Source organism: Streptomyces sp. NPDC003034 (assembly GCF_053591375.1).
This window is the reverse complement of record NZ_JBSFTS010000027.1, coordinates 1-57,311: the sequence shown is the minus strand read 5'-3', so window position 1 is coordinate 57,311 and position 57,311 is coordinate 1. Positions and strand designations below refer to the sequence as shown.

At 72.3% G+C, this 57,311-nt stretch carries 47 protein-coding genes, 1 tRNA gene, 1 pseudogene and 1 riboswitch (1 of these 50 running past the window's edge); of the genes and pseudogenes, 31 read left to right on the top strand and 18 right to left on the bottom strand.

Annotation, left to right across the window (positions count from 1 at the left end):
* From ACWDX7_RS23805 to ACWDX7_RS23780, 6 genes are all read left to right on the top strand, one after another.
* Nucleotides 1-493 carry the final stretch of an ABC-F family ATP-binding cassette domain-containing protein gene (locus ACWDX7_RS23805; protein WP_451490922.1) on the top strand. 1,319 nt of this gene lie to the left of the window's left edge, so only the last 493 of its 1,812 coding nucleotides appear in the window; its start codon lies off the left edge, out of view; it ends in the stop codon at nt 491-493.
* Nucleotides 494-871: 378 nt separating this feature from the next.
* Nucleotides 872-2,506 (top strand): outer membrane protein assembly factor BamB family protein, encoded by a 1,635-nt coding sequence (locus ACWDX7_RS23800; RefSeq protein WP_451490921.1) that lies wholly within the window; start codon nt 872-874, stop codon nt 2,504-2,506.
* 40 nt (nt 2,507-2,546) lie between these two features.
* Nucleotides 2,547-4,298, top strand: a complete 1,752-nt coding sequence (locus ACWDX7_RS23795; protein WP_451490920.1) for an outer membrane protein assembly factor BamB family protein — start codon at nt 2,547-2,549, stop codon at nt 4,296-4,298.
* 129 nt (nt 4,299-4,427) lie between these two features.
* Complete coding sequence (locus tag ACWDX7_RS23790; RefSeq protein WP_451491052.1) at nt 4,428-5,117, top strand: response regulator transcription factor; 690 nt, start codon at nt 4,428-4,430, stop codon at nt 5,115-5,117.
* Nucleotides 5,118-5,243: 126 nt separating this feature from the next.
* Nucleotides 5,244-6,191 carry a UDP-glucose 4-epimerase GalE gene (galE, locus tag ACWDX7_RS23785; RefSeq protein ID WP_451490919.1) on the top strand — a complete coding sequence of 316 codons (948 nt, stop codon included), beginning with the start codon at nt 5,244-5,246 and terminating at the stop codon, nt 6,189-6,191.
* Nucleotides 6,192-6,676: 485 nt separating this feature from the next.
* Complete coding sequence (locus ACWDX7_RS23780) at nt 6,677-7,441, top strand: LuxR C-terminal-related transcriptional regulator (RefSeq protein WP_451490918.1); 765 nt, start codon at nt 6,677-6,679, stop codon at nt 7,439-7,441.
* Here the strand turns inward: ACWDX7_RS23780 and ACWDX7_RS23775 are convergent.
* The gene (locus tag ACWDX7_RS23775; protein WP_451490917.1) at nt 7,400-7,897 is read right to left on the bottom strand and encodes a MarR family winged helix-turn-helix transcriptional regulator; all 498 of its coding nucleotides are present in this window, start codon (nt 7,895-7,897) and stop codon (nt 7,400-7,402) included. The genes ACWDX7_RS23780 and ACWDX7_RS23775 overlap by 42 nt on opposite strands.
* Nucleotides 7,898-8,059: 162 nt before the next feature.
* Between ACWDX7_RS23775 and ACWDX7_RS23770 the strand changes: the two genes are divergently transcribed.
* Complete coding sequence (locus ACWDX7_RS23770; protein ID WP_451490916.1) at nt 8,060-8,917, top strand: trans-aconitate 2-methyltransferase; 858 nt, start codon at nt 8,060-8,062, stop codon at nt 8,915-8,917.
* A gap of 2 nt (nt 8,918-8,919) precedes the next feature.
* Complete coding sequence (locus ACWDX7_RS23765; RefSeq protein ID WP_451490915.1) at nt 8,920-9,042, top strand: hypothetical protein; 123 nt, start codon at nt 8,920-8,922, stop codon at nt 9,040-9,042.
* Nucleotides 9,043-9,129: 87 nt separating this feature from the next.
* Here the strand turns inward: ACWDX7_RS23765 and ACWDX7_RS23760 are convergent, their stop codons facing one another.
* Together ACWDX7_RS23760 and ACWDX7_RS23755 are read right to left on the bottom strand one after the other, a co-directional pair.
* Nucleotides 9,130-9,804: a TetR family transcriptional regulator gene (locus ACWDX7_RS23760; protein WP_451493387.1), complete on the bottom strand. Its 675-nt coding sequence runs from the start codon at nt 9,802-9,804 to the stop codon at nt 9,130-9,132.
* Entirely contained in the window at nt 9,801-10,796 is a 996-nt protein-coding gene (locus ACWDX7_RS23755; protein ID WP_451493388.1) for an acyl-CoA desaturase, read from the bottom strand. The genes ACWDX7_RS23760 and ACWDX7_RS23755 overlap by 4 nt, the downstream gene beginning before the upstream one ends.
* A gap of 415 nt (nt 10,797-11,211) precedes the next feature.
* Here ACWDX7_RS23755 and ppc point away from each other — a divergent pair, with 415 nt between their 5' ends.
* Nucleotides 11,212-13,983, top strand: coding sequence for a phosphoenolpyruvate carboxylase (gene ppc / locus ACWDX7_RS23750; protein WP_451493389.1), 2,772 nt, complete (start codon nt 11,212-11,214; stop codon nt 13,981-13,983).
* A gap of 74 nt (nt 13,984-14,057) precedes the next feature.
* Here ppc and ACWDX7_RS23745 read toward each other — a convergent pair whose 3' ends face one another.
* From ACWDX7_RS23745 to ACWDX7_RS23715, 7 genes are all read right to left on the bottom strand, one after another.
* A complete protein-coding gene (locus tag ACWDX7_RS23745) occupies nt 14,058-14,804 on the bottom strand; it encodes an LPXTG cell wall anchor domain-containing protein (RefSeq protein ID WP_451493321.1) in 747 nt (248 codons plus the stop codon).
* 198 nt (nt 14,805-15,002) lie between these two features.
* Complete coding sequence (gene pth, locus ACWDX7_RS23740) at nt 15,003-15,593, bottom strand: aminoacyl-tRNA hydrolase (RefSeq protein WP_451493320.1); 591 nt, start codon at nt 15,591-15,593, stop codon at nt 15,003-15,005.
* A 90-nt stretch (nt 15,594-15,683) separates the two neighbouring features.
* Complete coding sequence (locus ACWDX7_RS23735; RefSeq protein ID WP_451493319.1) at nt 15,684-16,265, bottom strand: 50S ribosomal protein L25/general stress protein Ctc; 582 nt, start codon at nt 16,263-16,265, stop codon at nt 15,684-15,686.
* Between the two features lie 201 nt (nt 16,266-16,466).
* Nucleotides 16,467-17,444: a ribose-phosphate diphosphokinase gene (locus tag ACWDX7_RS23730; RefSeq protein ID WP_451493318.1), complete on the bottom strand. Its 978-nt coding sequence runs from the start codon at nt 17,442-17,444 to the stop codon at nt 16,467-16,469.
* A 133-nt stretch (nt 17,445-17,577) separates the two neighbouring features.
* Nucleotides 17,578-19,023: a bifunctional UDP-N-acetylglucosamine diphosphorylase/glucosamine-1-phosphate N-acetyltransferase GlmU gene (gene glmU / locus ACWDX7_RS23725; protein ID WP_451493317.1), complete on the bottom strand. Its 1,446-nt coding sequence runs from the start codon at nt 19,021-19,023 to the stop codon at nt 17,578-17,580.
* Nucleotides 19,024-19,130: 107 nt separating this feature from the next.
* Nucleotides 19,131-19,203 (bottom strand) — tRNA-Gln (locus ACWDX7_RS23720).
* Nucleotides 19,204-19,225: 22 nt separating this feature from the next.
* Nucleotides 19,226-20,122 (bottom strand): hypothetical protein, encoded by an 897-nt coding sequence (locus tag ACWDX7_RS23715; RefSeq protein ID WP_451493316.1) that lies wholly within the window; start codon nt 20,120-20,122, stop codon nt 19,226-19,228.
* 131 nt (nt 20,123-20,253) lie between these two features.
* Here ACWDX7_RS23715 and ACWDX7_RS23710 point away from each other — a divergent pair, with 131 nt between their 5' ends.
* Nucleotides 20,254-21,588: a sensor histidine kinase gene (locus tag ACWDX7_RS23710; RefSeq protein WP_451493315.1), complete on the top strand. Its 1,335-nt coding sequence runs from the start codon at nt 20,254-20,256 to the stop codon at nt 21,586-21,588.
* Nucleotides 21,589-21,667: 79 nt separating this feature from the next.
* Here the strand turns inward: ACWDX7_RS23710 and ACWDX7_RS23705 are convergent, their stop codons facing one another.
* The gene (locus ACWDX7_RS23705) at nt 21,668-22,177 is read right to left on the bottom strand and encodes an SUKH-3 domain-containing protein (RefSeq protein WP_451493314.1); all 510 of its coding nucleotides are present in this window, start codon (nt 22,175-22,177) and stop codon (nt 21,668-21,670) included.
* A 2-nt stretch (nt 22,178-22,179) separates the two neighbouring features.
* The gene (locus ACWDX7_RS23700; RefSeq protein WP_451493313.1) at nt 22,180-22,695 is read right to left on the bottom strand and encodes a YwqJ-related putative deaminase; all 516 of its coding nucleotides are present in this window, start codon (nt 22,693-22,695) and stop codon (nt 22,180-22,182) included.
* A 449-nt stretch (nt 22,696-23,144) separates the two neighbouring features.
* Between ACWDX7_RS23700 and ACWDX7_RS23695 the strand changes: the two genes are divergently transcribed.
* The 3 genes from ACWDX7_RS23695 (at nt 23,145) to ACWDX7_RS23685 (ending at nt 27,762) form a co-directional block, all read left to right on the top strand.
* Nucleotides 23,145-24,140: an SMI1/KNR4 family protein gene (locus tag ACWDX7_RS23695; RefSeq protein ID WP_451493312.1), complete on the top strand. Its 996-nt coding sequence runs from the start codon at nt 23,145-23,147 to the stop codon at nt 24,138-24,140.
* A 7-nt stretch (nt 24,141-24,147) separates the two neighbouring features.
* Nucleotides 24,148-26,754, top strand: a complete 2,607-nt coding sequence (locus ACWDX7_RS23690) for an SUKH-4 family immunity protein (RefSeq protein ID WP_451493311.1) — start codon at nt 24,148-24,150, stop codon at nt 26,752-26,754.
* Nucleotides 26,755-26,898: 144 nt separating this feature from the next.
* Nucleotides 26,899-27,762, top strand: coding sequence for a DivIVA domain-containing protein (locus ACWDX7_RS23685; protein ID WP_451493310.1), 864 nt, complete (start codon nt 26,899-26,901; stop codon nt 27,760-27,762).
* 83 nt (nt 27,763-27,845) lie between these two features.
* Here the strand turns inward: ACWDX7_RS23685 and ACWDX7_RS23680 are convergent, their stop codons facing one another.
* Nucleotides 27,846-28,910, bottom strand: a complete 1,065-nt coding sequence (locus ACWDX7_RS23680; RefSeq protein WP_451493309.1) for a hypothetical protein — start codon at nt 28,908-28,910, stop codon at nt 27,846-27,848.
* Nucleotides 28,911-28,999: 89 nt separating this feature from the next.
* Complete coding sequence (locus ACWDX7_RS23675; RefSeq protein ID WP_451493323.1) at nt 29,000-30,502, bottom strand: MFS transporter; 1,503 nt, start codon at nt 30,500-30,502, stop codon at nt 29,000-29,002.
* A gap of 572 nt (nt 30,503-31,074) precedes the next feature.
* Here ACWDX7_RS23675 and ACWDX7_RS23670 point away from each other — a divergent pair.
* Entirely contained in the window at nt 31,075-31,911 is an 837-nt protein-coding gene (locus tag ACWDX7_RS23670; RefSeq protein ID WP_451493322.1) for an ABC transporter ATP-binding protein, read from the top strand.
* Nucleotides 31,908-34,499 (top strand): ABC transporter permease, encoded by a 2,592-nt coding sequence (locus tag ACWDX7_RS23665; protein ID WP_451493308.1) that lies wholly within the window; start codon nt 31,908-31,910, stop codon nt 34,497-34,499. Before ACWDX7_RS23670 ends, ACWDX7_RS23665 begins: the two co-directional genes overlap by 4 nt.
* A gap of 198 nt (nt 34,500-34,697) precedes the next feature.
* Here ACWDX7_RS23665 and ACWDX7_RS23660 read toward each other — a convergent pair whose 3' ends face one another.
* Nucleotides 34,698-36,089 carry a DUF2079 domain-containing protein gene (locus ACWDX7_RS23660; RefSeq protein ID WP_451493305.1) on the bottom strand — a complete coding sequence of 464 codons (1,392 nt, stop codon included), beginning with the start codon at nt 36,087-36,089 and terminating at the stop codon, nt 34,698-34,700.
* Between the two features lie 71 nt (nt 36,090-36,160).
* The gene (locus ACWDX7_RS23655; RefSeq protein WP_451493289.1) at nt 36,161-36,325 is read right to left on the bottom strand and encodes a type II toxin-antitoxin system VapC family toxin; all 165 of its coding nucleotides are present in this window, start codon (nt 36,323-36,325) and stop codon (nt 36,161-36,163) included.
* A gap of 157 nt (nt 36,326-36,482) precedes the next feature.
* Between ACWDX7_RS23655 and mfd the strand changes: the two genes are divergently transcribed.
* The 3 genes from mfd to ACWDX7_RS23640 all read left to right on the top strand — a co-directional run bounded on the left by mfd (nt 36,483) and on the right by ACWDX7_RS23640 (nt 42,402).
* Entirely contained in the window at nt 36,483-40,019 is a 3,537-nt protein-coding gene (gene mfd / locus ACWDX7_RS23650) for a transcription-repair coupling factor (RefSeq protein WP_451493290.1), read from the top strand.
* A gap of 206 nt (nt 40,020-40,225) precedes the next feature.
* Nucleotides 40,226-40,819, top strand: a complete 594-nt coding sequence (locus ACWDX7_RS23645) for a hypothetical protein (protein ID WP_451493291.1) — start codon at nt 40,226-40,228, stop codon at nt 40,817-40,819.
* Nucleotides 40,820-40,875: 56 nt separating this feature from the next.
* Nucleotides 40,876-42,402, top strand: coding sequence for a protein kinase domain-containing protein (locus ACWDX7_RS23640; RefSeq protein WP_451493306.1), 1,527 nt, complete (start codon nt 40,876-40,878; stop codon nt 42,400-42,402).
* On the opposite strand, the gene ACWDX7_RS23635 is transcribed toward ACWDX7_RS23640, so the two are convergent.
* Nucleotides 42,390-42,785, bottom strand: a complete 396-nt coding sequence (locus ACWDX7_RS23635) for a hypothetical protein (RefSeq protein ID WP_451493292.1) — start codon at nt 42,783-42,785, stop codon at nt 42,390-42,392. The genes ACWDX7_RS23640 and ACWDX7_RS23635 overlap by 13 nt on opposite strands.
* Before the next feature lie 133 nt (nt 42,786-42,918).
* Here ACWDX7_RS23635 and ACWDX7_RS23630 point away from each other — a divergent pair, with 133 nt between their 5' ends.
* Nucleotides 42,919-43,542 carry a SurA N-terminal domain-containing protein gene (locus tag ACWDX7_RS23630; RefSeq protein WP_451493293.1) on the top strand — a complete coding sequence of 208 codons (624 nt, stop codon included), beginning with the start codon at nt 42,919-42,921 and terminating at the stop codon, nt 43,540-43,542.
* 28 nt (nt 43,543-43,570) lie between these two features.
* Entirely contained in the window at nt 43,571-44,665 is a 1,095-nt protein-coding gene (locus tag ACWDX7_RS23625) for a nucleoside triphosphate pyrophosphohydrolase (RefSeq protein WP_451493294.1), read from the top strand.
* A gap of 91 nt (nt 44,666-44,756) precedes the next feature.
* Here ACWDX7_RS23625 and ACWDX7_RS23620 read toward each other — a convergent pair whose 3' ends face one another.
* Nucleotides 44,757-45,173 (bottom strand): DUF4190 domain-containing protein, encoded by a 417-nt coding sequence (locus tag ACWDX7_RS23620; RefSeq protein ID WP_451493295.1) that lies wholly within the window; start codon nt 45,171-45,173, stop codon nt 44,757-44,759.
* A gap of 216 nt (nt 45,174-45,389) precedes the next feature.
* Here ACWDX7_RS23620 and ACWDX7_RS23615 point away from each other — a divergent pair, with 216 nt between their 5' ends.
* The 11 genes and pseudogenes from ACWDX7_RS23615 (at nt 45,390) to ACWDX7_RS23565 (ending at nt 57,162) form a co-directional block, all read left to right on the top strand.
* Nucleotides 45,390-45,617 carry a hypothetical protein gene (locus ACWDX7_RS23615; RefSeq protein WP_451493296.1) on the top strand — a complete coding sequence of 76 codons (228 nt, stop codon included), beginning with the start codon at nt 45,390-45,392 and terminating at the stop codon, nt 45,615-45,617.
* Nucleotides 45,515-46,042: pseudogene (locus ACWDX7_RS23610) on the top strand (response regulator); the annotation flags it as partial. The gene ACWDX7_RS23615 and the pseudogene ACWDX7_RS23610, both read left to right, overlap by 103 nt.
* A 318-nt stretch (nt 46,043-46,360) precedes the next feature.
* Nucleotides 46,361-47,590 carry a cytochrome P450 family protein gene (locus ACWDX7_RS23605; protein WP_451493307.1) on the top strand — a complete coding sequence of 410 codons (1,230 nt, stop codon included), beginning with the start codon at nt 46,361-46,363 and terminating at the stop codon, nt 47,588-47,590.
* A 92-nt stretch (nt 47,591-47,682) separates the two neighbouring features.
* Nucleotides 47,683-48,771: a transglycosylase family protein gene (locus ACWDX7_RS23600; RefSeq protein WP_451493297.1), complete on the top strand. Its 1,089-nt coding sequence runs from the start codon at nt 47,683-47,685 to the stop codon at nt 48,769-48,771.
* Nucleotides 48,772-49,047: 276 nt separating this feature from the next.
* A riboswitch (cyclic di-AMP (ydaO/yuaA leader) is annotated at nt 49,048-49,221 on the top strand.
* Between the two features lie 3 nt (nt 49,222-49,224).
* Entirely contained in the window at nt 49,225-49,944 is a 720-nt protein-coding gene (locus ACWDX7_RS23595; RefSeq protein WP_451493298.1) for a transglycosylase family protein, read from the top strand.
* A 288-nt stretch (nt 49,945-50,232) separates the two neighbouring features.
* Nucleotides 50,233-51,525, top strand: a complete 1,293-nt coding sequence (gene eno, locus ACWDX7_RS23590; RefSeq protein WP_451493299.1) for a phosphopyruvate hydratase — start codon at nt 50,233-50,235, stop codon at nt 51,523-51,525.
* Between the two features lie 126 nt (nt 51,526-51,651).
* Complete coding sequence (locus ACWDX7_RS23585) at nt 51,652-52,140, top strand: FtsB family cell division protein (protein ID WP_451493300.1); 489 nt, start codon at nt 51,652-51,654, stop codon at nt 52,138-52,140.
* A gap of 151 nt (nt 52,141-52,291) precedes the next feature.
* The gene (locus tag ACWDX7_RS23580; protein ID WP_451493301.1) at nt 52,292-52,828 is read left to right on the top strand and encodes a DUF501 domain-containing protein; all 537 of its coding nucleotides are present in this window, start codon (nt 52,292-52,294) and stop codon (nt 52,826-52,828) included.
* Nucleotides 52,825-53,766 (top strand): Ppx/GppA phosphatase family protein, encoded by a 942-nt coding sequence (locus ACWDX7_RS23575; protein WP_451493302.1) that lies wholly within the window; start codon nt 52,825-52,827, stop codon nt 53,764-53,766. Before ACWDX7_RS23580 ends, ACWDX7_RS23575 begins: the two co-directional genes overlap by 4 nt.
* A gap of 474 nt (nt 53,767-54,240) precedes the next feature.
* Nucleotides 54,241-55,626: an NAD(P)/FAD-dependent oxidoreductase gene (locus ACWDX7_RS23570; RefSeq protein WP_451493303.1), complete on the top strand. Its 1,386-nt coding sequence runs from the start codon at nt 54,241-54,243 to the stop codon at nt 55,624-55,626.
* A gap of 201 nt (nt 55,627-55,827) precedes the next feature.
* Nucleotides 55,828-57,162, top strand: a complete 1,335-nt coding sequence (locus ACWDX7_RS23565) for a class I SAM-dependent methyltransferase (protein ID WP_451493304.1) — start codon at nt 55,828-55,830, stop codon at nt 57,160-57,162.
* Nucleotides 57,163-57,311 lie beyond the last annotated feature (149 nt).

The following is a 57,311-nucleotide window of genomic DNA, read 5'->3' as shown; positions in this document are numbered from 1 at the left end:
CTTCCTCGACGAGCCCACCAACGACCTCGACATCGAGACCCTGACGCAGCTGGAGGACCTCCTCGACGGCTGGCCCGGCTCGATGATCGTGATCTCGCACGACCGGTTCTTCATCGAGCGCACCACCGACACCGTGATGGCGCTGCTCGGCGACGCGAGCCTGCGGATGCTGCCGCGCGGCCTGGACGAGTACCTGGAGCGCCGCCAGCGGATGATCGATGCGGCCGTCCCGGCCGCCGCTCCGGCCGCCGCCGTGAAGGGCGCGCCCGGAGCCGCCTCGTCCAAGGACGACCGGGCCGCGAAGAAGGAGCTCCAGAAGATCGAGCGGCAGCTGAACAAGCTCTCCGACCGCGAGACCAACCTGCACGCGCAGATCGCCGCGAACTCCACCAACTACGACAAGGTGGCCAAGCTCGACGCCGAGCTGCGGGAACTGCTCACGGACCGGGACGACTTGGAAATGCGCTGGCTGGAGCTGGCCGAGGACGCCTAGGTTCTGTCCGGGCGGTCTTCGTGGATCAGGTCGCGTTGTCCGGTGCGGTGCATCGCAAGGCGGAGGGGCGCAGCTCGTACTCGGCCGTACTCGCGCGCTCCGACAACGCAGGGAGGTGCCGTGCCAGGCAGCGCGGGCCCGCGGAGATCGCCCGGACAGGGCCTAGGGGAGTGCCCCCCGCCGCTTCGCGGCGTCGCGGGACGCGGATCCGGCGAACACCTCCGGGAACTGGCGGCCCCGCGGGCCAACTGGCCGGATAACGGCGGCGTCACGGGCCGGTCCTCCTCTGGGTACAGGGGGCGGACCGGCCCGGTGCTTGTCGGCCGGCAGTGATAGAAAGGTCATCCTCCACGCCCGCCGAAGCCGAAAGTGTCGCTGATGACCGAGCCGCCCCAGCCGCCGAACCAGCCGCCGACACCATCCGGTTACGGTCACCTGCCCGGCCCGCCGCAACCCGGTTACGGTTACCCGCCGCAGGGCGCGAACCCGTACGCCCAGCAGGCCCCGTACGGTCAGCAGCCCGCGCAGCAGCCCGGTTACGGCTATCCGCCGCCGCCTCCCGGCCCGCCCGGGATGCCGCCGGCCGGCCCCGGCGCGAACCCGAAGAAGAAGCTGACCGTGGTGATCGCGGCTTCGGTCGCCGCCGTCCTCGTCCTCGGCACCGTCGCGTACGCAGGTTTCTTCCGGGGCGGCGACGAGGACCCGAAGCAGCCCGTCGCGCAGGGCTCCACGCCCGCCGACGACAAGCAGCCCTCCGGCTCCCCTTCGGTCGACGCGGGCGACGGCAGCGGCGACGGCGGCGAGGAAGCCGACCTCAACTCCGGCCGCAAGCAGGGCGAGGACAAGGTCCTCTGGCTCAAGACCAGCAAGATCGACGGTCCGGGCGCCGGTGTCGAGGCCAAGGGCCAGTGGGTGATCGGCGACACGGTCGTCAAGACGGTCTGGAAGTCCGTCATCGGCTACGCGGTGACCGACGGCAAGGAGAAGTGGAAGATCGACTTCCCTGCCGAGATCTGCGGGGTGACCGACCAGACCACCGCGGACGGCAAGACCGTGATCACCTTCAAGGAGGGTGAGGCGGAGAACGCCACCTGCAACCAGATGAAGATGATCGACCTCAAGGCGGGCAAGGAGGGCTGGACGAAGGAGATCCCCAAGGAGGGGGCGTTCGACCTCATGAGCGAGGCCAACCCCTCCCTCACCGGGGACACCGTCGCCATCAACCGCTTCATCTCCAGCAGCGCCTTCAAGGTCAGCACCGGCGACAAGCTCTTCACCGGCGCCGTTCCGGAGGGCTGCAAGCCCTCCTCGTACCTCGCCGGCCAGGGCAAGATGATCGCGCTCGCTACGTGCCACGACGGCGACTCCACCCAGGAGATCCAGGACGCCGACCCGGTCACCGGCAAGAAGACCTGGTCCTACCCGCTCCCCAAGGGCTGGAAGGTCACCCAGGTCTACTCGGTGGACCCGATCGTCCTCGACATCGGAGACCAGTCGAAGAAGGAGCGCTCCATCGTGGTCCTGGGACCCGACGGGAAGCTGCGCACCACCGTCTCCGGCGAAGGCAGCTTCGCGAGCGGCTGCGGTCTGGGCAGCCGCGCCATCCAGGGCTGCGCCGACGCCGTCGTCGACGCCGGCCTCCTCTACCTGCCCACCTCCCCGGGGGCGGGCAGCGGCAACGAGATCGTCGCCTTCGACCTGTCGACCGGCAAGGTCAAGTGGCGCACCCCGGCCGGGGACAAGCGCACCCTCACCCCGCTCAAGGCCGCGAACGGCCAGCTGATCGCCTACCGCGAGGCGGAGTACGACAAGGGCGGCGAGATCCTCACCATCCCGGCCGCCGGAGGCACTCCGACCGCGGTCCTGCGGCATCCGTCGGGCCCCGCCGCTCCGGTCGAGAGCTCCTTCCACTCCCCGAAGGCCGACTACGTGGACGGCCGGTTCTTCATCTCCGCTTCCCGCCTGCTCGCCCGGGGCAAGGACGAGAAGCTCCTGATGGTCTTCGGCAAGTGAACGAGTCCACCGAGCCGCCCACCGAGAGGCACAGCAACCGATGAGTACCCCGCCGCCCCCCAGCCAGCCGCCCTCCGGCGGCTTCGGAGCCCCGCCGCCGCCCCCGGGGCAGCAGCCCTCCGGCGGCTTCGGCGCGCCCCCGCCGCCCCCGGGCCAGCAGCCCTCGGGTGGTTTCGGCGCGCCCCCGCCGCCCGCGCAGCCGCCGCAGCCGCCCTCCGTACCCCCGGCGCCGCAGCAGCCCCCGGGCGGTTACGGCTACCCGCAGCAGGCCGCCACCCCGCCGCCGTTCGGCCCGCCCACCACGCCCATGTACGCGCCCCAGGGCCCCGGGGCCGCGGGCGGCGGCAGCAACGACAAGCGCAACCAGCTGATGATCGTCGGCGCGGCCCTCCTGGCCATCGTCCTCATCATCGGCGGCGGCTTTTGGTACGTCTCGGGCGACAGCGGCGGCGGTACGCAGAACACCGCCGACGGCGGCCAGAGCACCAGCCCGGACGGTGACAAGCCCAAGCCCGGCGGGGGCGGCTCCGAGAAGGTGCCGGTCAAGACCAAGTCGAAGCCGCTGGTCAACGTACCCCTGCCGCAGCCCGAGGAGCAGGTGACCGTCGAGGGCTCCTGGATCACCGACTCCACCTACGTGAAGTCCGACGTGGCCAAGGTCGTCGGCTACAACCTCACCGACGGCGGCAAGAAGTGGGAGATCCCCCTCCCCGCCCAGATCTGCGGCGCCACCCAGCACGTCAGCGAGAAGAAGACGGCGATCCTCTTCCAGGAGGCCCTGCCGAGCCCGGAGAAGAAGTACCAGCCCTGCACCCACGTCGGCGTCATCGACCTGGAGGCCGGCAAGCTCCTGTGGTCCGCCGCCGCCAAGTCCGCCACCGGCGGCGACAAGAACGTGACCTTCTCCGAGGTCACCCTCAGCGGCCAGACCGTCGCCGCGGGCGGCCTCTCCGGCGGCGCCGCCTGGAACCTGGCCGACGGCAAGTCCCTGTGGCAGCCCAAGGTCGACGGTGAAGGCTGCTACGACCTCGGCTACGCCGGCGGCGAGGCCCTCGCCGTCATCCGCAGGTGCGGCCGCAGCCCCAACTACACCCTGTACGCGCAGTCCCTCGACCCGGCCACCGGCGCGCCCAAGGGCTCGTACAAGCTCTCGCCGGGCATCGAGTGGGCCGCCATCATCTCCACCAAGCCGCTCGTCGTCTCGGCCAACGTCGGCAACACCGCGAAGAACGCCACCGGCGTCAGCGACCTGTTCGTCATCGACGACGCCGGCCAGCTCAAGTCGCGCATCCCGCTCTCCTCGGGCAACTTCAACCCCAAGTGCCCCGCCACCGAGGTCGAGAAGTGCGACAACATGGTGGTCGGCAACGGCAAGGTCTACCTGCCCTCCTACGAGCACCAGGGCAAGGACCCCAGCGGCGCGCGCACCAACGAGCTGCTCTCCTTCGACCTGGAGACCGGCAAGCAGACCAACGAGAGCGCCCCCGCGGGTGAGCGGTACACGATCTTCCCGCTGCGCATGGACGGGTCGAACGTCATCGCCTACAAGATGCCCCCGTACGACAAGGGCGGTCAGATCGTCAGCATCGACGGCGCCACCATGAAGGAGACCCTCCTCATGGAGAATCCGGGGGACAAGGCCAGCCAGCGCCTGGAGACGGCCGTCTCGCCCACCGGAGCCGAATACCGCTACCACGACGGCAAGCTGTTCATCTCCCGCGTCTACGCCCGCAAGCCCTACTCGGCGTCGAGCGAGGCGGAGTACCTCTTCGTCTCGTTCACCGCGAGCTGAGCCCGCACCACGCCCGTCACAAGCCCCCGGAAGGTCCTTCCTTCCGGGGGCTTCTGCGCGGTATCCGCCGCGCACCGTCGAACAAGCGTGTAGCTTGCCGGGTCAGAAGGAACGGGGGTGGGTGCCTTCATGGGCGTACGGGTCGTCGTGGTCGACGAGCACCGGCTGCTGGCCGAGGCGCTCGCCTCGGCCCTCAAACTGCGCGGTCACCGGGTGCTGGCCGCGGCCGCCCCGGCCGCGGGCGCCGCCGAACTCGTCATCAGCCGCGCCCCCGAGGTCTGCCTGCTGGGCACCTCGGCCCCCGCCGAGCCCGGCGTCTTCGAACCCGTGGCCCGGATCAAGCGGGAGCGTCCGCAGATCGCCGTCGTCGTCCTCGGCCCGGTGCCCAGCCCGCGCGGGATCGCCGCCGCCTTCGCCGCCGGTGCCTCGGGGTACGTACGCCAGGACGAGCGCGTCGAAGGCGTCGAGCGGGCCCTGGCCAAGGCACGGGCCGGCGAAGTGGCCATCTCCCCGCAACTGTTGCAGGGGGCCTTCGCCGAGCTGCTCAACCCCGCGGTCCAGCCCGACGACGAAGGCACCCGGCTGCTGCGCCTGCTCACCCCGCGCGAGGTGGAGGTGCTGGTCCGGGTCGCCGAGGGTGAGGACACCCGGCTCATCGCCGCGGGCATGGCCATCGCGCCCAGCACCGCCCGTACGCATGTGCAGCGGGTCCTGATGAAGCTGGGCGTCGGCTCCCGGCTGGAGGCGGCCGCGCTCGCCGCCCGCACCGGCCTGCTGGACCGCGCGGCGCCGAGGCCCGCGCCCGCCGCCGGGGGCTGAATCCGGCCCGGATTTCCCCGCGGGCCCGCGATCGGGTATGCCAGTGGGCAGCATGTGGAGGCATCCCGCGTGCGGTTCCCCGCGAGAGGCAGTAGGCGAGTGAGTAGAACGCCGATTCGTAAGTACATGGTCACCGGTGGCGCCGGATACGTCGGCGGGGTGGTCGCCGCGCACCTCCTGGAGGCCGGGCACGAGGTCACCGTCCTCGACGACCTCAGCACGGGCTTCCGCGAGGGCGTGCCGGCGGGCGCCGCCTTCATCGAGGGCCGGATCCAGGACGCCGCCCGGTATCTGGACCCCTCCTTCGACGGGGTGCTGCACTTCGCGGCCTCCTCCCAGGTCGGCGAGTCCGTCGCGAACCCGGCCAAGTACTGGGAGAACAACGTCGGCGGGACCCTGGCCCTGCTGGGCGCGATGCGCGAGGCGGACGTGCGCACCCTGGTGTTCTCCTCCACCGCCGCCACCTACGGCGAGCCCACCGAAGCGCTGCTGACCGAGGACTCGGTGACCGCGCCGACCAACCCCTACGGCGCCTCGAAGCTGGCCGTGGACCACATGATCACCGGGATGTGCGCGGCGCACGGCCTGGCCGCGGTCTCGCTGCGCTACTTCAACGTGGCGGGCGCTTACGGCCGCTTCGGGGAACGGCACGACCCCGAGTCGCACCTGATCCCGCTCGTCCTCCAGGTCGCCCTCGGCGAGCGGGAGTCCATCTCGGTCTTCGGCGAGGACTACCCGACGCCGGACGGAACCTGCGTACGCGACTACATCCACGTCGCCGACCTGGCGCAGGCACATCTGGCCGCGCTGCGGGTGGCCGCGCCCGGAGAGCACCTGATCTGCAACCTGGGCAACGGCAGCGGCTTCTCGGTCCGCGAGGTCATCGAGACGGTCCGCAAGGTCACCGGCCGGGAGATCCCCGAGGTCGTCGCCCCGCGCCGGGCCGGCGATCCGGCGGTGCTGGTCGCCTCGGCGCGCAGGGCCCACGAGCGCCTCGGCTGGACGCCGGGCCGCTCGGACCTCACCGGGATCATCACGGACGCGTGGGACTTCGCGCGCGGGCGCACCGCCTGAACCCTCCGGCGCGGCCGGCTCTCCCGCCCCACCGCTTTCTCCCCGCCCCCCGCACCGTCCCGGTGCGGGGGGCGTGTGCGTGAACGCCGGGCGCCGTGACCGGGCGCTGTGCGCGGGCGCCCGGCGTGCACACGCCGGGTGAAAGGGACCGCGTGCAACTGCCCGGGGCACAGGCCGGGCGGTACACCGCCATCCGGACCTTCGGGTCAGTCGAATTCAAGCCACCACAAAGGCCGTTAAGGACGGCTCCCCTGGTAAATCGCTGCGAAAACTTCTGCTATTCGGCCAACGTGACGGCCATGCGGGCCTACGCTGATGCGTGACACCGGTGGGGGCCGGTGTTGATTCAGGGGTCGAGACAGGTCGGGTACGACGTCCGGTCCGGGGTAGTGCAGAGATGTCGCGGCGGCGGCCGCGGCAGCTGTGGATCACCCGGTCCGGGCGCCGTACCCGCAGCCGTCCGTTCCCCGACCCTTGGGGGTTTTGTGGTTCGTATCCGGGTTCTCGTGGTCGACGATCACCGCATCTTCGCCGAATCTCTCGCGGCCGCGCTGGCGGCCGAGCCGGACGTGGACGTGTCCGCGGCCGGCAGCGGCCCCGCCGCGCTGCGCTGCCTCGAACGCGGGGCGGCCGAGGGCCGCCGCTTCGACGTCCTGCTCGTCGACGCCGATCTCGGGGCCGTCGCCGGGACCGTGCCCGTCCAGCGGGAGCCGGGGGCCGGCCCACCGCCCGGCGGGGACGGCATCGCGCTGGCCGCCGGGGTGCGGGTGTCGCACCCCGGGGTCCGTACGGTGGTCCTCGCCGCGCGCGACGACCCCTGCCGGGCCGCCCTCGCGCTCCAGGCGGGAGCCTCGGGGTGGGTGGCGAAGGACTGCTCGCTCTCGCGGCTGCTGGCCGTCATCCGCGGTGTCCTGCGCGAGGAGACGCACCTGCCGCCCGCACTGCTCACCGGGGTGCTGCGGGAGCTCACCGCGGCGCGCAAGCACCGTACGGACAGCGAGAGGCTGGTCGAGTCGCTCACCCCGCGCGAACACGAGGTGCTGTGCTGCATGGTGGCGGGACTGGGCCGCAAGGACGTGGCGGCGAGGCTGTTCCTGTCCCCGCACACCGTCCGTACGCACATGCAGAACGTGCTGGGCAAGCTCGGTGTGCACTCCACGCTGGCGGCGGTGGCGCTGGCGCGCCGGGCCGGCGTACGGCCGGCGGAACTAGCCGGGGATGTTGTCGAACGGAGCGGTCAACTGGCGTAGCAGCGCGGCGAGATCGCCGCGCTGGTTGCGGGAGAGCTGGGCCAGGATCGCCCGCTCCTGGGCCAGCAGTCCGGCCAGGGCCTCGTCGGCGCGGTCGCGGCCCTCGGGGGTCAGCCGCACCAGGACCCCGCGCCGGTCGCTCGGGTCCGGCAGCCGCTCCACGAGGCCCTTCTTGGCCAGCCGGTCGATGCGGTTGGTCATGGTGCCGGAGGTGACGAGGGTCTGGGTCAGCAACTGGCCGGGGGAGAGCTGGTAGGGCGCTCCGGCCCGGCGGAGGGAGGTGAGGACGTCGAACTCCCAGGGCTCCAGGCCGTGCTCGGAGAAGGCCAGCCTGCGGGCGCGGTCGAGGTGGCGCGCGAGCCTGCTGACCCGGCTCAGCACCTCAAGCGGTTCCACGTCGAGGTCAGGGCGCTCCCGCCGCCATGCCGCGACCAGTCGGTCGACCTCGTCCTCCATGCCGATCATTGTAAGGGGTCTGTCGACATGAAGTCTCTTGAGGTCGAGTTTCTTGAGCTCAAGTATCTTGGAATAGAGATATAAACGCGGCGCACCCGGGGCATGGACGGGGCCGGAACAGATTCCGCTTCCGTCCCGCCCCGCCAGTAGGGAGGCTCGAACATGTATTCCGATACCGCGCAGGCCGGAATCCCCACGGCCACCGCACCCTCCGCACCCACCTGGGACCCCCAGCAGTACCTCCGGCACGCCGGCCACCGCACACGGCCCTTCCTGGACCTGCTGAACCGCATACCGGAACTCCCCACCCGCCCCGCCCGGATCGCCGACCTCGGCTGCGGCCCCGGCAACGTCACCGCCCTCCTCGCCGAACGCTGGCCCGAAGCCCGGATCACCGGCTTCGACCTCTCCCCGGACATGCTCGGCCGCGCCACCGCGGACCACGCCGGACCCACCAGCGGCGGCGGCAGCCTCGAATTCCGCCAGGCGGACATCGCGAGCTGGCTCCCCGAGGAGCCCTACGACCTGATCGTCTCCAACGCCGCCCTCCAGTGGGTGCCCAGCCACCCGGGCTCCTTCGCCGCCTGGACCAACGCCCTGCGCCCCGGCGGCACCTTTGCCTTCCAGATTCCCGGTAATTTCAACGCCCCCAGCCACGCCCTGATCGCCGAGCTCTGCGAAACCCCGCGCTGGCGCTCCCGCCTCGCAGGACAGGGAGCCCGCTACATCCATTTGCTCGAACCCGCCGAATACCTCGCCCGGTTCACCGAGCTCGGCTGCGCCGCGGACGTGTGGGACACCACCTACCACCAACTGCTCCAAGGGCCCGACCCGGTGCTGGAATGGGTCAAGGGCACCGCCTTGCGGCCCGTCCTCACCACCCTCGGGGACGACAAGGACGCCGTCGACGCCTTCCTCGCCGAATACCGCGACCGGCTGCACGGGGTCTACCCGCCCGGGCCGCGGGGCACCGTCTTCCCCTTCCGCCGGATCTTCGCCGTGGCGCGCAAGGAGGCCTGACCGTGCCGGCCGCCGTCGAGCGGGTCCGCCCCGGCGTCCGGCTGCCCGGCGTCCGGCTGCCCGGCGTCCGGCCCGGCGGGCCGCCCGGGCTCTCGCCACCGCGCCGCCCGGAGGCCGTCATGTGATCCGGACACGACGGCGCCCCGCCACCGGCATCCGGTGGCGGGGCGCCGTCGCGCTCCGGCCGCGCACGCGAGCGCGCGTACGGTGCCTCAGCTCTTGCGGTGGCCCACCAGGCGCGGCTTGGACTCCAGCCCGTCCAGCCCGTGCCAGGCCAGATTCACCAGGTGCGCGGCGACCTCGGCCTTCTTGGGCCGGCGCACGTCCAGCCACCACTGCCCCGTCAGCGCCACCATGCCGACCAGCGCCTGCGCGTACAGCGGGGCCAGCTTCGGGTCGAAGCCGCGGGCCTTGAACTCCAGGCCCAGGATGTCCTCGACCTGCGTGGCGATATCGCTGATCAGCGAGGCGAAGGTGCCCGTCGACTGGGCCACGGGGGAATCCCGTACGAGGATGCGGAAACCGTCCGTGTAGGACTCGATGTAGTCGAGCAGCGCGAAGGCCGCCTGCTCCAGCAGCTCGCGCGGATGCCCGGCCGTCAGGGCGCCCGTCACCCCGTCCAGCAGCTGGCGCATCTCCCGGTCCACGACGACCGCGTACAGGCCTTCCTTGCCGCCGAAGTGCTCGTACACCACCGGCTTCGACACCCCGGCCTTGGCCGCGATCTCCTCCACCGACGTGCCCTCGAAGCCCTTCTCGGCGAACAGGGTCCGACCGATGTCCAGCAGCTGCTGACGTCGCTCGGCGCCCGTCATCCGTACCCGGCGGCTGCGCCTGGGCTTGTCGCTGCTGGAATTACCGCCGTCGATCGCCACGCCCCCCATCATGCCGCGTTGGGCTCGTTTTCCCTGCGCCGGGCGTCGAGGCGGGCCTCCGAGGGCCAGCGCACGTCCGTGGCCCAGCCCAGCTGCTCGAACCAGCGGATCAGGCGCGCGCTGGAGTCGACCTGGCCGCGCAGGACGCCGTGCCGGGCGGAGGTCGGATCGGCGTGGTGCAGGTTGTGCCAGGACTCGCCGCAGGACAGCACCGCCAGCCACCACACGTTGCCCGAGCGGTCCCGGGACTTGAAGGGCCGCTTGCCGACGGCGTGGCAGATCGAGTTGATCGACCACGTCACGTGGTGCAGCAGCGCCACCCGCACCAGGGAGCCCCAGAAGAACGCGGTGAACGCGCCCCACCAGGACATGGTCACCAGGCCGCCCACCAGCGGCGGGATCGCCAGCGACAGGATGGTCCAGTAGACGAAGTCGCGCGAGATGCGGCGGATCGCCGGGTCCTTGATCAGGTCCGGGGCGTACTTCTGCTGATCGGTCTGCTCCTCGTCGAAGAGCCAGCCGATGTGCGCCCACCACAGGCCCTTCAGCAGGGCGGGCAGGGTCTCTCCGAAGCGCCACGGCGAATGCGGGTCGCCTTCGTGGTCGGAGTACTTGTGGTGCTTGCGGTGGTCCGCCACCCAGCGCACGAGCGGGCCCTCCACCGCCATGGAGCCCATGACGGCCAGGGCGATCCGCAGAGGCCGCTTGGCCTTGAAGGAGCCGTGCGTGAAGTAGCGGTGGAAACCGATGGTGATGCCGTGGCAGGCCAGGAAGTACATGAACACCATCAGGCCCAGGTCCAGCCAGCTCACCCCCCAGCCCCAGGCCAGCGGGACCGCCGCCAGCAGCGCCAGGAAGGGAAAGGTGATGAAGAGCAGAAGGGCGATCTGCTCGATGGACCTCTTGCTCTCGCCGCCGCGGGTCGCGGACGGTTCGGGCGGCTCGGACGGAGTACCGGAGGGCGCGCGGGAGGCGTCCTGCATCAGATCGGGACTGAAGGTCATGGGTTCCCCTGAGGGTGAGGAGTCGGCGAGGGGGAGCCTCCCAGCAGGAGCTGGGGGAGCCTGATCACGGACCTACGGAACCGTAACCTACGGCATCGTAAGTATGGCAAAGGTGAAGCCGGCGGCAAGAGGAGCACAGTCGGGATACGGTCGGATCACGGGCCGGACGGGTGGTGCGCGCGCACCGCGCAGGTCCCACGTGCTGACACGTTTGCCCAGGCACGGGCCGCGGACACCTATCCTGGTCTCGTCGGACAGCGCGGTCCGCACGGGCAGCCCGGGCTGCGCGTCAGGCGGGGGTCACCCCGGGGGCACCTCCCAGCGGTAGCTGGGTCAGGGGTCCGGGGAGGCGCCGCCGCGCACCGCCGGGAGCCCCCCGCCCAGTAGCGCTCGAACACTGCAAGGAGCCGCACCTGTGAGCAGTGCTGACCAGGCCTTCGAGGCCCCCGTCACCCCGGCCGCCGTTTCACCCGCGGACACGGCCAACGCGGAGCTGCGCGCGGACATCCGCCGACTCGGCGACCTCCTCGGCGAGACCCTCGTACGCCAGGAGGGCCAGGACCTGCTCGACCTCGTCGAACGGGTCCGCGCCCTCACCCGCACCGACGGCGAAGCCGCCGCGGCCCTGCTCGGGGACACCGACCTGGAAACCGCCGCCAAGCTGGTGCGCGCCTTCTCCACCTACTTCCACCTGGCCAACGTCACCGAACAGGTGCACCGCGGCAAGGAGCTGCGCGCCCACCGCGCAGCCGAGGGCGGTCTCCTCGCCCGCACGGCCGACATGCTGAAGGACGCCGACCCCGAACACCTGCGCGAGACGGTCAAGAACCTCAACGTCCGCCCGGTCTTCACCGCACACCCCACCGAGGCGGCCCGCCGCAGCGTGCTGAACAAGCTGCGCCGCATCGCCGCACTGCTGGAGGAGCCCGTCACCGGTGCCGGCGACCGCCGCCGCCACGACCTGCGCCTCGCCGAGAACATCGACCTCGTCTGGCAGACCGACGAGCTGCGCGTGGTGCGCCCCGAGCCCGCCGACGAGGCCCGCAACGCCATCTACTACCTGGACGAGCTGCACGCCGGCGCGGTCGGGGACGTACTGGAAGACCTCACCGCCGAGCTCCAGCGCGTCGGCGTCGAGCTGCCCCCCGGCACCCGCCCGCTCACCTTCGGCACCTGGATCGGCGGTGACCGCGACGGCAACCCCAACGTCACCCCCGAGGTCACCCGCGACGTGCTGATCCTCCAGCACGAGCACGGCATCACCGACGCCCTGGAACTCATCGACTTCCTGCGCGGCCTGCTGTCCAACTCCATCCGCTACACCGGAGCCACCGAGGAACTGCTCTCCTCGCTCCAGGCCGACCTCGAACGCCTCCCCGAGATCAGCCCGCGCTACAAGCGGCTGAACGCCGAGGAACCGTACCGGCTCAAGGCCACCTGCATCCGGCAGAAGCTCGTCAACACCCGCGAGCGCCTCGCCAAGGGCATCCCGCACGAGGAAGGCCGCGACTACCTCGGCACCGCCGAGCTGCTGAGCGACCTCATCCTCATCCAGACCTCCCTGCGCGAACACCGCGGCGCGCTCTTCGCCGACGGCCGCATGGACCGCACCATCCGCACCCTGGCCGCCTTCGGCCTCCAGCTCGCCACGATGGACGTACGCGAGCACGCGGACGCCCACCACCACGCGCTCGGGCAGCTCTTCGACCGGCTCGGCGAGGAGTCCTGGCGCTACGCCGACATGCCGCGCGACTACCGGCAGAAGCTCCTCGCCAAGGAACTCCGCTCCCGGCGCCCGCTGGCCCCCACCCCGGCCCCGCTCGACGCCGCCGGACAGAAGACCCTCGGTGTGTTCTTCGCCGTCAAGGACGCCTTCGAGAAGTTCGGCCCCGAGGTCATCGAGTCCTACATCATCTCGATGTGCCAGGGCGCCGACGACGTCTTCGCGGCCGCCGTCCTCGCCCGCGAGGCCGGACTCATCGACCTGCACGGCGGCTGGGCCAAGATCGGCATCGTCCCGCTCCTGGAGACCACCGACGAGCTGCGCGCCGCCGACGTCATCCTCGACGAGATGCTCGCCGACCCCTCCTACCGGAGGCTGGTCTCCCTGCGCGGGGACGTCCAGGAGGTCATGCTCGGCTACTCGGACTCCTCCAAGTTCGGCGGCATCACCACCTCCCAGTGGGAGATCCACCGCGCCCAGCGCCGCCTGCGCGACGTCGCGCACCGCTACGGCGTGCGGCTGCGCCTCTTCCACGGCCGCGGCGGCACGGTCGGCCGCGGCGGCGGCCCCTCCCACGACGCGATCCTCGCGCAGCCCTGGGGCACCCTGGAAGGCGAGATCAAGGTCACCGAGCAGGGCGAGGTCATCTCCGACAAGTACCTCGTGCCCTCGCTGGCCCGCGAGAACCTCGAACTGACCGTCGCGGCGACCCTGCAGGCCTCCGCCCTGCACACCGCCCCCCGCCAGTCCGACGAGGCCCTCGCCCGCTGGGACGCGGCCATGGACATCGTCTCGGACGCCGCGCACGCGGCGTACCGGGAGCTCGTCGAGGACCCGGACCTGCCCGCGTACTTCTTCGCGGCCACCCCGGTCGACCAGCTCGCCGACCTCCACCTCGGCTCGCGCCCCTCGCGCCGCCCCGACTCGGGCGCCGGGCTCGACGGCCTGCGCGCCATCCCGTGGGTCTTCGGCTGGACCCAGTCCCGCCAGATCGTCCCCGGCTGGTACGGGGTCGGCTCGGGCCTGAAGGCGCTGCGCGAAGCGGGCCAGGACGCCGCCCTCGCCGAGATGGGCGAGCGGTGGCACTTCTTCCGCAACTTCCTGTCCAACGTCGAGATGACGCTGGCCAAGACCGATCTGCGGATCGCCCGCCACTACGTCGACACCCTCGTACCGGACCACCTCAAGCACGTCTTCGACCGCATCGAGGCCGAGCACGAGCTGACCGTGCGCGAGGTCCTGCGCATCACCGGCGGCCAGAAGCTGCTGGACTCCCACCCGGTGCTCCAGCAGACCTTCGCCGTCCGCGACGCCTACCTGGACCCGATCTCCTACCTCCAGGTCTCCCTGCTGGCCCGCCAGCGCGCCGCCGCGGCCCGCGGCGAGACGCCGGACCCGCTGCTGGCCCGCGCCCTGCTGCTCACGGTCAACGGCGTTGCCGCGGGCCTGCGCAACACCGGCTGAGCCTGCCCGTACGCACGAGAAGGGGTCCCCCGCGCCGTCGTGGCGCGGGGGACCCCTTCTCGTGCGTACGAGTGTCAGCCCGTGGCGCCGGCCTTGCGGCGACGGACCACCAGGACGGCGCCGGCGGCGATCAGCGCACCCGCCATGGTGGCGATCAGGCCGATCGGCGCGTCGGATCCGGTCTTCGCCAGGTCGCCACCGGTGGGAGAGTCACTGGCGGAGCCGGCGGGGGCGGGGACCGATCCGGTGGGCGCGGGCGCGGCGGCCGATCCAGACGGCTTGGTGCTGCCCGACGGGCCGCCGGCCGGCTTGGCGGAAGCGCTGCCCGAGGGGGAGGCGCTGGTCGAACCGGATGCCGTCGCGGTGGGAGTGCCGGACGGCGTGCCGCCCGGCTTGCCGGGGGTGGACTCGTCCGGGCAGTCGACCCAGAACACCTTGTGCTTCGCCCGGCCGTGCTCGCCGTCGAAGTTCCAGAACAGCTTGTAGTGGCCGTCGGGCAGGCTCAGCGTCTCGGTGCGCTCGTGGCCGGAGCCGTCGAGCTTCAGCGAACCGGCCTTCACCTCGGTGCCCTTCACGTCGGCGGTCGGGGCCCAGGCCTCGATCCGCCAGGTCACCTGCTGGGCGCTGTCGAACTGGAACCCGTCGAGGTAGAAGGTGCAGACGTGGGGCTCGTTCTTCTTGAGCCACTCACCGGTCTTCGCGTCGTGGATCTTCACATTGCCGTTGTCCCCGGGAGGGGTGGCGTGGGCCGCGGCGGGGGCGAGCAGGACGCAGGCGGCTGCTGCCGCTACGACCGCACCCGTTGAAGCAAAGGCGCGCATGGCATACCAACTTCGAAAGCAGGAAGGGCGGATAGGCGTGGGGGGTGAGGCGGAGTATCCAACTCCGCTTCTCCCGGCCGGTCAAGGCGGGTTTGACCCCTCCAGCCCCATAACGGCTCCCGCACACCAAAGGTCTCGGATAACGATCCAGCGACGGCGGGCCGCGGCGGCCGCCGTCGCCCGACGGCCGCCGCGGTCTTAGGAGTTGTACGCCGACTGCGCCCGCTCCAGGCCCTCCGTGACCAGGCACTCCACCGAGTCGGCCGCCCGGTCGACGAACCATTCCAGTTCCTTGCGCTCCGTGGAGGAGAAGTCCTTCAGTACGAAGTCGGCGACCTGCATCCGGCCCGGCGGCCGGCCGATGCCGCAGCGGACCCGGTGGTAGTCCGGTCCCATCCCCTTCGTCATCGACTTCAGCCCGTTGTGGCCGTTGTCCCCGCCGCCCAGCTTCAGGCGCAGCGTCGGGTAGTCGATGTCCAGCTCGTCGTGGATCGCGACGATCCGCTCCAGCGGGACCTTGTAGAAGTCGCGCAGCGCCGTCACCGGGCCGCCCGACAGGTTCATGTACGTCATCGGCTTGGCCAGCACCACCCGGCGGCCCGCCGGTCCCGGCGGGCCGATACGGCCCTCGACCACCTGGGCGCGGGCCTTGTGCGCCTTGAACTTCCCCCGGATCCGGTCAGCCAGCAGGTCGGCCACCATGAACCCGATGTTGTGGCGGTTGCCCGCGTACTCCGGTCCCGGATTGCCGAGGCCGACGATCAGCCAGGGCGCCGCGTCGTCCGACATCGATAGCTCCTTAACGAGGACGACCGCCGTCCCGCTCCAGTGGAGCCGGACGGCGGTCGGTCAGCAAGTGCTGAGGGTCAGGGGCGAGGCTCAGGCCTCGGTGCCCTCGGCCTCGGCGGCCGGCTCCTCGGCCTGCGGGGCGACGACCTGCAGGACGGGGGTCTCGCCGTCGACGGCCAGCGTGGTGCCGGCCGGCAGGACCAGGTCCTTGGCGTGGATGGTGTCGCCGGCCTCAAGGCCCGCGATGGAGACGGTGACCTCGGTCGGGATGTGGGTGGCCTCGGCCTCGACGGAGATCGTGTTCTGGAGGGTCTCCAGCATGTTGCCGCCGGCGGCCAGCTCGCCCTCGGTGACGATGGCGACGTCGACGGTGACCTTCTCGCCCTTCTGGACGATCAGGAAGTCGACGTGCGAGATGGAGCGCTTGAGGGGGTGGCGCTGCACGGCCTTCGGGATGACCAGCTCGGTGCCGGCGCCCGTGATGTCCAGGGAGATCAGGACGTTGGGGGTGCGCAGCGCCAGCAGCAGGCCGTGGCCCTCGACGTTGACGTGCTTCGGGTCCTGGCCGTGGCCGTAGATGACGGCGGGGACCAGCGCGTCGCGACGGGCCTGGCGGGCAGAGCCCTTGCCGAAGGTGTCGCGGAGCTGGGCGGAAAGCTTGACCTCGGACATGCTCACTCCTCGTGGGGTGACGGAAATGGACAGAAGTCACCCGGCCGGAACGGCCTGCTACGAAGAGCGCGTCGATAACGGAGCATCCGCACATGGAAGTGCGGCCTCCCTCGCCGAGCAACTTCATGAGTCTACCCGGCGCGGGGGCCGCACTTCAAAAGGATCTCTTCCAGCCGCTGTCAGCCGGTGGGAGCGCCGGTGTTACTGCTGCTCTTCGAAGAGGCTGGTGACCGAACCGTCCTCGAAGACCTCGCGCACCGCGCGGGCCAGCATCGGGGCGATCGACAGGACCGTGATCTTGTCGAGCTCCAGGTCGGAGGGGTCCGGCAGGGTGTTCGTGAAGATGAACTCGCTGACCTTCGAGTTCTTCAGCCGGTCGGCGGCGGGGCCCGACAGGATGCCGTGCGTGGCCGTCACGATGACGTCCTCCGCACCGTGCGCGAAGAGCGCGTCGGCGGCGGCGCAAATGGTGCCACCGGTGTCGATCATGTCGTCGACCAGGACGCAGACGCGGCCCTTGACCTCGCCGACGACCTCGTGGACGGTCACCTGGTTGGCGACGTCCTTGTCGCGGCGCTTGTGCACGATGGCCAGCGGGGCGTCCAGGCGGTCGCACCAGCGGTCGGCCACCCGTACGCGGCCGGCGTCCGGGGAGACGATCGTCAGCTTGGAGCGGTCCACCTTGGCGCCGACGTAGTCGGCCATGACCGACAGGGCGGAGAGGTGGTCGACCGGGCCGTCGAAGAAGCCCTGGATCTGGTCCGTGTGCAGGTCGACCGTGAGGATGCGGTCGGCGCCCGCGGTCTTCAGGAGGTCGGCGACCAGGCGGGCCGAGATCGGCTCGCGGCCCTTGTGCTTCTTGTCCTGGCGGGCGTAGCCGTAGGACGGGACGATCACGGTGATGGAGCGTGCCGACGCGCGCTTCAGCGCGTCGATCATGATCAGCTGCTCCATGATCCACTTGTTGATCGGAGCCGTGTGGCTCTGGATCAGGAAGCAGTCCGCGCCGCGAGCCGACTCCTGGAAGCGGACGTAGATCTCACCGTTCGCGAAGTCGAAAGCCTTGGTCGGCACGAGGGCGACTCCCAGCTGGTGCGCGACCTCCTCGGCCAGCTCGGGGTGGGCGCGGCCGGAGAAGAGCATCAGCTTCTTCTCGCCGGTCGTCTTGATCCCGGTCACAGCACAGTCTCCTCAGACGTGTTGAAAGCTGCTCGCCCCCGTGTGCGTCCGTCCCGCACACGGTGAGCCAGCCGAATTGCGTGCACTATCACGGTACGCCGTCCCGGACGCACCCGTTTCCGGCCCGTTCACCTCAACGGCGCTCTGACTCCTCCGGAGCCGCCGACTGAGCCGCCGTCGCAGCGGCGCTGCCCGGACGCTTGCGGGCCACCCAGCCCTCGATATTCCGCTGCTGGCCGCGCGCCACGGCCAGCGCGCCGGGCGGCACGTCCTTGGTGATGACGGAGCCGGCGGCCGTGTACGCGCCGTCCCCGATGGTGACGGGAGCCACAAACATGTTGTCGGAGCCCGTCTTGCAGTGTGAGCCGACGGTGGTGTGGTGCTTGTGCTCACCGTCGTAGTTCACGAAGACGCTCGCCGCACCGATGTTGGTGTACTCGCCGATCGTCGCATCGCCCACGTACGACAGGTGCGGCACCTTGGTGCCCTCGCCGATCGTCGCGTTCTTCATCTCGACGTACGTACCGGCCTTGGCCTTCGGGCCCAGCCGCGTGCCCGGACGCAGGTACGCGAAGGGGCCGACGCTCGCCGACTCGCCGATGACGGCGCCGTCGGCGACGGTGTTGTCCACGCGGGCGCGCGGGCCTACCTGAGTGTCCGTCAGCCGGGTGTTCGGGCCGACCTCGGCCCCCTCGGCGACATGGGTGGTGCCCAGCAGCTGGGTGCCGGGGTGGATGACCGCGTCCTGCCCGAAGGTGACGGTCACGTCGACCAGCGTGCCGGCCGGGTCCACGACCGTCACGCCCGCGAGCATGGCCCGCTCCAGCAGGCGCGCGTTGAGCAGCGCGCGCGCCTCCGCCAGCTGGACGCGGTTGTTGATGCCCAGGATCTGGCGGTGGTCACCGCCGACCGAGGCGCCCACCCGGTGCCCCGCCTCGCGCAGGATCCCCAGCACGTCGGTGAGGTACTCCTCGCCCTGGCTGTTGTCGGTGCGCACCTTGCCGAGCGCGTCGGCGAGCAGGGCGCCGTCGAAGGCGAAGACCCCGGAGTTGATCTCCCGGATGGCGCGCTGGGAGTCGGTGGCGTCCTTGTGCTCGACGATGGCGGTCACGGCGCCGCCGGCGTCGCGCACGATCCGCCCGTAGCCGGTGGAGTCGGGGACCTCGGCGGTGAGCACGGTCACGGCGTTGCCGTCCGCGGTGTGCGTGCGCGCGAGCTGCTCCAGGGTCTCGCCCGTCAGCAGCGGGGTGTCCCCGCAGACGACGATCACGGTGCCGTCGACGGTGCCGCCGAGCTCTTCGAGGGCCATCCGTACGGCGTGGCCGGTGCCGTTCTGCTCGTACTGGACGGCGGTGCGCACGCCGGCGTCGATCCCGGCCAGGTGGGCGACGACCTGCTCCCGGGCGTGCCCGACGACGACGACGAGTTCGGCGGGGTCCAGCTCGCGGGAGGCGGCGACGACGTGGCCGACGAGCGAACGCCCGCAGATCTCGTGCAGGACCTTGGGAGTGGCCGACTTCATGCGGGTGCCTTCACCCGCTGCGAGTACGACGACGGCTGCCGGGCGGTTGGCGCTCACGGGGATGCCCTTCGGCTTCGGGGGTGGACGCAGGAAGGATACCGGGGGCCCCAGTGGCCACGAACGAACGCGGGTCCCGACCTCGATGGTCAGGACCCGGTGCAGGGCTCCCCCGTCAGGACTCGAACCCGAACCTAATGGCACCAAAAGCCACTGTGCTGCCAATTACACTACGGGGGAATATAGCCGACTAAATCGGGCATTACGTGCCGGTGATCGAGTCGACGCCACCTACTATGCCGCACCAGGTGCCTTCGATGCGACGGTACAACTCGCATCCGGATGAGACGCGGACGATCAGGCACCCCCGGTAGGCGCTGCCCGTGTTCTTCCGGACGGTCTTCGGGTTGTGCTTCTTGAGGGTGGTCCGCTGAAGCTGGTCGAGGTCCACGCCGACGTGATCCGCCCAGTACTTCTCGGCCCCGCTCACGTCGGCGGATTCATGGATCATCACCCGGAAGCGGATGCGGTCGCGGGGTATCTCCATCAGGCGCAGCCAGGCCAGGTAGACCCGAATGACGCCCGGGTCGCTGTTGATGAACGTGACGCTCTCGTCGCGCCGGTACGGCTTGCTCTTGCTCCCTTCCGCCCAGTAGAGGGCGACGCCCGCGAGGAAGAGTTCGCGGGCGCTCAGCGCACCCACAGCGTCTTCGGCCGTCGAGACGGCCGCCTGGCGTCGAGCCTCCCGCAGGGGTCCTTCATGCGCCCAGCGCTTGAGGGCCGCGTCCCTCCCCTGCTCCGCAGGGGACCGGTGATCGACCTTCGGGAGGTCGCGGACCCAGAGGGAGATCGAGCTCTTCGAGCAGCCCAGCTCGACCTGGATCTCGTCGTAGGTCATGCCCTGGATGCGGAGTTCGCGTGCCTTCGCGCGGAGGTCGTCCTTGGCGCGGGGGCGCTTGGTCCACTCGGGCGGGGGTTCGCCCTTCACCAGGGCGTTGAGGATGGTGTTGTTGTGGACGCCGAGGCGGTCGCGTATCTGGCGCAGGCTCAGCCCTTCGCGGCGCAGGGTGACGGCCTGCTCGCGGAGGGATTCGAAGGTCGCGGTTCCGGTGCGGAGGCCGCCGGTGCCGTCGCCGGGGCGACGTCGGATTTCGGTCATGTCGCCAATGTCGTCCGGAATGTGGGATTCAGGTCTTGGTAGGTGGACGATTCAGTCGTACGTGCGATGACCGGCGGTTTCCAGGAATTCCGGTGGCCTGTGTGCTGGGGCCGCTGCGTACGCTGGACGGCATGACCAGTACGGGGGAAGTGCAAGGCCGCGCTGGGCCGCCGATGTGGTGGGGGCGGCGGCGGGACGCCGTGTGGGACGTGGGGCTCGGCGCGGTGTCCGCCGTCGAATGCGCGTGGGAGGGGATCGCCTTCGCCCGCGAGGCCGGGGTGCCCACGGCGGCCGGGGTGCTGTTCGGACTCGTGGTCGGAGCCTCGCTCGTTCTGCGGCGGCGGTGGCCGGTCGCCGTGGTGCTCGTGGGGATCGCCGTGGCGCCGGCCGCGATGGGCTTCCTGCTCGGCGTGGTGGGGCTGTACACGCTCGCCGCCTCCGACGTGCCCCGGCGGATCACCGCGACCCTCGCCTCCCTGTCACTGGCCGGGACCTTCGTGGTGATGTACCTGCGGACCCGCGGGGACGTGGAGGCCGACACGACGCTGGTGGTCGTGCTGTCCTGCTTCGTGGCGGTGGCGCTGACCGTGCCGCCGGTGCTGTTCGGGCTGTACATGGGAGCCCGGTGGCGGCTGATGGAGAGCCTGCGGGAGCGGGCGGACTCCCTGGAACGGGAGCTGTCGCTGCTGGCGGACCGGGCGGAGGAGCGGGCCGAGTGGGCCCGCACCGAGGAGCGCACCCGGATCGCGCGGGAGATGCACGACGTGGTGGCGCACCGGGTGAGCCTGATGGTGGTGCACGCGGCGGCCCTGGAGGCCGTGGCCCTCAAGGATCCCGCGCGGGCCGCAAAGAACGCCGCCCTGGTGGGGGACATGGGGCGGCAGGCCTTGACCGAGCTGCGGGAGATGCTCGGCGTGCTGCGGGCGCAGGCGCCGAAGCACGCCGTGCCGGCCGCGTCGGCCGGGTCCCGCTCACGGGGGTCGCCGGGGGCACCGGGCTGGTCGGGGGCGTCCACCGCGAGAGCCGTGGCCACCGGGGCGGCCGCGCCCGTGGCGCTGGTGGCAGGTCTGGAGGACGGGCCCTCGCTGGCTGAGCTGGAGGTCCTCGTCGGGCAGTCGCGGGAGGCCGGGATGGCCGTCGAGATGGTCGTGCGGGGCGAGGCGGCGGCGTACGCGCTGGAGGTGGAGCAGACCGCCTACCGGGTGGTGCAGGAGGCGCTCACCAACTGCCACAAGCACGCGCCGGGCGCCCGGGTCGTGGTGCGGCTCGCGCACCGGGACGGGGAGGTGGCGATGCAGGTGGAGAACGGGCCCTGTGACGGCGAGGCCGCCGAGCCCGGGCTGCCCAGCGGCGGCAACGGGCTGCTCGGGATGCGCGAGCGGGTGCTCGGGCTGGGCGGGGTGTTCGTGTCCGGGCCGACGGACGCCGGCGGGTTCCGGGTGTCGGCGGTGCTGCCCGCCGGGTAGACGTGCGGTGAGCCGGGCCGGCCGTGCCCGCTGGGCGGCGGCCGTGCCCGGTGGGACCGCCCGCCGGCCCGCCGGCCGGTCAGCCGGTGGTGAGGCGGGTCGGCTGGAGCCCCGTCAGCAGCAGGGTGAGGGCCTCGTCGAGCCCCGCGCCGAGGTACCAGTCGCCTGTGTGGTCGATGCCGTAGACGCGGCCTTCGCGGTCGACCGCGAAGTGCGAGCCGCCGTCCGCCCCGGCGCCGAGGGGGCACAGCTGGGTGGACAGGGCGCGGCCGAGGTCGGCGAAGGTGCGGGCCAGGTGGAGCCCGGTGAGCGGGTCGAGCACGAGCGCGGTGGGCGCGATCTGGCGGCCCGGGCCCGGGGCGGTGACCGTGAGCCCGCCGAATTCGGCCCAGGCCTCGACGGCGGCGGGAAAGACGGTGTGCCGGTGCCCGGCGGGGGTGGTGTGGTCCCGCAGTGCGTCGGCCCAGTACTCCGCCTGCTTGATGTCCCAGCGGCCGGGCTCCCAGCCGGCGGTGCGCAGGGCCGAGTCCACGGCGACGGGGAAACGGGTGGCCGAGGAGCGGTCGTAGGAAGCTGAGGCAGTGGTCATGGCTACTCGGAGGGGGTGAGGTCGACGGGGCGTACGCCGAAGTGGGCGAGGAGGGCGTCACAGGACCGGCAGGGTGGTGCGTAGCTGCCGTGGAGCGGATCGCCGTCCTCGCGGATGCGGCGGGCGGTGATCTTGCCGTGCTTGAGCGAGCGGCGGGCCTCGCTCGGGGTGAGGGGCTTGCGCGAGGCGCGTTTGCTGCGGGCGCCCTCGACGGCGGTCAGGTGGCGGGAGAGCAGGATCGCCTCGGGGCAGCGGCCCGTGAAACGCTCGCGCTGGCCGCTGGTGAGGGTGTCCAGGAAGTCCTGGACGAGGGGATGGAGTACGGGCGGCTGGTCGGCCTTGCCGGCGGTGCCGGTGAGGGTTTCGCCGCGCACCGAGAGGGCGGCGGCGACGGTCGGGAGGATGCCGTCGCGGCGGAAGCGCAGGACGGGCACGGCGGGGCGGGCGTCGACGCTGCTCCAGCGCAGGCGCGGGTCGCCGGCGGCCGGGTCCGCCGCGTCGGCGGCTCCTCCCGGCACACCGGTGGGCGTCGGCGGGCCCAGCGGCCCCGGGTGGGCCGGGGCTCCCAAAGGTCCCCCGTGGCTTGGGGCGCCGAGCGGGCCCGGGTGGCCCGGGGCGCTGAGGGCGCCCGGGTGGCTAGGGGTGCCCAGTGGTCCCGGCTGGCCCGGGGTGCCGGGCGTTCGCGGGCTTCCTGAGGCCGTGTCGGCCGGATCCGTACGTGTCGCAGTGTTCTGCATGCTCGTGCCTTCCCTCCCGTGCCGCGGTGGTGGCCGCTGTCGCGCACGCCCCCTGTGCTGCGGGGACAGCCTGCCAAATGGCACCTGTCGTGCGGAAGCGGGGTCGAATATTCGTATCAATTCGGATGTTCCCGGCCCCCGCGCGGGAGCCCGGGTCACGTGCGGGTGGGCCGCTTGCCCCAGCGCATAGGCTGTGGTGAACCAGCCAGATCCAGCAGGGGGCTACCGCCATGACGACAGGTCGGCTCGGGCAGCAGGCCGCGCCACCCAACGCCGCTTATTCGGGGCAGGTCGTGCATTTCCCGGACCCGGTCCGGGCCGCTCGGCATCCCCACGGAGTGCGGATGGACGAGGGCGGACATCCGGACCTCTCCCCGTACGCGCGTGCGGCCGTGGAGATCGCCGAACCCCCGGAGGGCTTCGGCGTCGACGAGTTGCGGCTGACCGACTACGTGTCCGCGAACGCCGCGATGCAGGCCGTCGGCCACGAGCTGTGGGACACGGTGGGCCCGGTGGCGACCCCGCACGGCTGGACCTGGCACCACGTGGCGGGTTCCCGGCGGATGGAGCTGGTCCCGGTCGAGGTGAAGGCGCTGCTGCGGCATCACGCGGGACTGGCGACGGCGCCGGTCGACCACGACAAGCACGGGACGCGCGCGTTGCAGGAGCTGCGCCCGGTGCACCTGGGACTGCCGAAGTCGGTGGTGTCGGTGTCCGAACAGCAGGTGCAGGGCGTCGAGGAGGACCTCGGTTACCGGCTGCCGGAGGCGTACCGCTCGTTCCTGAAGGCCGCGGGCGGCTGCGCGCCGGTGGGCGCGGGCCTGGACGTGGACCTCGGCCTGCTGGTGGACCAGCCGTTCTTCACGGTGCGCGAGGAGGCGGCGGTCAACGACCTCGTGTACGTCAACAAGTGCCTGCGGGACCACTTGACGAAGGACTACCTGTGCGTGGCCTTCGTACAGGGCGGACTGCTCGCCCTGAAGGTGAAGGGCGAGGCGATCGGATCGGTGTGGTTCTCCCCGTACGACGACGCCCGCGACCGGGACGGCTGGTCGGTGCAGGAGCGCGTGGAGCGGCTGTTGCTGCCGTGCGGCAATGATTTCGACGCCTTTCTGGAGCGGCTGGCGGGAAATCCGCCGGAGCTGGAGACGGTGGCCGGTCTGATGGTGGACGGCGGATTCGCACGCTCGGTTCCCGTGGCGCGCTCCGGTACGGATGAAGGGTGACGGCGCGGTGGTGACGTTTGCGCAGGCGCAGGAGCGCGCCGAGGAGTGGATCAACGGCGAGGTCGCCGCGTACCAGCACCGCGAGGTGCGGGTACGGGAGTTCGGGCTCGGATTCGTGGTGTGGGCGGAGGACCGCCCGGCCGGCCCCGTGTCCGGAGGCGGCCGGCAGCGGCTGGTCATCGCGCGCGACAGCGGTGAGGTGACGCTGTGGCCCGGACTGCCGGTGGGTGAGGTGATCCGCCGCTACGAGGAGGAGTACGGGGCTTCGGCCGCGCCCGCGGCGGAGGCTTCGGTGCCGACGCCGAGGATCGACTCGGAGCAGACCTCCTTCATGCTCAGCCCGCCGGAGTGGTTGCAGGAGGCGGCGGACCGGGCGGGGATTCCCGGGGGTTCGGCGGGCTCGGCCCCGGGACCGGCGTCCGCGCCGGAGCCGGTGGGCCCCGAGGCCTCGGACGAGCCGGTTCCGGCCGCTGCTTCGCCGGCTTCGCCGGCTTCGCGCGCTTCGGCCGCTTCGGCCGTTCCGCTTCCGGCGGAGCCCGTTGACGCCGCGCCGGCGCCGGCTCCGGCGGATCCGGTGCCGTTGCGGCGCGGGGGAGAGATCCCGTACGAGCCCACCGCCAACGACGGGGTGCCGTCCCGGACTCCCGCCCCCGTCCCGACCGGCTCCACGCCGTGGGCCGGGACCGATGTGAACTCCGGTGCGGATGAGGACGCGTCGGTGCCGCTGCCCGCGACCGTGTTCGCGCCGGCGCTGTCCGGGTCGGACCTGGACGACGTCCCGCCGCCCGTTACCCCGGCGGAGGCGAAGACCACGCTGATGGCGGGGGGCAGCCAGCTGCCGAAGACCGCGATCGCGCCCGCGCTGGCGCTCGGGTCGCAGTCGCCTGCGGCGCCGGGCCCGGACCAGGGCCCCGGAACGGGCTCGGACCAGGGCTCGCACGGCTCGCACGGCTCGCACGGCTCGCACGGCTCGCACGGCTCGCCGGTGGGGGGCATCGCCGACGCGCCGACCAGCAAGGCCCAGGTCTCCCGGCCGGGTTCGCCCGGCGTACCGCAGCCGCCCGGTCCGCCGGGTGCTCCCGGTGCTCCGGGCGTACCGCAGCCTCCGGGTCCGCCCGGGTCGCCGGCTTCGTCCGGGCGTGGGCTGGATCATGCGGCGACGATGTTGGCCGGTCCGGCCGTGGTTCAGCCGCCCGCGCCGCCGGGTCCGCCGGGTGCTCCTGGTGGCGGGGCGCATCACGCTGCCACCATGCTCGCGGGTCCCGGCGTACCGCAGCCGCCGGGCCCGCCTGGTGCTCCTGGTGCACCGCAGCCTCCGGGCCCGCCGGGGTCCCCGGGGTCGTCCGGGCGTGGGCTGGATCATGCGGCGACGATGTTGGCCGGTCCGGCCGTGGTTCAGCCGCCGGGTCCGCCGGGTGCTCCTGGTGGCGGGGCGCATCACGCTGCCACCATGCTCGCCGGTCCCGGCGTACCCCAGCCGCCCGGTCCGCCGGGCGCTCCCGGCGCTCCCGGCGCTCCCGGGGGCGGGCTGGAGCACGCCGCGACGATGCTGGCCGGACCCGCGATGGTCCAGCCGCCGGCGCCGCCCGGTCCCGCGCCGCAGGCCGGGCCCGTACCCGCCGGTGGGCCCCCCGGTGTGCCGACCGTCGGCCCCGGCTACCAGGCCGTGCTGCGCTACCGGGCTCCCGACGGCTCCGAGCAGCAGCTCATCCGCCGCTCGGCGCCCGGCACCCCGCACCCCGAGTGGCAGATCCTGCACGAGCTGCGCGCGATGAACGTGCCGCCGCAGCAGGTGCTGGAACTGCACACCGAGCTGGAGTCGTGCGAACTGCCCGGCGGCTACTGTGCCCGGATGATCCGCGAGACCTGGCCGCAGGTGCGGATCACCAGCGTGGCCCCGTACGGCAAGGACCACGCGGGCCGCCAGCAGGGCATGCGGCATCTGCTGACCCATCAGGGCGAGCTGCACCAGGTGGCGGACGGCCCGGCGCGCCCCGCGCCGGTACGGGCACCGCTGCCGCAGGTGCAGCTCCAGCCGGCGATCCCGCTGGACGCGATCGCGCAGGAGCTGGTGGGGGCCTTCGGCCCGCAGGGTGTCTTCCGCTTCGACCAGCGGGCGGTGTCCCGGCAGGGCGTGCCGGAGATCGTCGCGCAGACGCTGATGTGGGCGGGCGTACCGGTCGACTTCGGGCCGTTCTTCTGGGGGCAGGCGGTGCCGGGCCAGCCGGTGCCGACGCTCGCCGAGATGGCCGCGCAGCGGCAGGTGCAGCCCGCCTCGGACGCCGGTTCGTACCTCGTCGTCGGCAGCGACTTCGGCAAGGCGCTCTGCGTGCAGTACGGGACCGCGCACATCGTCGCGGTGCCGGTGGAGAGCGGTCCGGGCGGCGCTCCGGTGCCCCCGCAGTTCGTGAATTCGAGCCTGCCGCAGTTCGTACGGTCCCTCGCGATGCTGGGTCACATGTGGCGGCTGCGCCAGCATCTGACGCCCGAACAGGCGGGCCGCTGGACCGTCGATTTCCAGGCGAATCTGGCGGGCCTGGACACGGCGGCGCTGGCCTCGCCGGAGAGCTGGTGGTCGGTGCTGCTGGAGCAGATGTGGGACGGATTGCTGTGACGCCGCACTGAACCGGTGCGGTCGGGTGATCCGTCGCATGGCCGGGCCGCGACCCTCGAACAGGGTCTCGGCCCGGCCATTCCGGCTTCTGCGCGCAAATGACGCATCCTTGACAGGAACCCCCGCGAGAGAGGCGCTTCCAGGATGAGTGCACCCATTGCGACCGTGCGTGGCCGTGGCTACCGCATCGAAGAGGTCGACCGGTATCTCGCCCGGCTCTCCGGCAGCCGTGACGAGGCCTGGGAGCGGGTGGCACGTCTGACCGTCCTGGCGAAGCGGATGGAGGGCGAGGCGGCGCGGCTGCGGGAGGCGGTGGCCACGCTGGCCCCGCAGACGTACGACGAGCTGAGCGAACGGGCCCGTCGGATCCTGCTCCTGGCGCAGGAGGAGGCGGACGCCGTACGGAGCGACGCGCGGGTGGACGCCTCCGCGGCGATGGGTGCGGCCGAGGCACACGCCGACCGGGTGGCGGAACTGGCGCGTCAGGACGCGGAGGCGGTGCGCGAGCAGACCGAAGTCCGGGCCAGGCAAGGGCTGCTGCGGGCCGAGCGGGAGGCGGAGGAACTCCGGGCCGAGGCGCGGGAGGAGGCCACGGCCCGGCGTACGGAGGCGCAGACGGCGCTGACGGAGGCGCGGCGGCTGGCGGACGCGCTGCTGGCCGAGCGCGAGCAGGCGCACGCCGAGCGCTCGGAGGCGGCGGAGCGGGAACTGGCGGTGCGGGAGGCGGAACTTCAGGCGCGCCACGCGGAGCTGGAGCGGTCCGTGCAGGGGAGGCTGTCGGAGGCCCGCCGCGGCTTCGCGGAGGCGGAGGAGGCGGCGCGCCACGGCCAGGAGGACGCGGAGGCGCAGGCCCGCGAGCTCCTCGCGGCTGCCCGCGTCGAGGAGGAGCGGATCGGCCGCGAGACGGAGCGGATCCTGCGGGAGCACGCGGAGGCCCAGGAGGAGATGCGGGCCCACATGAACCACGTCCGCGCCAGCCTGGCAGCCCTGACGGGCCGCACTCCTTAGGCCCCTGTCGTCAAAGTCCCTCCTGGCCCGGGGCTACTGTGACGACAGGACCGAGCGACTGCGACGACGGGGCAGGCCGCGGCTCAGAACCCGCCCTGGTCGGTGGCCGGTGCGCCGGGCTGCTGCTGCGCCGGCAGGGCGGGCTGGACGACCGGGGCCACTGGCGCGACCGGGGTGACAGGGGCCAGGGGATCGGCGGGGAGCGGGGCCTCGGGGGCAGCCGGGACCTGGACCTGAACCTGGACATGGACCGGGACCGCGGCGACCGGATCCGCCGCTGCCGCCGGGGCCAGGGCGGTGGGCGGGGCGGTGGGCGGGGGCGGCGGGGCGTACCGGTAGGGGTCGCTGCGCAGGCCGCGCGCCGTGGCGACCACCGTGAAGGGCGGCTTCGCCGTAGCCGGGAGCGCGGCCGTCAGAGCCCCCGTCAAGGGGTCGAGGACCGCCGGAAGCACCGCGCCGTCCACGCTCAGCTGCGCCGGGCGTCCCGCCGGATCAGGGGTGAAGCCGCCGCCCGCGACGGTCAGCAGACCGGCCTCCGCCGTGACCTCGGTGATCACCGGAGTCGCCCGCGTGGCCATCTTGTTGACCAGGTACGCACCCGCCGGGGCGCCCGTCAGGGCCCACATCTCGGCGGGCAGGCGCGGCAGTCCGGCGCCGACGTCCGCGAGGAAGAACAGCACCACGTACAGCATCGTGACCGCGCTGAGCGCGACGTACTGGAGGTCGACCAGGTCGGTCCGCCCGCTGTCGTTCGCGATGAGCTCCCGCAGCGGCCGACGGCCCGAAGCGGTGGGCACGGCCGCCGGTTTGGGCATGGCGCCGCTCTCCACGCGCATGCCGACGACCGTCTTGGCCGCGATCAGGGCCACGTACGGGCCGCCGAGCAGCGGCAGGTACACCGTCGTCAGCGTGGACAGCGGGCCGTGCTCGCCCTGGAACCAGGCGACGCCGCCGCCCGCGGTGAGCCCGTACGCGAGGATCGTGAGCAGCAGCCACAGCAGGACCACCGTCCAGGCCAGGGCCAGGGTGGTGGAGGTGGACAGGCGGCCGTCGCGGCCGGTGATGAAGCCCGGCCGGCGGTAGAGGTGTCGGCCGATCGGCCCGGCCAGGGCGGCCAGTAACGCGAGCGCGAAGAGTGTGGAAGCCATGTCGTCCCCCCGGAAACGGTCCTGACGAGAGACTGACCCACGGGCCCCCGTCCTGACAAGCCGCACGCCCACGCGCTGGTGACTCCCCGTCATGCCCGCCGTTCCTGCCGCTGCTCCGGCGGCTCCGCCTGTCCCCGGTCCTCCCCGTCCTCCGGCAGTACGGGGAACACCCGCGGGGCCATGAGCAGCAGGACCAGCAGGGAGGCCACGGCCGCCGCCGTCGCCCCCAGGAAGATGTGGTCCACGGCGGCGGCCACCGCCTCGCGCAGGTGATCGGCGGTGGCGGCGGGCAGCAGGCGCGGGTCCTCCAGGGCCTTCGCCACGTCGTCCAGGCTGCCCGGCAGGCCCGGCACGGGGGAGTCCAGCAGCCGGGCCGCGATGGTCGCGTTGGCGACGGCGCCCAGCAAGGCCGCTCCGACGCTCTGGCCGAGCTGGCGGCAGAACAGCACCGAAGCCGTGGCGGTTCCCCGCTCCGCCCAGCCCACGGTGGACTGCACCCCGACGATCAGCGGGAGCTGGAAGAGGCCGAGGGCGCCGCCGAGCAGCAGCATGATCAGGGCGGGCTGCCAGGGCTCGGCGGAATGCGGGAGCAGGGTGAAGGAGTAGAGGATCACGGCGGCCAGGGCCACCCCGAGGGCCGCGGTGTTCCGGAAGCCGATGCGCCGGTAGACGTGCTGGCTGAGGGCGGCGCTGATGGGCCAGCTCAGCGTCATCACGGACATGACCAGGCCGGCGCCGATGGGTCCGAGGCCCAGGACGGACTGGGCGTAGGTCGGCATGAAGACCATCGGGGCGACCATCAGCAGGCCGAGCGCGCCCATGGCGAGGTTGACGGCGGCGATGGTGCGCCGGCGCCACACCCAGCCGGGGAGGATCGGTTCCTCGGCCCGGCGCTCCAGCCGGACCACGACCGCGGCCAGCACCGCGCTTGCGGCGAGTAGCGCCAGTGAGGGCGCCGACAGCCAGGGCCAGGCCACCCCGCCCTGCACCAGCGCGAAGAGCAGCAGTCCGCCGCAGGCGAAGACGGCCAGCGCCCCCGCCCAGTCGACCGGCCCCCGGCGGCCGGCGGACCGTACGGGCTCGACCAGGTGACGGGTGATCATCCACAGGGCCAGGGCGGCCAGCGGCAGATTGATCAGGAAGATCCAGCGCCAGTGCGCGTACGCGGCGAGCAGCCCGCCGAGGGCCGGGCCGGCTACCGCCGAGGTGGCCCAGACGGCCGACATCCGGGCCTGGATCCGCGGCCGGTCCTTGAGCGGGTAAAGATCACCGGCCAGGGTCTGGATCGTTCCCTGGAGGGCGCCGCCGCCCAGGCCCTGGATGATCCGGAAGGCGATGAGGGCGGCCATGTTCCAGGCGAGCGCGCACAGCAGCGAGCCGACGAGGAAGAGGCCGATGCCGAAGAGGAGGACGGGCTTGCGGCCCAAGGTGTCGGAGAGCTTCCCGTAGACGGGCAGGGTGACGGTGACCGCCAGCAGGTAGCCGGAGAAGAGCCAGGAGAAGACGGCGAAGCCGCCGAGGTCGCCGACGATCTGGGGGACGGCGGTGGCGACGATGGTGCTGTCGAGGGCGACGAGGGCCATGCCGAGCATCAGGGAGGCGACCACCGCGGCCGGCGGTCTGCCCGGCGGTCGCGCCCCGGCGGTCGCGGTGTCCTGCTCGGCCGGAACCGTCCCCCCGTGCGAGCCGCCCAAGGCCTCCGCGGCTGTGCCGTCCGGGCCGGCGCCCGCGCCCTCTCCTGAGCCCACCGAGATCCCTTCCCCCTGCACGCACCTGCGGGGAACACCTTCTCACCACGGCCGTACCCCTCGGTATCCCCCAGTGTGTCTCCGCCGGAAGGGGGAGAACCCTTAGGGGGCCCTCCTCACAAGGGGCCAGGGGCCTTTCCTCCCGGCGGAGGAGGAGGAAGTCTCCGGCGGGTCCTTAACTGATTCATACGAGAACCGGTCCACGCAGGACCGGTTCAGCGGGGGGCTCGGGAGGTGGGCGGGGCTAGGGGGTGTTTCGCGGAGATCCGAGAAACACCCCCCAACCCCCGGGCGGAAAGGGCGATGAGCACCAGGGCGCCCGGGGCCCTCCCGCCACAGACTGCCTGACGGCGACGTACGCGGTGCCGCATGTGCTCGCGCGCCATCGAACGAGGAGAGACAGCGTGACAACGGCTATGACCGAAACCAGGCACGGGGGCACTGGGGGCCATGAAGCCGTCGCGGCCAGGGCCCGAGAGGTCGTCAAGGCCTACGGCTCCGGCGAGACGCGCGTGGTCGCCCTCGACGCGGTGGACGTGGACATCCGGCGCGGCGAGTTCACCGCGATCATGGGCCCCTCGGGCTCCGGCAAGTCCACGCTGATGCACTGCCTCGCCGGTCTCGACACGGTGACCAGCGGCCGGATCCACCTGGAGGACACCGAGATCACCGGGCTGAAGGACAAGAAGCTCACCCGCCTGCGGCGCGACCGGATCGGCTTCATCTTCCAGGCCTTCAACCTGCTGCCCACGCTCAACGCCCTGGAGAACATCACGCTCCCCATGGACATCGCGGGCCGCAAGCCCGACGCGGAGTGGCTGAACCGGGTCGTGGAGACCGTGGGCCTCGCCGGACGCCTCAAGCACCGGCCCACCGAGCTCTCCGGCGGCCAGCAGCAGCGCGTGGCGGTCGCCCGCGCCCTCGCCGCCCGCCCCGGCATCATCTTCGGTGACGAGCCGACCGGAAACCTGGACTCGCGGGCGGGCGCCGAGGTCCTCGGCTTCCTGCGCCGCTCGGTGGACGAGCTGGGCCAGACCATCGTGATGGTCACGCACGACCCGGTCGCCGCCTCCTACGCGGACCGCGTCATCTTCCTCGCGGACGGCCGGATCGTGGACGAGATGTACGAGCCCACCGCGGAGCGGGTCCTCGACCGCATGCTGTGCTTCTCCGGGGGACGCCCCCAGAGCTCCGACTCCGGCTCCGGCTCGCACTCCGGCTCCGGCTCCGACGCCCACGGGCGGACGTCATGACCGTCATGAAGACCGCGCGGCGCAACTTCGTCGCGCACAAGGGACGGATGGCGCTCTCCGCCGTCGCGGTCCTGCTCTCCGTCGCCTTCGTCTGCGGCACCCTGGTGTTCACCGACACCATGAACACCACCTTCGACAAGCTCTTCGCGACCACCGGCGCCGACGTCACCGTCAGTGCCCGGTCCGCCGCCGGGGACGGCTCGCAGGACGACGCGGCGAACCCGGGCAGCGGCCGGCCGGCGGTCCTGCCAGCCGACTCCGTCGAGAAGGTGTCCGCGGCGCGGGGCGTCCGGTCGGCCCAGGGCAGCGTCATCTCGCTGTCCGTCACGGTCGTCAACGCCGAGAACAAGAACGTCGGCCCCACCTCGGGCGCCCCCACGATCGCCGCCAGCTGGAACGACAACGAGCTCAAGTCGATGGAGGTCAGTTCCGGCCACCCGCCGCGCGGCCCCACCGACGTGATGGTCGACGCCGACACGGCGAAGAAGCACAAGCTCAAGATCGGTGACGAGCTGCGCACCATCGCCGTGACCGGCGACTTCCGCGCCAGGATCTCCGGTATCGCCACCTTCCGGACGACCAACCCGGGCGCGACCGTCATCTACCTCGACACGGCCACCGCGCAGCAGCAACTGCTCGGAGCGCCGGGCCGGTTCACCAACATCGCCGTCACCGCCGCGGACGGAGTCGGCGACGACGAGCTCAAGCAGAACATCGTCTCCGCGGTCGGCGCGGACACCTACAAGCTGCAGACCGCCAAGGAGTCCGCGGACCAGGGCCGCAAGGACGTCGGCGCCTTCCTCGACGTCATGAAGTACGTGATGCTCGGCTTCGCCGGGATCGCCTTCCTCGTCGGCATCTTCCTGATCTTCAACACCTTCTCCATGCTGGTCGCCCAGCGCACCCGCGAGATCGGCCTGATGCGCGCCATAGGCGCCGAAAGCGGGCAGGTGCTCAAGTCCGTGGTGGTGGAGGCCTTCCTCCTCGGGATCGTCGGCTCGGCCCTCGGCGTCGGCGCGGGCGTGGGACTGGCCATCGGGCTGATGAAGCTCATGGGACAGATGGGCATGAAGCTGTCCACCGACGACCTGACCATCGCCTGGACCACCCCGGTCACCGGCCTGTTCCTCGGCATCGTCGTCACCGTCATCGCCGCCTTCGTCCCGGCCCGCCGGGCGGGCAAGGTCTCCCCGATGGCCGCCCTGCGCGAAGCCGGCACACCCGGCGACAAGAAGGCCGGCGTCGTCCGCGCCGTCCTCGGCCTGGTCCTCACCGGCATCGGCGGCGCCGCCCTCTTCCTCACCGCCGGCGCCGAAGAGGCGAAGACCGGCGGCATGTGGCTCGGCCTCGGTGTCGTCTTCACCCTCATCGGCTTCATCGTGATCGGCCCGCTCCTCGCGGCGGGCCTCGTACGGGTGCTCTCCGGCGTCGTCCTGCGGCCCTTCGGCTCCGTCGGCCGCCTCGCCGAGCGCAACGCCCTGCGCAATCCGCGCCGCACCGGCGCCACCGCCGCCGCGCTGATGATCGGGCTCGCCCTGGTCGCCTTCCTGTCGGTGGTCGGCTCCTCGATGGTGGCCTCCGCCACCGAAGAGCTCGACAAGTCGGTCGGCGCCGACTACATCGTCAACTCCGCGACGGGCCAGCCCGTCATGCCGCAGGCCGAGGAAGCGCTGCGCGCCTCCACCCGCCTGGACCACGTCACCGCCTACCGCCAGGTGCAGGCGAAGATCACCGCCCCCGACGGTGCCACCAGCGAGGTGGGCCTCGGCGTCACCGACCCGACGTACGCCAAGGACATCCGCCGCGAGATGGTCGCCGGGGAGCACGCGGCGGCGTACGGCAAGGACTCCATGTCGGTCGGCTCGATCTACGCCGCCGAACACCGCATCGAGCTCGGAGACGAGCTGACGGTCGCCTTCACCGGCGGCAGCACCGTCAAGCTGAAGGTCGCGGCGATCACCAGCGACGAGGGCAGCCTCGACAAGACCATGAAGTACGTCAGCACCGAGCTCGCCGAGGCGAACCTGCCCGCCGACCGGATGCCGCGCCCCTTCATGCTGCTGGCCACCGCCAAGGACGGGCAGGGCGAAGCCGCGTACAGCGAGGTCAAGGCGGCGCTGGCGCAGTACCCGCAGTACAGCGTCCGCGACCAGTCCGACTACAAGAAGGCGCTCAAGGACGAGGTCGGCTCCCTGCTCAACATGGTCTACGGCCTCCTCGCCCTCGCCATCGTCGTCGCGGTGCTGGGCGTCGTGAACACCCTCGCCCTGTCGGTGGTCGAGCGGACCCGGGAGATCGGCCTGATGCGCGCCATCGGCCTCTCCCGCCGCCAGCTGCGCCGCATGATCCGCCTGGAGTCGGTGGTCATCGCCCTCTTCGGCGCCCTGCTCGGCCTCGGGCTGGGCATGGGCTGGGGGGCCACCGCGCAGCAGCTGCTCGCGCTGGAGGGGCTGAAGGTGCTGGACATCCCCTGGCCGACGATCCTCGGGGTGTTCGCCGCCTCGGCCTTCGTGGGCCTGTTCGCCGCGCTGGTCCCGGCGTTCCGGGCGGGGCGGATGAACATCCTGAACGCGATCGCGAGCGAGTAGCACCGCCGCGGTCGTACGGGGGGGCGCCGGTCCGGGACCTTGGTCCCGGACCGGCGCCGTGCCGTTGGGCCCGGCGGGCGGCCGACAGTCCACCGGTCCTGGCGCGCAGCCGACAGCGGACCGGCCAGGGCGCGTCGGCCCGGCACACCAGCCCGGCGCACCAGCCGGGGACACCAGCCGGGCGCACCAGCCCGGCCGTCAGCCCCGGCGCATCAGGACGATCCCCTCGGCCTCGTCCACGACCGTGAACCGCTCGCCGGGATGCAGCTGGCGGGCGTAGGCGGTCGGGTCCTCGCCGGCCCACTGGGAGCCGTTGTCGATGGCGATCCAGTCCGGGACCACCCCGCGGGAGCCGCCGATCCAAAAGACGCGGCAGCGTGAGGTCAGCCGGGTCAGCGGAGTGGTGTCGGCCTCCACGCTGGCCCCGTCCGGGATCTGCGCCAGGAGCCGCTCGATCGCCGCGGCGCGGGCGGGCTTCTCGTACGTACTCGCCTCCGCGAGCCGAGCGGTCGGCAAGGCGGTGGCGCTGAGCGCGAGGCCCGCCGCGAGGACGGCGGTGGGCAGCTGGAGGGCGTACGCGCGCAGCCGGGGCCGTGAGCCCCGCCGGACGGTGTCGATGGCGTCGACGAGGGCGAGGGTCACCACCGGCATCAGGACGGCGCTGTAGTGCCAGTCGGTGGACCAGTAGTGCTCGTCCCCCGACAGGAACCGCCACCCGAGGGTTGGCGCGGCGACCAGCAGCAGCGGCGAGCGCAGCGCGAGCAGCCCGGAGGTGGGGATCAGCACCCAGGCCAGGGTGGGCAGCTTCGTGGAGAGGCCGTCGAGCGGACCGGCGCCGCCGATCTTGTCCCAGTAGCCGTAGCCCGCGGTCGCGAAGGCGGGGATGACGACCGTGAACACGAGTACGGCGGCCACCGTGGCCCCGGCGGCGACGGCGAGCGCGGTCCGGGCGGCGCGCCGGTCGCCGGACCTGGCCCGCCAGGCCACCACCACGGCCAGGGCGGCGAGCGTGAAGCCGAGGTCCTCCTTGACGAGCAGCAGGGGCAGCCCCCACAGCAGCGCGGCGCGCCAGCGCCCGGCGAGCAGCGCCTCCAGGGCGAAGGCCAGCAGCGGTACGGCGAAGGCGATCTCGTGGAAGTCGAACTCCACGGCCCGCTGGATGCCCCAGGACAGCCCGTAGGCGATCCCGAGGGCGAGCCCGCGCGGCCGTCCCAGCAGCCGCCCCGCGGCCCGGGTGACGGGCACGGCGGAGAGCGCGAACAGTGCGGCCTGCGCGACCAGCAGGGTCAGGGGCCCCGGGAACACCCGGTACAGGGGGGCGATCAGGGCGATGATGGGGCTGAAGTGGTCGCCCAGGATGTTCGCCCCGGGCCCCTTCAGTTCGGCGACGGGCGTGCGCAGATGCGCGTACGCCCGGATGGCCTGCTCGAAGATGCCCAGGTCCCAGGAGGTCCAGTCCATCCGGCGGAACCGCCCCACCGACAGCACCAGGTAGATCAGGAAGAAGCCCGCAGCCACCGCCCAGGGCCCGATCCACCGGCCCCGGTCCGCCCGTGTGGACGGCCGGCCCGCGGTGGTCGGGCGGGCCATGGCATCGCTCGTCACGGACTCGTGCTCCCTCGGCCGGTCGGCGTGAACTCCGCGGCGGGGACGCGGCGAGCTCAGACGGTCAGTACGGGAACATCGTAGAGCGGGATGAACTTGTCGCGGGTGACGAGGGTCAGCCCTTCGGACTGGGCCTGTGCGATGAGTATCCGGTCGAAGGGGTCCCTGGGGTGGAGGGGGAGCTGACCGGCCCGAATGCCGTGGAGGGCCGTGATCGGCAACGGCCTGAGCTGACAAGGGGTGCCCGCAGCGCCTCCGTGCGGGGCGGTGGTCGGGAGACGGGCGGGCGTAGGCTTGGAAACCCCGGCCCGTGTGACGTGTCGGGCCCTTCGCGTTGCCCTTCAAGGACCAAGCACTCCATCGGACGGAAAGCCCTTCATGAGCTTGCACGGACTGCTCGACACCGTCATCCGCGACCCCGCCCTCGCCGAGGCGGTCACGGCGGCCGGAGACGGCAGCCGCATGCACGTGGACCTGGTCGGCCCGGCCGCCGCGCGGCCCTTCACCATCGCCGCGCTAGCGCGGCGGACCGAGCGGACCGTGCTCGCGGTCACCGCCACGGGACGGGAGGCCGAGGACCTGGCCGCCGCGCTGCGTTCGCTGCTGCCGCCCGACGAGGTGGCGGACTACCCCTCCTGGGAGACGCTGCCGCACGAGCGGCTGAGCCCGCGCAGCGACACCGTGGGCCGCCGGCTCGCCGTACTGCGCCGACTGGCGCACCCCAGCAAGGACGACCCGGCCGCCGGACCCGTCAGCGTGATCGTCGCGCCCATCCGCTCCGTGCTCCAGCCGCAGGTCAAGGGGCTGGCGGAGCTCGTACCCGTGAGCCTGCGCCAGGGGCAGAGCGTCGACCTCGGCGAGATCACCCAGGCACTGGCAGCCGCCGCGTACGCCCGCGTCGAGCTCGTGGAGAAGCGCGGGGAGTTCGCCGTGCGCGGCGGGATCCTCGATGTGTTCCCGCCCACCGAAGAACACCCGCTGCGCATCGAGTTCTGGGGTGACGAGGTCGAGGAGATCCGCTACTTCAAGGTCGCCGACCAGCGGTCCCTGGAGGTCGCCGAACACGGGCTGTGGGCCCCGCCCTGCCGCGAGCTGCTGCTCACGGACCAGGTGCGGGAGCGCGCCGCCGCCCTCGCCGAGGCGCATCCCGAGCTCGGCGAGCTGCTGAACAAGATCGCCGAGGGGATCGCCGTCGAGGGCATGGAGTCCCTGGCCCCGGTCCTGGTGGACGACATGGAGCTGCTGATCGACGTCCTGCCGGCGGGGTCGATGGCCGTCGTCTGCGACCCCGAGCGGGTGCGGACGCGCGCGGCGGACCTGGTGGCCACCTCGCAGGAGTTCCTCATGGCCTCCTGGGCGGCCACCGCCGGCGGTGGCGAGGCCCCCATCGACGTCGGCGCCGCCTCGCTGCGCGGCATCGCGGACGTCCGCGACCGGGCCCGCGAGCTCGGCATGATGTGGTGGTCGGTCTCTCCCTTCGCCGCGGACGAGGAGGCCGGCGGCGATGTCCTCAAGCTGGGCATGCACGCCCCGGAGGCGTACCGCGGCGACACCGCCCGCGCGCTGGCCGACACCAAGGCCTGGATCGCCGACGGCTGGCACACCGTCTACCTCACCGAGGGGCACGGCCCGGCCGCCCGCACCGTGGAGGTCCTCGGCGGCGAGGGCATCGCGGCCCGGCTGGAGTCGGACCTGCGCACCCTGGAGCCGAGCCTGGTCCACGTGGCCTGCGGCTCCCTCGCCAACGGCTTCGTCGACCCCGCCCTCAAGCTCGCCGTCCTCACCGAGACCGACCTGACCGGCCAGCGGACCGCCACCAAGGACCTCGGCCGGATGCCGACCCGGCGCCGCAAGACGATCGACCCGCTCACCCTGGAGGCGGGCGACTACATCGTCCACGAACAGCACGGCGTGGGCCGCTACGTCGAGATGGTGCAGCGCACCGTCCAGGGCGCCACCCGCGAGTACCTCCTCGTGGAGTACGCGCCCGCCAAGCGCGGCCAGCCCGGCGACCGCCTCTACATCCCCACCGACCAGCTGGAACAGGTCACCAAGTACGTCGGCGGCGAGGCCCCCACCCTGCACCGGCTCGGCGGCGCCGACTGGACGAAGACCAAGGCGCGGGCGAAGAAGGCGGTCAAGGAGATCGCCGCGGACCTCATCAAGCTCTACAGCGCGCGCATGGCGGCCCCCGGCCACACCTTCGCCCCGGACACCCCCTGGCAGCGCGAGCTGGAGGACGCCTTCCCGTACGTGGAGACCCCCGACCAGCTCACCACCATCGCCGAGGTCAAGGAGGACATGGAGAAGTCGGTCCCGATGGACCGGCTGATCTGCGGAGACGTCGGCTACGGCAAGACCGAGATCGCGGTGCGAGCGGCCTTCAAGGCGGTCCAGGACGGCAAGCAGGTCGCCGTCCTCGTGCCGACGACCCTGCTCGTGCAGCAGCACTTCGGCACCTTCTCCGAGCGCTACAGCCAGTTCCCGGTGAACGTGAAGGCGCTCTCCCGGTTCCAGGGCGAAGCCGAGTCCAAGGCCACCCTGGAAGGCCTGCGCGAGGGCTCGGTGGACGTGGTCATCGGCACGCACCGGCTCTTCTCGCAGGAGACGAAGTTCAAGGACCTGGGCCTGGTCATCGTGGACGAGGAGCAGCGCTTCGGCGTCGAGCACAAGGAGCAGCTGAAGAAGCTGCGCGCCAACGTCGACGTGCTCACCATGTCCGCGACCCCGATCCCGCGCACCCTGGAGATGGCGGTGACCGGGATCCGCGAGATGTCCACGATCACCACCCCGCCGGAGGAGCGGCACCCGGTGCTCACCTTCGTCGGCCCGTACGAGGAGAAGCAGATCGGCGCGGCCATCCGGCGCGAACTGCTGCGCGAGGGCCAGTGCTTCTACATCCACAACCGGGTCGAGTCCATCGACCGGGCGGCCGCCAAGCTGCGCGAGATCGTGCCCGAGGCGCGCATCGCGACCGCGCACGGGCAGATGGGGGAGAGCGCCCTCGAACAGGTCGTGGTCGACTTCTGGGAGAAGAAGTTCGACGTGCTGGTCTCCACCACGATCGTGGAGTCGGGCATCGACATCTCCAACGCCAACACCCTCATCGTGGAGCGCGGCGACAACTTCGGCCTCTCGCAGCTGCACCAGCTGCGCGGGCGCGTCGGCCGCGGCCGCGACCGCGGTTACGCGTACTTCCTCTACCCGCCGGAGAAGCCGCTGACCGAGACCGCCCACGAGCGGCTCGCGACGATCGCCCAGCACACCGAGATGGGCGCCGGCATGTACGTGGCGATGAAGGACCTGGAGATCCGCGGTGCGGGCAATCTGCTCGGCGGTGAACAATCGGGTCATATCGCGGGTGTCGGCTTCGACTTGTACATCCGCATGGTCGGCGAGGCCGTGGCCGACTACCGGGCCGCCGTGCGGGACGGCGCCGACGGGGCGGTGGAGGAACCGCCGCTGGAGGTCAAGATCGAACTGCCGGTCGACGCGCACGTCCCGCACGACTACGCGCCGGGCGAGCGGCTGCGCCTGCAGGCCTACCGGTCCATCGCCTCCGCCAACTCGGAGGAGGACATCAGGGCCGTACGGGAGGAGCTCACCGACCGCTACGGCAAGCTGCCCGAGCCGGTGGAGAACCTGCTGCTGGTGGCCGGGCTGCGGATGCTGGCCCGCGCCTGCGGGGTCGCCGACATCACCCTCCAGGGCGCCAACATCCGCTTCGGGCCTGTGGAGTTGCGCGAGTCGCAGGAGCTGCGCCTCAAGCGGCTCTACCCGGGGGCGGTCCTCAAGCCCGCCACCTCGCAGGTGCTGATCCCGCGCCCCAAGACCGCCCGGGTGGGCGGCAAGCCGCTGGTCGGCCGCGAACTGCTCGGCTGGACGGGAGAGTTCCTGACCACGGTCCTCGGCTAGAGCCCGGCCCGGCGCGGTCCGTGGCCGGATGCCGCCCGGCGGGCAGCCGGGCCGCATCCGTACAACGGTTGGGACATCCCCTCACCGACGGCCGGAAACGCTGTATACGCTCACCCCCGAAACCCTTCACGCACGGCCCGTCAGGAGCAGCGATGCACGCCCCCGGCCCCCCGCCGCAACCCGGCCCCCAGCCCAGTACCGGGGGCGTGGTGGCGCTGCGTGTGCTGTTCGCCCTGCTGCCCGTCCTGAGCTGCGGCTTCCTGGCCTGGGGCACGATGCTGCGGCTCGCCATCCTCACCCGCAGGTCCCGTGACTGGACGCTGCTCGGGGTCGTGAGCGTCCTCAGCGTGGGCTGGCTCGCGCTGATCGGCGCCGACCCCACGCCCGACACCGACGGCTGGCAGGGCAACACCGGCGCGGGTGGCGTGATTCTGACCGGAGTCCTCACCTGCGTCTACTTCCTCTACGCCGACATCCGCCACCACGAGGCCAGGGCCGCGGCCCCGGCCGGCCACTGGTACCCGCAGGGCGCCGCGCCCTACGCGGTCCCGCCGCAGACCACCCCCGGGTACGGCTACCCGCACGCGCCGCGACAGCAGACGGGGCCCTCCCACCAGCCTCCCGCCCACCAGCAGCCTCCGGCGCAGGCGCCGCACGCGGTCCCCGCGCAGCCGCCGCAGCCCACCCCGCCGCCCCGCATCGGGCAGGTCCGCGCCGAACTCGACGAGCTCAGCGAACTCCTGCGCAAGCAGACGCCGCACCCGCGGCAGGCGCCCCGCGACGAGGACCCGCACCGGTGACCGACCGCCTCATCGGCGACCGCTACCGGCTCGCGAGCATCCTGGGCCAGGGCGGCATGGGCCAGGTCTGGACGGCGTACGACGAGCGCCTGGACCGGCGGGTCGCCGTCAAGCTGCTGCGCCCCGACAAGGTCGCCGGCCCGGGCACGGTCGCCGAGGAACTGCGCCAACGGTTCGTGCGCGAGTGCCGGGTCACGGCGCAGGTGGACCACCCCGGCCTGGTCACCGTGCACGACGCGGGCAGCGACGGGGACGAGCTCTTCCTCGTCATGGGCCACGTCGACGGCTCCGACCTGGCCGACCACCTCGCCGCGCACCAGCCGTACCCCTGGCCGTGGGCGGTCTGCGTCGTCGCGCAGCTGTGCGCGGTGCTGTCCGCCGTGCACGCGGTGCCGATCGTGCACCGGGACCTGAAGCCGCGCAATGTGATGGTCCGCCCGGACGGCACCGTCCTGGTCCTGGACCTGGGCGTGGCCTCGGTGATGGACACCGACACCACCCGCCTCACCAGCACCGGTTCGCCGATCGGCAGCCCCGCGTACATGGCGCCCGAGCAGGCCATGGGCGGCGCGGTGGGCCCCCACACCGACCTCTACGCGCTCGGCGTGCTGCTGTACGAACTCCTCAGCGGCACCGTCCCCTTCGCCGGATCCACCGCCCTCGGCGTCTTGCACCGCCACCTGTACGAGCCGCCCGCGCCGGTCCGCCCGCTGCGCCCGGAGGTCCCCCAGGAGCTGGAGGCGGTCCTCCTGCACCTGCTCGCCAAGGACCCGCAGGACCGTCCCGCCTCCGCGCAGGAGGTCTACGAGGCCCTCGCCCCGCTCCTGCCCACGCGCGGCGCCAGCGCCCCGGGGGCCCGCCCGGACGGGGCGCGGGGCAGGGGCCCGCTCGACCCGACCCGCCCCTTCCTGCGCCCGCACGCCCCCTGGCCGGACAGCGCCGCGGCCCTCGTCCCGCCCCGCCCGACCAGCCCGCCGATGACGCCGGCGACGCCCACGGCGCCGCCGCGGCCGGACGTCCCGGGCGCCGTGGACGAGGCCCGCAAGCTCCTCGACGAGGGCCTGCTCACCCAGGCCGTGGACATCCTGGGCGGCATCCTCCCGGCGGCCGTCGCCGAGCACGGCGAGCACTCCCCGGTGGTCCGCTCCCTGCGCAAGCAGTACGCGGCCACGCTGATGGACGATGGCCAGTACCGCCGCGCCCTGCCCGAGCTGCGCCGCCTCGCGGGGGGCGCCTCGCAGTCGAAGGGCGGGGGCGAGTTCCCGGCCGGGGACCCGCAGGCCCTGCGCTTTCGCTACGACGCCGCCCAGTGCCTGGAGCAGCTCGGCGAACCGGCGGCCGCCCTGGCGGAATACCGTTCACTGCTGCCGCTGTTCGAGAACCACTACGCCAACCCGGATCCCGGCCTGGCCCTGGAGGTCCGCCGCCGGATAGCCCACCTGCTGCTGTCCCTCGGCGACCGTCCGGGGGCCCACGACACCCTGGCCCGGCTCCTGTTCGACGCCGAACGGCTGCACGGCCCCGCCCATCCCTTCCCGGCCGAGGTCCGCCGTACGCTGCACTGGCTCGCTCAGGTGCGCTGACGCCGCCGCGGCAGCGCCAGGCCGAGCAGGGCGGTCAGGGCCGCGCCCGCCACCGCCGTCCCCTCGGGGAGGCCCGGAGGGCGGAAGACGCAGGTGAGGCTGGTGGTGCGGCCGTCCAGGGGCACGGCGACCAGCCCGGGGTGGGCCGAGGCCGGCCGGCCGTCGCAGCTCCAGCCCGCGATCGCGGGGACGGAGAGGACCGCCGTGCCCGTGCTGCCCGCCGGCAGAGTGGCCCGGACCTCCGAGGCGCCGACCCGCAGCGAGGTCGTCCCCGTGGCGCGCAGGGCGGTCACCGTCGCGCCGTGGGTCCGCGGGGTGGCCGCCCGGTGAACACGCACCCCGACACCGGCGGAATCGTTGGTCGAAGCGGTGGCCCCGGCCACCCCGACTGCATACCATCGATCACCGCACGGCCTCAGGGGGTGTCCTGTCGCCCGGGCGGGGCACGACGCCCTGCCCGGGCGGCAGGACGCCCCTCGCGCACCGACGCACCATCTCCCGGCCCTGGAGGCTCCTTTGCACCGTCGCACAGCGCTCTCCGTCTCCACCGCCCTGCTCCTGGCGGCCCCCCTGCTGTCCGCCTGCTCGGGCCAGGCCCAACCCGGCACGGCGGCCGTCGTCGGCGGCGAGCGGATCACCACCTCGGCGCTCCAGGCCCAGGTCAAGGACGTCCGCGCCGCCCAGAACCGGGCCGGGGACGGCGCCGCCCAGCTCATCGCGAGCACCCCCGGCCTGGACCGGATCAGGCTCGGCTCGATGCTGCAGAGCCGGATCATCGACACGATGGCCGAGAACGCCTCCCTCACGGTCACCCCGAAGGAGATCGAGGACGAGCGCAAGGCGTACGTCGAGGACAACGGGGGAGCGGAGCAGTTCGAGGCGCTGCTGCTGCAGAAGGCCGCCACCGCCCCCGGCCAGGCCGACCGCTTCCTGCGGGACCGGGTCCTGCTCACCAAGCTGAACACCAAGTACGGCAGCGGGAAGCTCACCGAGCCCGCCGAGGCCGCCGCGAAGGCACTGCGCATCCAGGTCAACCCGCGCTACGGCGCCTGGGACGCCCAGCAGCTCCAGCTCGGCGAGGGGCACACCCCCTGGATCACCCAGAAGACCCGTCCCGAGCAGGCCCCCGCCGGAGCCTGACGCGTAGCCGCGGAGGTAGGTTCGGAGGGTGACCGACCACGCATCCGCCGAGCCCGCCCCGGCCGAGCCCGCGCCCGCCGAGCCCGTATCCGCCGAGCCCACGGGCCGCATCGTCCTGCTGACCACCAGCCACCGGGTCGCCCCCGGCGTGCTGTCCTGGCCGGCGTGGCAGGTCCTGCACGCCGCGGACCGGGTGCTGTGCGCCGACCCCGGCCACCCGCAGCTGCCGTACCTGCGCGAGGCGGGCATCGAGGTCGCCTACGAGACCCCGGACGCGCACGCGCTCGTCGAGGCCTGCGCGGGCGGGCGCACCGTCGTGGTGCTCCCGGGCGGTGAGGGAGACCAGCGGCTCACCGACGGGCTGGCGCGCCTCGCCGGCTCCGGGCGGGTCTCCATGCCCGACCTGGAACTGCTGCCCGGATCGTACGATCTGCCGGGCGCGCGCCTGCTCGACCTGGTCCAGGTCATGGACCGGGTCCGGCGCGAATGCCCCTGGACCTCCGCCCAGACCCATCGGGGCCTGGCCAAGTACGCGATCGAGGAGGCGTACGAGCTGGTCGAGGCCATCGAGGCCGGGGACCGGGAGGAGCTGCGCGAGGAGCTCGGCGACGTCCTGCTCCAGGTGGTCTTCCACGCCCGGATCGCGGAGGAGGGCGGCGGTGAAGCCGAGGAGACCGAGGACACCGAGGACGCGGACGAGGATGCCGACGCCGACGCGGCCGATGGGGCCTTCTCCATCGACGACGTGGCCGGGACCCTGGTGGAGAAGCTGATCCGCCGCCATCCGCACGTCTTCGGCGACGCCGAGGCCCACACCCCGCAGGACGTCCACGAGCACTGGCAGCGCACCAAGGCGGTCGAGAAGCAGCGCGCGTCGGTCACCGACGGGATCCCGCTGGGCCAGCCCGGCCTCGCGCTCGCGGCCAAGCTCGCCGGCCGGGTCCGTGCGGGCGGCCTGCCCGTGGAACTGCCGCGCGGCGAGGGCATCGGGTACGAGCTGCTGGAGCTGGCGGCGCGCGCCGAGGCGCAGGGCGTGGACCCCGAGACCGCACTGCGCGCCGCGGCCCGCGTCTACCGGGACGCGATCCGGGCGGCGGAGGGCGTCGGCGCGGCAGGGGCGTAGGCGCCTGTGGGCGGGTTACCGCGTGAAGAGGACCGCAGGGCCCGCGGGAAGGTGATCTCGCGGGCCCGGGACACCTGCCGGAGGGGCCGCGTCAGTCGTTGACGTCCTCGTTGAAGCGGTTCGAGCACGCCTGCTGCTCTTGCTGGGTCTGGGCCTTGTCGAGGCAGGCGCGCAGGTCCTTGCCCTCATCGGAGTTGAGTACGGACACTCCGATGGCCACCATGATGCCGGCGATGACCACGGTCACGGCGCCCAGGACGAGTCCGGCGATGGCCATACCGCGACCTCCGGCACCGCCGCGGGCTCTGCGCAGGGCAGCGATACCAAGCCCTATGGCCACCAGGGCCAGGGGGATGCCTACGAACCAGAGCCACAGCAGCAGCAGCGACGCGATGCCAGTGATCAGTGCGGCTACGGCCAGACCGTTGCGCTTCGTGCCGTGCGGGGAAGAGGCGGCGGGGTAAGCGCTGGTGCCGGCAGCGTCGGAGGAGTGATGCGGGTCGGACATGGGACGATCCCTTCATGGAGCTGCGGGCGGACAACACCCCGGTTTGGCAAGGGTGTTCAGCCCGTCTACCACTGGCTCGTGGTCGCAAACCCGCCTGCACGCCCGCCCGTGCGGTCGGATCCTGCCGCCCCTGGCGTTGAGCCTGGGCGGGCCGCAGGCGCAGCGCCCGGAGCGGCAGGCGCCCTGCCCGACCCGGTCCCGTCAGGCGGGCTCGAAATGGCGCTGGACCGGTCGGCGCCCGAGCTGCGCGAGGAGGCGGTGCTCGTACGGCTCACCACCGGGGTCGCCATGCGGGAGCTGCGGCAGGCCCTGGGCGCCCTGGGGCCGCCGGGCAGGGACACCGGCGGCCCGATGTCGTACTGCTCGGCATCCGGATGCCCGGGGGTGACGGACTGGCCGCGATCGGCCCGCTGCTGGCCCTCGACCCCGCGCCGCGGGTGGTGATGCTGACGACCTTCGGGGACGAGGAGAACGTCCCGCGCACCCTGCGGGAGGGGGCGACCGGCTTTCTGCTCAAGGACGAGGGGCCGCAGGAACTGATCAGCGCGGTACGGGCCGCCGCCTCGGGGGACGCGGCCCTCTCCCCGGGAGTGACCGGGGCGGTGGTCGCACGCATGCTGCGGGGGGGACGGCTCGGCGGCGCAAGCTCCCGTTTCCGAGGAAGGCAACGGGCTCGACCGCCTCACGGCCCGCGACCGGGAGTACTGGCGATGCTCGGGCAGGGGCTGTCCAACCACGACATCGCCGAACGGCTCGGCATCGGCATCGGCACCGTCAAGACCCATGTGGGCGCGATCCTGGAGAAGACCGGATCGGCGACCCGGGTACGGGCAGCCCTGCTGGCCCACCGGGCGGGGCTGACCGCCTGAGCACAAAACCGAAGGCGGGAACACCGGACTTGTCCGTCAAGGGAAGGCAGATCTCCGGATATCCACGACGAACCACGCATAGGGGGCGGCCCTCTGAGATCGGGATACGGTCGTCAGGTGCACGAGCAGACCCCCGCGACCCCCGCCGACCCCCCGGCCGATGCCTCAGCCGCCACCCCGGCCGAACCCCCGGCCACCCCGGCCGAACCCCCGGCCACCCCGGCCGAACCCCCGGCGACCCCGGCCGAACCCCCGGCGACCCCCGCCGACCCCCCGGCCGACCCTCCGGGCGCCACGCCCGGCGCCCAGGGCCCGACCCTGTTCGACTGGCAGTTCGCGACCGATCCCTACCCGGCCTACGCCTGGCTGCGCGAGAACTCCCCCGTGCACCGCACCAAGCTCCCCAGCGGGGTCGAGGCGTGGCTGGTCACCCGGTACGCCGATGCCCGCCAGGCCCTCGCCGACCAGCGGCTCAGCAAGAATCCGGCCCACCACGCCGAGTCGGCGCACGCCAAGGGCAAGACCGGGATCCCCGGGGAGCGCAAGGCCGAGCTGATGACGCATCTGCTCAACATCGACCCGCCGGACCACACCCGGCTGCGGCGGCTGGTGTCGAAGGCGTTCACTCCGCGCCGTGTCGCCGAGTTCACCCCGCGCGTGCAAGAGCTCACCGACCACCTCATCGACCGGTTCGAGGCGAAGGGGGAGGCGGACCTCATCCACGATTTCGCCTTCCCGCTCCCCATCTACGCCATCTGCGAGATGCTCGGCGTACCGCGCGAGGACCAGGACGACTTCCGGGACTGGGCGGGCATGATGATCCGCCACGGCGGCGGACCGCGCGGCGGGGTGGCGCGCTCGGTGAAGCGGATGCGCACCTACCTGGGGGAGCTCATCCACCGCAAACGGGACGATCTGGGCAATGACCTGATCTCGGACCTGATCCGGGCGAGCGACCACGGGGACCACCTGACCGAGGGCGAGGCCACCGCGATGGCCTTCATCCTCCTCTTCGCGGGTTTTGAAACCACGGTCAATCTGGTGGGTAACGGGCTCTATGCCCTCTTTTGTCATCCCGACCAGCGCCGACGGCTCCAACGCTCCCTGGCGGCGGGCGAGAGCCACCTGCTGGCCACCGGCGTCGAGGAACTCCTGCGGTACGACGGCCCCGTGGAGCTGGCCACCTGGCGGTACGCCACCGAGCCGCTCACCCTCGCGGGCCAGGACATCGCGGTCGGCGAGCCGGTCCTGGTGGTCCTGGCCGCCGCAGACCGGGACCCCGAGCGGTTCGCCGACCCCGACACCCTCGACCTCTCGCGCGCCGACAACCAGCACCTCGGCTACGGCCACGGCATCCACTACTGCCTCGGCGCACCGCTGGCCCGGCTGGAGGGGCAGACCGCGCTCGCGACGCTGCTGACCCGCCTTCCGGACCTGGAGCTGGCCGTGGATCCGTCCGAACTGCGCTGGCGCGGCGGGCTCATCATGCGCGGTCTGCGCACGCTGCCCGTCCGCTTCACCCCTTATGGGTCTAGGCGGAACGACTGACTCCGAGTCAGTTCCTGTCGGAACTTGTGACAATCGTTCGAAGGCCGCTAGGTTCTGCCGTTACCCCGCCGTTATGCGAAAGGTACAGCCTCATGCGTTCCGGGAACGGCCGCCACAGACGCCCCCGCCAGGTCCCCGCGCTGGTGGTAACAGCCGGAGTCACTGGCTCCGCGCTGGCCCTGCCACTGCTCGCCGCCACCAGTGCCACCGCCGCCGACACCTCCACGTGGGACAAGGTCGCCGAGTGCGAGAGCGGGGGTACGTGGAGCGCCAACTTCGGCAGCGGCGCGTACGGCGGGCTCCAGTTCACCCAGGAGCAGTGGCGCAGCGCCGGCGGTCTCGACTTCGCCGAGCGGCCCGACCTGGCCAGCCGCTCCCAGCAGATCGCCGTAGCCGAACGGGTGCTGGCCTCGCAGGGGCCGCAGGCGTGGCCGCTGTGCGCGGCGTCCGCCGGGCTGACCCAGCAGGGCCCCGCCGCCGCCGTGGACCCCGGCCTGCCCGGCGGTACCAGTGCCATCGCCCCGAGCCCGTCCCGCCCGGACCAGGCCGTGCCCTCCGCCGGCACCGGCGCCCCCGCCCGGGACTTCGGGGCCCCCACCCCGGCCGCGCCCAGTCCGTCCGAGAGCCCCTCGTACGGGACCCCCGAGGGCCCGCTCGCGCCGTCCATCGGACTGCCCGTCATGCCGCCGCCGGACGACCCGACCACGGCTCCGGCGCCGCCCGTGCTGCCCGGCGACCCGACGACCGCTCCGGTGCTCCCCGTACTCCCCGGGGACCCCACCGCGACTCCGGCGCCGCCCGTGCTGCCCGGCGACCCGACCACCGCCCCGGTGGCCCCCGGCGCCCCCACCGCCCCGGCGGACCCGGGCGCCCCCACCGCCCAGCCCTCCCCGGACGCCTCGGCCGCCCCCACGCCGACCGCGCCCACCGCTCCGGCGCCCGTCGCGGACGGGTCCGGCGGCAAGCACCGAGGTACGCCCGCCGTCGAGCTGCCCCTCGCGTCTGATCCCGCGTCGGCCCCCACGTACACGGTCAAGTCGGGCGACACTCTGGCGACCATCGCGGACGCCAACGGACTGGAGGGCGGCTGGAACGCGCTCTACTCGGTCAATGAGCAGGTCATCGGCGGAGACGCCAACTTGATCAAGCCCGGCCAGAATCTGGATCTAACCGCGGAATAGGGGCACTTCGGGCGCACGTAAAGGTCCGATTGCCCGTTTTCGGCAAGTGAGACATGTGTCTCTTCCGGTCAACTGGCGTGTCATGCCCCGGAGCTCCCGCAAACCCGGTCCTCACCTGCGCAAACACCCTTGCGAAGGGCGCAAGTAGGGGTGGTTTCTCCCCGATGTCGCGCGTTGAACATCGGGGAGGGACCTGGCTACCTTCTGAATCGCCCGCCACCGCGGGCTCCTTCGACCGCATCGCCGAATCCTGCCGGCGGACGGAGGGAACAGTCGTCGCGTCAAGCGCCGAAGGCAGGAGCGGGGGAACCAAGGTAGGCGCCGGGAGCGGCCGTTCGAGAGACGGTCACGCCACCGGCTAGGGGTTAAGTCGCGCGCTAGGCCGCGCGGCCGGGCAACTCATCCGCCCGAACCCGACAGCTCACCTCGTAGGCGTCGGTGAGGAGAAACTCCATGCTGCTTTCTGGCAAGGGCAAGCACCGCCGCGCCTCCAAGGCCGCCCGCATCGTCACGCTCGCCGGTGTCGCCGGCGTCGCCGTCGCGGCGCCCCTGATGACCGCGGGTACCGCGAGCGCCGCCACGGCCTCCGAGTGGGACCGCGTCGCGCAGTGCGAGTCCGGTGGCAACTGGGCCATCAACACGGGCAACGGCTACTACGGCGGCCTGCAGTTCTCGTCCTCCACGTGGGCCGCGTACGGCGGCAAGTCCTACGCCGCGCAGGCCAACCAGGCCTCGAAGGCCCAGCAGATAGCCGTCGCCGAGAAGGTCCTCAAGGGCCAGGGCAAGGGCGCCTGGCCGCACTGCGGCGTCGGCCTGTCGAACTCCTCGTATGCCGGCGGCGGCGCTGCCGAGGCCCCGGCCAAGCCCAAGGCCGCGCCGAAGAAGACCGAGCAGAAGGCCGAGCAGAAGGCCGCGCCGAAGAAGGAGACCAAGCGCTCCGAGGCCCCGACCACCCGCTCCGAGCGCTCGACGGCCCCGGCCCCGGCCAAGCCGAAGACGGAGGCCCCGAAGACCGGCAACGGCTCGTACGAGGTCAAGTCCGGCGACACCCTGGGCACCATCGCCGAGGCCAACGGCGTCAACGGCGGCTGGGAGAAGCTCTTCGAGCTGAACAAGGACATCGTCTCGGACGCCGACCTGATCTTCCCGGGTCAGAAGCTGAAGCTCAGCTGAACACCGCGGCCATAGCACCGCCGCGGCCCTAGCCGCTGTGGTGCATCCGCCCACGCAGAATCCCGCCGCCCGGCGCGTCTCCCCCCACGCGCCGGGCGGTGGCGTTCGCCGGGCAGAGCCGCACGGACCGCGAGCTCTATGTCCTGGAAGAAGGGTATTCGTGCCCTTTTTCGTCCCAGGACCCGGGCGGTCGGCGGGCTGATCGCCGCGGGCCGGTTAGGCTCTAGTCGGCAAGGCCGTCCCATGGCCTGATGCCACCGCACACCCAGCGTCACATCCCAGAAGGAGATGCTCGTGCCGTCCATCGACGTCGTCGTAGCCCGGGAAATCCTGGACTCCCGAGGCAACCCCACGGTCGAGGTCGAGGTGGGCCTCGACGATGGCAGCACCGGCCGTGCTGCCGTTCCGTCCGGCGCCTCCACCGGTGCATTCGAGGCCATCGAACTCCGTGACGGTGACCCCGACCGTTACATGGGCAAGGGTGTCGAGAAGGCCGTCCTCGCCGTCATCGAGCAGATCGGCCCGGAGCTGGTCGGCTACGACGCCACCGAGCAGCGGCTGATCGACCAGGCCATGTTCGACCTGGACGGCACCGAGAACAAGGGCTCTCTCGGCGCCAACGCCATCCTCGGCGTCTCCCTCGCCGTCGCGCACGCCGCGTCCGAGGCTTCGGACCTGCCGCTCTTCCGCTACCTCGGCGGTCCGAACGCGCACCTGCTGCCCGTTCCGATGATGAACATCCTCAACGGCGGGTCGCACGCCGACTCCAACGTGGACATCCAGGAGTTCATGATCGCCCCGATCGGCGCGGAGTCCTTCTCCGAGGCCCTGCGCTGGGGTGCCGAGGTCTACCACACCCTCAAGAAGGTGCTGAAGACCAAGGGCCTCTCCACCGGCTTGGGCGACGAAGGCGGCTTCGCCCCGAACCTGGAGTCCAACCGCGCCGCCCTGGACCTCATCATCGAGGCCATCAAGGAGGCCGGCTACACCCCGGGCCGCGACATCGCGCTCGCGCTCGACGTCGCCGCGTCCGAGTTCTACAAGGACGGCAAGTACCAGTTCGAGGGCCAGTCCCGCTCGGCCGCCGAGATGACCGACTACTACGAGGAGCTCGTCTCCGCGTACCCGCTGGTCTCCATCGAGGACCCGCTGTACGAGGACGACTGGGCCGGCTGGAAGAACATCACCGACCGCCTGGGCGCCAAGGTCCAGATCGTCGGCGACGACCTCTTCGTCACCAACCCCGAGCGGCTGGCCCGCGGTATCGAAGAGGGCTCCGCGAACGCCCTGCTCGTGAAGGTGAACCAGATCGGTTCGCTGACCGAGACCCTGGACGCCGTCGAGATGGCCCAGCGCAACGGCTTCAAGTGCATGATGTCGCACCGCTCCGGCGAGACCGAGGACGTCACCATCGCCGACCTCGCCGTCGCGGTGAACTGCGGTCAGATCAAGACCGGCGCCCCGGCCCGCTCCGACCGCGTCGCCAAGTACAACCAGCTGCTGCGCATCGAGGAGATCCTCGACGACGCCGCCGTGTACGCCGGCCGCTCCGCCTTCCCCCGGTTCCGCCCCGCGAACTGATCGGCGAAGGCCAGGGCCGGGAGCTCGGCCTGCCGGCTGCGCCTGGCCTCCGTACGTCCCCGCACTCGGTCCCGTACCGTGTGCGGGGACGTATTGCGTAGTGCGTACACAGGGGAGGCGGGATCAATGGCCGGGAACCGGGATCGGTTCTCCACCTTCTCCACCGCGACCAGGCTCAAGCAGCTCGGCGAGCGGACCGCCGCCCACGTCTACCGCTCGCAGTCGCGCCGCCAGGTCCGCCGCAGCCGGCTGACCGGCCGGGCCGCCCTGCTCGTGCTGGTCCTCTGTACCCTGGTCGTCGCCCTGGCGTATCCGATGCGCCAGTACGTCTCCCAGCGCTCGGAGATCGCGGAGCAGCAGCGGGCCGCCGCCGCGGCGAAGGACCGCCTCGAACGGCTCCGGGACGAGAAGGCCCGCTGGCAGGACGATGCCTACGCGGAGCAGCAGGCGCGCAAGCACCTGCACTTCCTGCGCCCCGGAGAGATCGGCTACATCATGACCGACCCCGGGGCCGAGGCGGCGGAACGCCACCGCGGGGGCCAGGCCGGCTCCGACCGGCCCTGGTACTCGAACGTCTGGGACGGCGTCGACAAGGCCGACCGCCCCGGCGACTGAACCCGACCCACCCGCCGACCGGACCCACCTGCAGACCGACCCGACCGCCGCATCAGATCCGTCCGTCCGCCAGACCATCCGCCGACGAGACCGATCACCCGAACCAGACCCATCCGTCATAGAACCGCGAACGAAGAGACCCCCTCCAGGCATGCAGACGCCCCCGCCCCAGACCGACCGGACCGAGCCGACCGACGCGGACATCGCGGCGTTCGAGCAGCAGCTCGGCCGCCCGCCGCGCGGACTGCGCGCCATCGCGCACCGCTGCCCCTGCGGCCAGCCGGACGTGGTGGAGACCGCCCCCCGGCTCCCCGACGGCACGCCCTTCCCCACGCTGTACTACCTGACGTGCCCGCGCGCGGCCTCCGCGATCGGCACGCTGGAGGCCAACGGCGTGATGAAGGAGATGCAGGCCCGGCTCGCCGAGGACCCGGAGCTCGCCGCCGCCTACCAGGCCGCGCACGAGGACTACATCCGGCGCCGGGACGCCATCGAGGTGCTCCAGGGCTTCCCGAGCGCCGGCGGCATGCCGGACCGGGTGAAGTGCCTGCACGTGCTGGTCGGCCACTCGCTGGCCGCCGGTCCGGGTGTGAACCCGTTCGGCGACGAGGCGCTGGCGATGCTTCCGGAATGGTGGGCCAAGGGCCCCTGCGTCACCCCGTGCGCCGAGCGCGAGGAGGCCGAGTGACCAGGGTCGCGGCCATCGACTGCGGTACGAACTCCATCCGCCTCCTCATCGCCGACTGCTTGCCGCGGACGGGCGAGCTGATCGAGCTGGACCGGCGGATGACCGTCGTCCGCCTCGGCCAGGGGGTGGACAAGACCGGCCGCCTCGCCCCCGAGGCGCTGGAGCGCACCTTCGCCGCCTGCCGTGAGTACGCCGCCGTCATCAAGGAGCACGGCGCCGAGCGCGTGCGCTTCGTGGCGACCTCCGCCTCCCGGGACGCGGAGAACCGTGCGGACTTCGTCCGGGGCGTCCAGGACATCCTGGGCGTCGAGCCGGAGGTGATCTCGGGTGACCAGGAGGCGGAGTTCTCCTTCACCGGCGCCACCAAGGAGCTGGTGGGCACCGATCATCTGGAGAAGCCGTTCCTGGTGGTGGACATCGGCGGCGGATCGACCGAGTTCGTGGTCGGCGAGGACCACGTCCGGGCCGCCCGCTCGGTGGACGTGGGCTGCGTCCGGATGACCGAGCGCCACCTGGTGGCGGACGGCCGGGTCACCGACCCGCCGACGCGGGCGCAGGTCGACGCCATACGGGCGGACATCGAGGCGGCGCTGGACCTGGCCGCCGAAACGGTCCCGCTGGCCGAGGCGCGCACCCTGGTCGGCCTGGCCGGCTCGGTCACCACGGTCGCGGCGATCGCCCTCGGTCTGCCGGAGTACGACTCGCAGGCCATCCACCACTCCCGGATCCCCTACGAGAAGGTCCGCGAGGTCAGCGAGCGGATGCTGACGGCGACCCACGCCGAACGCGCGGCGATCCCCGTGATGCACCCGGGCCGCGTGGACGTCATCGGCGCGGGCGCGCTGGTCCTGCTGGCCGTCATGGAACGCATCGGAGCCACCGAGGTCGTGGTCTCCGAGCACGACATCCTCGACGGCATCGCCTGGTCCGCCGCCTGATTCCTCGGCGCGCGGTGCGCGCTGCCCGGAGTCGCACGGCTCGGCGCGGCCGGGGCCTTCGAAACAGGGGGAGTTGCGTGCCTTCAGGGGGTCCGGCAGGGGTCTGGCGGGCTCCCTCGGCCGGGCCGCCGGACGAAGTTCGTGAAGTTCTTCACAAGGAAAAGGGGCCCGCTGGGTCAACTGGGGGCCACAAAGGGGCCTCCGGGTGCCCTCGGGGCCTCTTCGGGGGGCCCTCGTACGAACTGCGGCAGCGGTGGCTTGCTCCTCGGAGGTAGCCACGAATCGCGGTGGTCCAGTCCTCTTCAGGCCTTGCGTGCCAGTTCAGGACGGGTGCACAACGACTCCCCTTATACCGTGGTTCCCCATCCGCGCCATGACCTCGGTCACGTGGGCGGCGGAGTGTAGCAGAGGGTCCCCGATAGCTTGTGAAGGGGCTCACGAGCGTCACCCCCTGGGGTGCTGGATACTCGTTCCATGAGCACCACGGAGCGTCCCAGGATCCTCGTTGTAGGAGGCGGGTACGTAGGCCTGTACGCAGCCAAGCGCATCATGAAGAAGATGCGTTACGGCGAGGCGACCGTCACGGTCGTCGACCCGCGCTCGTACATGACCTACCAGCCCTTCCTCCCCGAAGTGGCCGCAGGCAGCATCTCGCCTCGGCACGTCGTCGTCCCGCTGCGACGCGTGCTGCCCAAGGCGGAGGTCCTCACCGGCCGGGTCACCAGCATCGACCAGGACCGCAAGGTCGCCGTCGTCACGCCGCTGGTCGGCGAGGCGTACGAGCTGCCCTTCGACTACCTGGTGATCGCGCTCGGCGCCGTCTCCCGCACCTTCCCGATCCCCGGCCTCGCCGAGCAGGGCATCGGTATGAAGGGCGTCGAAGAGGGCATCGGCCTGCGCAACCACGTGCTGGAGCAGCTCGACAAGGCCGAGTCCACGACGGACGAGAACGTCCGCCGCAAGGCCCTCACCTTCGTCTTCGTGGGCGGCGGCTTCGCCGGCGCGGAGACCATAGGCGAGGTCGAGGACATGGCCCGCGACGCCGCGAAGTACTACTCCAGCATCAAGCGCGAGGACATGCGCTTCATCCTGGTCGACGCGGCCGACAGGATCCTTCCCGAGGTCGGGCCCAAGCTCGGCACCTGGGGCAAGGAGCACCTGGAGTCGCGCGGCATCGAGATCTACCTGAACACCTCCATGGACTCCTGCGTGGACGGCCACGTGGTGCTGAAGAACGGCCTTGAGGTCGACTCCAACACCCTCGTGTGGACCGCCGGCGTCAAGCCCAACCCGGTCCTGGCCCGCTACGGCCTGCCGCTGGGCCCGCGCGGCCACGTCGACGCCGAGCCGACCCTCCAGGTCAAGGGCACCGACTACATCTGGACCGCCGGCGACAACGCCCAGGTGCCGGACATCGCCGCCCGCAAGGCCGGGGTCGAGAACGCCTGGTGCCCGCCCAACGCACAGCACGCGCTGCGCCAGGCCAAGGTCCTCGGCGACAACGTCATCTCGGGCATGCGCGGCTTCCCGCAGTCCGAGTACGCCCACTCCAACAAGGGTGCGGTGGCGGGCCTCGGCCTCCACAAGGGCGTCGCGATGATCGTCATGGGCAAGATGAAGATCAAGCTCAAGGGCCGGCTCGCCTGGTACATGCACCGTGGTTACCACGGCATGGCGATGCCCACCTGGAACCGCAAGATCCGCGTCTTCGCCGACTGGACCCTCGGCATGTTCCTCAAGCGCGAGGTCGTCTCCCTCGGTGCGCTGGAGACCCCGCGCGAGGAGTTCTACGAGGCCGCCAAGCCCGCGCCGGCCCCGGCCGCCGCGCAGGCTCCGGCCCAGAAGGCCAAGGCCTCCTGACCCGGCGCGCCCGGTAGCGCCCAGGGCCGCAAGGCCCGGCGCCCGGCGTCCGGGGCCCTGAGCCGGACCCGCGCGACCTGTACGTCCCGAAGGGGCCGCCCGCCATCCGTGGTGCGGGCGGCCCCTTCGGCGTCCCCTCCGGCTTATCCGGTCTGCGCCATGGGTAGAGGTGTTGGCCGGAGCTCTCTGGAGGTGTGCGCCATGACCGACGCCGCGCCGCGGCTGGCTGCTCTTGCCGAGACCCTGACGGGCGCCCCGCTGCCCGTCAGGATCCGGGCCTGGGACGGCAGCGAGGCGGGCCCGCCCGGGGGCCCCGTCCTGATCGTCCGCGACCGCCGCGCGCTGCGCCGCATGCTGTGGAAGCCCGGCGAACTGGGCCTGGCCCGGGCGTGGGTGGCGGGCGAGGTGGAGGTCGAGGGCGACCTGTACGAGCTGCTGGACCGGGTGGCCGGCCTGCTCTGGGACCACCACGCCCGGCCCCCCGCCGGCTCCGGTCCGGACTCCGGCCGGCCGCGCCCGCCCGGGGTGCTGCCCCTGCTGCGGGATGCCGAGGCGCGGGCCGCCGTACGGGAGCTGGTGACGCTGGCCCGGCCCTGGCGGGCACCCGCGCCACCGCCCGAGGAGGCCACCAGGACCGGCGGCCCCCGGCACACCCGCGGCCGCGACCGCCGCGCCATCAGCCACCACTACGACGTGGGCAACGACTTCTACAGCTACGTGCTCGGCCCCTCGATGGTGTACTCCTGCGCCTACTGGAGACCGGGCTCCAGCCTGGAGGAGGCCCAGCGGGACAAGCTCGACCTGGTCTGCCGCAAGCTCGGGCTCGGTCCCGGGGACCGCCTCCTCGACGTGGGCTGCGGCTGGGGCTCCATGGCGCTGCACGCCGCCCGGGAGTACGGCGTCCAGGTCACCGGCATCACCCTCTCGCGCGAGCAGGCCGTGTACGCCCGCAAGCGCGTCGCCGAGGAGGGTCTCGCCGACCGGGTCGAGCTGCGGATCCAGGACTACCGGGACGTCAAGGACGCTCCGTACGACGCCGTTTCCTCCATCGGCATGGCCGAACACGTCGGAGCCGACCGCTACCGCGAATACGCCCACACCCTGTACGCCCTGTTGCGCCCCGGCGGCCGCCTGCTGAACCACCAGATCGCGCGGCGCCCCGAGCCGGACGAGGAGACGTACCGGATCGACGCGTTCATCGACGCCTACGTCTTCCCCGACGGCGAACTGTCCCCGCTGGGCAGCACCGTGGGCGAGCTGGAGCGGGCCGGCTTCGAGGTCCGCGACGTCGAGGCGCTGCGCGAGCACTACGGGCTCACCCTGCGGGCCTGGGTGGCACGGCTGGAGGAGCACTGGGAGGAGGCCGTACGGCTGACCTCGCCCGGGCGGGCCAGGGTCTGGCGGCTGTACATGGCCGCCTCCGCGCTGGGCTTCGAGCGGGGCCGGCTCGGGGTCAACCAGGTGCTCGCGGTGAAGACCGCGGCGGACGGCGACGCGGGGCTGCCGTTGCGGCTGCGCACCTGGGGCGGCGCGTAGCACGTGCGGGCAGCGGCGCGTAGGCCGTGGGCACAGCGGAGGGGCCCCGGGGCGTGGGCGGTTTCTAGCGGTCGTTGCAACACGTGGTTGGTTTGATCAAGCTGCGAGTAGTTTATGCAGGCGCTCGGCTGGGGTTTCCCAGCCGAGCG

Coding starts and splice junctions, on each gene's coding strand:
- ACWDX7_RS23640 (WP_451493306.1), top strand. CDS start 40,876: ATGGGCCAGGTCTGGACGGCGTACGACGAGCGCCTGGACCGGCGGGTC.
- ACWDX7_RS23665 (WP_451493308.1), top strand. CDS start 31,908: ATGACCGTCATGAAGACCGCGCGGCGCAACTTCGTCGCGCACAAGGGA.
- eno (WP_451493299.1), top strand. CDS start 50,233: ATGCTCGTGCCGTCCATCGACGTCGTCGTAGCCCGGGAAATCCTGGAC.
- ACWDX7_RS23790 (WP_451491052.1), top strand. CDS start 4,428: ATGGGCGTACGGGTCGTCGTGGTCGACGAGCACCGGCTGCTGGCCGAG.
- ACWDX7_RS23760 (WP_451493387.1), bottom strand. CDS start 9,804: ATGATGGGGGGCGTGGCGATCGACGGCGGTAATTCCAGCAGCGACAAG.
- ACWDX7_RS23685 (WP_451493310.1), top strand. CDS start 26,899: ATGAGTGCACCCATTGCGACCGTGCGTGGCCGTGGCTACCGCATCGAA.
- ACWDX7_RS23670 (WP_451493322.1), top strand. CDS start 31,075: ATGACCGAAACCAGGCACGGGGGCACTGGGGGCCATGAAGCCGTCGCG.
- ACWDX7_RS23770 (WP_451490916.1), top strand. CDS start 8,060: ATGTATTCCGATACCGCGCAGGCCGGAATCCCCACGGCCACCGCACCC.
- ACWDX7_RS23570 (WP_451493303.1), top strand. CDS start 54,241: ATGAGCACCACGGAGCGTCCCAGGATCCTCGTTGTAGGAGGCGGGTAC.
- mfd (WP_451493290.1), top strand. CDS start 36,483: ATGAGCTTGCACGGACTGCTCGACACCGTCATCCGCGACCCCGCCCTC.
- ACWDX7_RS23675 (WP_451493323.1), bottom strand. CDS start 30,502: ATGCTCGGCATGGCCCTCGTCGCCCTCGACAGCACCATCGTCGCCACC.
- ACWDX7_RS23595 (WP_451493298.1), top strand. CDS start 49,225: ATGCTGCTTTCTGGCAAGGGCAAGCACCGCCGCGCCTCCAAGGCCGCC.
- ACWDX7_RS23715 (WP_451493316.1), bottom strand. CDS start 20,122: ATGACCGAAATCCGACGTCGCCCCGGCGACGGCACCGGCGGCCTCCGC.
- ACWDX7_RS23680 (WP_451493309.1), bottom strand. CDS start 28,910: ATGGCTTCCACACTCTTCGCGCTCGCGTTACTGGCCGCCCTGGCCGGG.
- ACWDX7_RS23800 (WP_451490921.1), top strand. CDS start 872: ATGACCGAGCCGCCCCAGCCGCCGAACCAGCCGCCGACACCATCCGGT.
- ACWDX7_RS23735 (WP_451493319.1), bottom strand. CDS start 16,265: ATGTCCGAGGTCAAGCTTTCCGCCCAGCTCCGCGACACCTTCGGCAAG.
- ACWDX7_RS23585 (WP_451493300.1), top strand. CDS start 51,652: ATGGCCGGGAACCGGGATCGGTTCTCCACCTTCTCCACCGCGACCAGG.
- ACWDX7_RS23660 (WP_451493305.1), bottom strand. CDS start 36,089: ATGGCCCGCCCGACCACCGCGGGCCGGCCGTCCACACGGGCGGACCGG.
- ACWDX7_RS23565 (WP_451493304.1), top strand. CDS start 55,828: ATGACCGACGCCGCGCCGCGGCTGGCTGCTCTTGCCGAGACCCTGACG.
- ACWDX7_RS23615 (WP_451493296.1), top strand. CDS start 45,390: ATGGCGCTGGACCGGTCGGCGCCCGAGCTGCGCGAGGAGGCGGTGCTC.
- ACWDX7_RS23600 (WP_451493297.1), top strand. CDS start 47,683: ATGCGTTCCGGGAACGGCCGCCACAGACGCCCCCGCCAGGTCCCCGCG.
- ACWDX7_RS23745 (WP_451493321.1), bottom strand. CDS start 14,804: ATGCGCGCCTTTGCTTCAACGGGTGCGGTCGTAGCGGCAGCAGCCGCC.
- galE (WP_451490919.1), top strand. CDS start 5,244: ATGGTCACCGGTGGCGCCGGATACGTCGGCGGGGTGGTCGCCGCGCAC.
- pth (WP_451493320.1), bottom strand. CDS start 15,593: ATGTCGGACGACGCGGCGCCCTGGCTGATCGTCGGCCTCGGCAATCCG.
- ACWDX7_RS23775 (WP_451490917.1), bottom strand. CDS start 7,897: ATGGAGGACGAGGTCGACCGACTGGTCGCGGCATGGCGGCGGGAGCGC.
- ACWDX7_RS23795 (WP_451490920.1), top strand. CDS start 2,547: ATGAGTACCCCGCCGCCCCCCAGCCAGCCGCCCTCCGGCGGCTTCGGA.
- ACWDX7_RS23620 (WP_451493295.1), bottom strand. CDS start 45,173: ATGTCCGACCCGCATCACTCCTCCGACGCTGCCGGCACCAGCGCTTAC.
- ACWDX7_RS23710 (WP_451493315.1), top strand. CDS start 20,254: ATGACCAGTACGGGGGAAGTGCAAGGCCGCGCTGGGCCGCCGATGTGG.
- ACWDX7_RS23755 (WP_451493388.1), bottom strand. CDS start 10,796: ATGACCTTCAGTCCCGATCTGATGCAGGACGCCTCCCGCGCGCCCTCC.
- ACWDX7_RS23695 (WP_451493312.1), top strand. CDS start 23,145: ATGACGACAGGTCGGCTCGGGCAGCAGGCCGCGCCACCCAACGCCGCT.
- ACWDX7_RS23580 (WP_451493301.1), top strand. CDS start 52,292: ATGCAGACGCCCCCGCCCCAGACCGACCGGACCGAGCCGACCGACGCG.
- ACWDX7_RS23705 (WP_451493314.1), bottom strand. CDS start 22,177: ATGACCACTGCCTCAGCTTCCTACGACCGCTCCTCGGCCACCCGTTTC.